Raw genomic sequence first — 57,671 nt, forward strand, 5'->3', positions numbered from 1 at the left:
CACAAGCAGTGTCCGCCGGCAGACAGCGCGGCCCCCCTCCCCGGAGCGAGTGCCGCTCGCCGCGCAGGCGCCGCCGGAGGCCCTGTCTTTGACTTCAGGCACCCACCACGCTCGACGATTGCCGCCCACGCAACGCGTGCGCAGTGACTCGGACCCGCGCGCGGTCGTGCACACGAACAACCGCCGGCCGCCAGCGCAACCAGCGCGGCACCACCGAACTGCGCCACCCAGCGAAGTCACCAAACCTTAGGCGAAGCCGTAAAAAGCTCTTAAAACCAACAAACTAACCGCATCTGTCGCACCCACTCGGCAACAGCAGCACCCGCACATAAAGCAGGAGCGCCCCAAAGCCGCACCGCGCGCCCGGCCGGCTGATCGCCTCAGCCGCCCGGGCGCGCGCTTCCGTACCGCCCTACTCCTGCTACTCCCGGCTGCTACTGCTACTGCTACTGCTCCTGCAACTCCTACTGCTTCTGCCCCGCAGCGATGACCGCCTTCTGCGTGCCGGAGTCGAAGTCCGCCAGACCCCCCTTGATCTTCTCGAACTGCTGCGCGAAGTTCCCGATGTTGTTCATCGCATTCTGCAGCGTGACGGTGAAGTGCGCGTACGCGTCGTGCAGCGCCGGGCTGGACTGCTCCATGTACAGGCCGCCGCCGGAGCTCAGCATGGCGGTCACCGTGTTCTGGAGGTTGGCCAGGTGGGTGACCAGGTCGGTGTTGGCGTTCTGCAGCTGGGTGCTGACCGTTGCGACCTTGTTGTAGTCGAATACTGCGTCGGACATCTCAAGGCTCCTGTGTTCTCGGATCGGATGCGGCGGGAGGGGGCGTGCTACTTGCCGTTGATGCTCTTGGCGATCGACTCGTCCATCCCGATGATGCTGTTGGCGATGCTCGTGAACTGCTGGGAGAACGAGCCGATGGTCTGGACCGCCGCGACCAGCGAGTCGTTGAAGCTCTTGTAGGCGGTCTGGAAGGCGGGGCTGGACTGCGTCAGGAACAGGCCGCCCTCCTTCGAGCCCAGCAGGCCGTTGACCGTGTTCAGCAGGTTGTTCAGCTGCGTCGGGATGTCGCCGACGGCCTGGTTCAGGGTCGCGGTCGCGGCGTTGATCTGGTCGCTGTTGATGTCGATGTTGGGCATGCGGATCGCCTTTCGGTGCCGGGGTTGTGCTGTCGGGGGGGAGTGCTTGCTGTCAGATCAGTCCGAGGCGGCCGCCACCGCCGCCCCGGCCGCCGCCGTTGTTGCTGCCCTTCGGCGGGTGCATCGCCGGGGAGTCGACCAGGGTCCGGTCGCCGGGGCTGTTGGCGTTGCCGGTCCACTTGTAGTTGTCGGTGGTGCCGTCGGTGTGCTTGGTGACGTCGGTCCAGACCGCGCCGCTGCCGTCCGGGTTCGCGGTGCACGTCGCGGTCTCGGTGGTGCCGTCGGCGTGCGTGATGTGGCTCGTGTAGTTGAACTTGTTGGTGACGTCGTGCGTGGTGCTCTCGGTGTACGTGCCGCCGTCGTAGCTCACGGTGGTGTCGCTCTGCATGACCGGGCTCTGCTGATGGTCCGAGTCCGGCGGGTTGGCCCCGGTGTTGGTGTCCAGCACGCCCTGGTCCAGCTTGACGCTCGTGGTCATGGACGCCGCGTGCGAGCCGAACGGCTGCACGTCGCCGGCGACCAGCGTCTTGTCGTCCGGGGAGGCCGGCTTGTCCCGGAAGCCGAACAGCGGGTTCGTGACGTCCGTGAGGTTGTTGTACGACGTCGGCGCCGCCCCCGGGTCGTCCGGCGTCGGGCTGCCCGGGGCCCACATCGGGATGTGCTGCGTGACGAGGTTGCCGTTCTCGTCGTACGTCTGGAACGTCGTCTCCTCGTTCTTGGTCGCCTGGTAGTGCTTCCAGGCGGCCTCCTTCGAGCCCCAGGCGCTCAGCAGATACTGGTAGCTCTGGTAGTTGATGCTCGCGGCCAGGCCGAGGTCGTTGTCCAGGTACTGCAGGGCCACGGTGCGGAAGGTCTGAGACAGCTTCTCCAACTTGGTCTTCGCGTCGCTCGCGATGTCGGTGAAGTTGTTGTAGAAGTCGTACAGCGACTGGTCCAGCCGGTCGTTCCCGCTGCCGGTGAAGGTGCCGCCGTAGATGGTCGTGCCCTCCATCGAGCTGTCGGTGATGCCCGCCTTCCAGGCCGAGAGCTGCGAGTCGAGGTTGTTCCGCAGCGTGTCCATGTTGTCCGCGGCTGTCTTGAGCTGCGTGTAGTCGATCTGGAACTTCAAGCCGGGGTCCAGCTTGGTCGGGTCCGCCACCGGTGCACTCCTTCCCTGACGTCGTCTCTCATCCGGTGGTACGCATCCGCCTCCGGAAAAGGTTCTCGCCGAGTTCTCGCCGATCGCGGACGCCGCGAGAACCGTAGACGGGTCCGGATACGTACCCCCGTTCGGAACACCGCGACGAACCGGAGGAGGCCGCGTGGCCAGGCCCACTGACTGGTCCAAGCTCGGCCTGGACAGCGACCCCACGCCGGGCAGCCAGGACACCATGGCCGCGCTGGCCAAGATCCTGGACACGGTGCAGGGCCAGGTCGACGAGATGGAGTCGACGATCACCGCGATCGTCAACAACGTCGCCGGCGGCTGGACCGGCAAGACCGCCGACGCGCTGCGCGGCCAGATCAGCGACCAGCTCCAGAAGTTCTTCCGCGGGCTGCAGCAGTGCTTCGACGAAGCCGCCCCGGCGATGCACACCTTCATCTCGGCCCTGGCCCAGCACCAGGCCGACGCCGACACCGCGCTGACCAAGGCCCTCGGCCTGCCGGACAAGGACCCGGGCCTGGCGCAGTACAAGCAGGCCGCGACCCAGGCCGGCTCGGACCTGACGGCGGCGGGCAATACCGCATCCAGCGCCATCGACGACGCCGTGAGCCGGCTGGCCAGCGCCCTGACGCCCTCGGAGATCTTCTGGGAGGCGTTCCAGTGGCTGGCGCTGATCCTCGGCGTGGTCGGCCTGATCTTCGGCGGCCCGCTGGCGATCCTGGCCTGGCTGGCGAACATCGCCCTGTTCATCAAGACCATCGTCGACTTCGCGCACGGCGACACCAACTTCCTGGGCCTGTTCCTGAGCTTCCTGGGCATCATCGCGCCGATGACGAAGGGCATCGGCGGCGACCTGGCGAACCTGATCAAGGGCGGGTTCGGGAAGATCATCAACGGTGTCGACAAGTTCGGCGGCACCATCGGGAACCTGTTCACCGACGTCAAGACCCTGTTCATCGACTTCAGCACGATCGGGGTGCTGGGCTCGATCAAGGTGATCGGCGTGCTCGGCATGAAGGCCGGGCTGTGGGTCTTCGACAAGATCCTGACCTTCCCGAACGTGATCACCAAGATCGGCGCCCTGGCCTTCGAGAAGTTCACGAACATCGACCAGTACCTGATCAGCGGCCTGAAGTTCCTCGGCGACGGCTTCGGCAAGGGCATCGACTTCGTGCTGACCGAGATCGGCACCGGCCGCTTCGTCCGGCTGTTCCTGCCGGTCACGAAGGACGAGTTCACCGCGCTGAACTTCGGCGGCGCGCTGTGGCGCTCCTTCGAGCGCACGTTCCCGGGCATCGTGCCGATGAACAAGGTGCTCGACGACCAGTTCACGCTCTTCCAGCTCACCAAGAGCCTGAACCTGCCGGCGGACGCGATCGCCAAGATGACGCTGAACCTGAAGACCATGCACGACTTCAACCCCGCCCACGGCATCAACTACGTGCCGATGCCGAACGGGACGCTGTTCGTCCCGGAGAAGTTCCTGACCTCGATCAAACTGAACGACATCAGCACCATCGACTCCCTGATCAAGCCCAACCTGCTCGACCCGCACTTCAACGCCGGCAACCTGGACAACCTCGGCAAGATCGACCCGCACTTCGACATCGGCAACCTCGACAATCTCGGCACCTTCAACAAGATCGGTTCCGGGAACCTCAGCACCGTCACCGTGCACGGCCTGGAGCAGCTCGACGGCTTCAAGCCGATCGAGATCACCAATCTGGCCCACGCCGACAGCATCGCCGTGGTCAAGATCGGCGACAGCATCTCGCTCACCGGCGTCGAGAAGGAGATCGCGGTCGCCAAGCTGCCGACGTTCACCGGCGCCGACCACATCGCCACCGTCGACGTGCACGAGCAGGTCCCACGGGTCGAGATCTCCGCCGCCGCGACCGCCGAGGCCGTCCCGATCCACGACGTGCTCAGCCTGGTCAAGAACGTGGAGGTCGCCGGCGGGAACCTCGCCGAGCACAACCTGGCCGACCTCGGCACCCTGAACACCTCGATCGACCACAGCCTGGCCGGCCAGGCCGGAGCCCTGCACGGCCTGGGCGCCGAGAACATCGCGGTCCGCGCCGAACCCATCGGCAGCCTCCACGACGTCGTCGGCGTCGGCGGCCTCACGGCCGACCACCTGGCGGTCGCCAAGCAGGCCTTCGACCACCAGATCAGCACCTTCGCCGGGAAGATCGCCCCCGACGTGCTGGACAAGATGGGGACCGACTTCCTCACCCAGATCAAGGACGTGCACTCCGGCTGGCGCGATCCCCGGATGGTCGATCCCCGGCTCTCCGAATTCCAGGTCAACAGGCTGATCGACAACCTGCCCAAGCAGTTCACCAAGGAGTTCGAGCGCGCCGGCTGGATCGACGACCTCGGCAAGGGCGTCAAGGACGACCCCGGCTACCTCAAGCTCAGCCTCGACGCCAAGGCCAAGTTCGACCAGGAGATCGCCACCCGCGTCGGCTCCGGCTTCGACCGCGTCTGGTCGGCGAAGAACGCCGCGTTCGGAGACGGCACCGATCTGCCCGCCCTGAAGCTGGCGCTCGCCGCCGACCTGCGGACCGCGCTGGGCAAGGCGCTGGAACGCGACGACTGGATGCGCAAGGCCGGCGCCGCGTTCGAGCACGGACTCGGCGAGAACGCCGGCATCGCCGGCAAGCTGCCGCCGGCCGAGCTGGCGAAGTTCCGCCAGGAGTTCCTGAGCACCGCGGACAAGATCTTCCAGGACGCCAAGGCCAACAAGCTCACGTTCACCGCGGACGTCCAGGACGGCCTGGCCGGCGCCCTGACCCACGACATGCACAGCAAGCTGGCCGACCAGATCGCCCGGATCTCGAAGATCAACTCCAACGGCCTCAAGGGTCGCGCCATCGCCTCCGACTGGGCCGCCGCCAACCCGCACGAGGCCGCGCTGGTCGGCGACTCCGGCATCCAGCGGCTGCTCCACGACCTCAGCGGCGACCTGCGCAAGATCCCGCCGGGCTCCCGGCCGCAGATCTTCAACCAGGTGCTCAAGAACTTCGAGGGCAAGCTCGCCTTCGAGGCCGACCTGCGCACCGTGCTGGCCGACGCCGCGCATGCCTTCCACGGCGCGCCCGAGGACGCCGCGAAGTTCCGCGAGAACACCGTCCTGGACTTCCTGTCCGGGCACCCGCTGCCGAACGGCATGCCGCACGGCATGACCCCGGACGTGGCGAAGGACTGGCTGTCCTGGGAGAAGGACAACGGCGACGTCTTCGGCAGCACCCTGTCCCAGCTGCACCCGGTGGACAAGACCGCGGCCTGGAGCCAGGCCCGCATCGACCTGGCGAAGGACGTCCAGCCGAAGATCCAGCTCGAGAAGCAGATCGCCCCGAAGATCACCGCCGCCCTGGACCACTTCGACACCAAGCTCGACAAGTGGGCCGAGGACCACGGATCGGTGTCGATCGCGAACCTCAAGGCGTGGCGGGACGAGTTCGACAAGGCCCTGCGAGACGCCGGACCTGCCGTCCTGCACGACCCGCCGGCCTTCGACCGGCTCACCAAGGACCTGCTCGACGGCCTCGACCACCGCCTGGGCTCCGAACCCGAGGTCGCGGCGCTCAAGGGACAGGCGGACATCCGGTTCCAGGACGCGGTCAAGGACTGGGCCGCCAAGACCGGCGGAACCCCCTCCTTCTTCGGCTTCACCAAACTCACCGAGGACTTCCAAGCCCACATCGGGGACCTGATCGGCGCCGCGCGCCACGGCCTCGGCGACGGCGGCGGCCTGGACGTCGCGAAGTTCGCCAAGGGCCTGGACGACCACATCGCCGGCATCGGCGCGAAACTCGACAAGGAAGCCGGACTCGGCCACCTGGAGGCCGACGCGTTCGAGAAGGCCTACGGCGGCTGGCTCGGCCACGACGTCCCGCTGGCCGACGGGTTCTCCGCCGACCGGCTCACCGACCTGGCCTCGGAGTTCCGCTCGATCTCCCGCACGCTCACCGACCACCTGGGCGCCGACGAGGCCAAGCCGATCATCGACGACCTCGCCTCGCGCCTGCCGGAGCGCTTCGATCTGGAGCTGCGCGGCCTGTCGCGGATCGACGCCGCCGACGACGCCTTCACCCACGGCCTGCAGGACTGGCACAGCCCGGCGGGCATGCGCGGCCTGACAGACCCCGAGATCGGCCAGGTCCGCACCGAGTTCACCGCGGACGCCAAGGAACTGACGAAGGTCCCTGACACCTTCTGGACCGGCGCGCGCCTGGACGCCAAGCAGATCCGCGCCGTCGTCGCCGGCTGGGACTCCCGGCTCGGCGACCTCGCCGCGGCGGTCCCCGGACGCCTGAACTTCGAGGCGCACCTGCTCGACGAGCTGTCGCACGCCTCCGAACTGCTCGGCGACGGCGCGAAGTACGACCACATCGTGCAGGACTTCCGCCAGGACTTCACCCACCAGTTCCACGACGTGTGGGGCAACGGCCGCAACGCCGACGACTGGCTGGCCAAGGAACAGCGGAACGGGGACGTGTTCACCAACGGTCCCGGCGTGCAGATCCCGAAGACCTCGCTGGAGCTGCGGCCGCTGGACTCGCACCCGGTTGCGCCCGACCCGCGTCCGCAGAACGTCGCCGGGACCTGGGGCCGGCCGGTCGACCTGAGCGCCTGGGACAGGGCCTGGCACCACGAGGTCGACGCGATGTTCAGCGGCAACGGCATCCTCAGCCTCGGCACCGTCAAGGACGGCGTGGCGACCGGCGGCAACAAGGCCATCACGCGGATGTTCAACGACACCAAGTTCGGCGACGCCGCGAAGGTCCAACTGCAAACCGACCTCGACGCCCTGCACAAGAGCCTGGCCGATCCCGAGGTGTCCTCGGCCGCCGCGCGCCCGCTGCTCCAGAACCTCTTCGACCACAATCTCAAGGGCGACACCCGGGCCAGCAAGTTCCCGGTCTCGGCGCTGAACGACGCGCTGGAATCCCTCAACGCCAAGCTCCTCGCCGAGGTGCACGGCGGCAACTCCGGCCTGCATCCGTGGCCGTTCGACGGGAGCGCGAAGAAGCCCGACTACGTGGTGGCCGGACCCGATGGCAAGGTCCCCAAGCCCGGCGAGAACGGGTTCGGCGGCACCGAGGACACGTTCTTCAACTCGGTGACTCACGTCGGCGACCACCTGCGATACAACTCGGTGAAGGACTTCGCTGACGTCGGCAAGGGCGTGCGCAGCGCGGTCGACTCCAAGCTCAAGGCCTACGGCGACAAGCAGGTCCGGGTGGTCGTCGACCTCACCAAGGCGCCGGGCCTGGAGGCCGCGCCGGGCCGCGATCTCACGGCACTGATCGGGCATGTCACCGACGCCTACACCGGGGGTGCCGCCTGGGACGGCCCGACCCGGCTGATCCAGAGCGACCTGATCGTCCCCGGCCACTTCCTCGGCCAGCCCGACCCGGCGGTGCTGAGCTTCCGCTTCCGCTCCGACGGCCTGGTGTACCTGGACAGCGCGGGTGCCGGCTGGGGCCACGTGGCCGAGCTCGGCGACCACGCGCCGGCCGACGCGCACCCGGCCGTGGACGTGCCGAGCCTCGACGGCGGCATCTTCCTGCACCCCGACCTGCCCGGCGGCGGCCGGATCCTGCCCGGCGGCCTGCTGCTGTCGAACCAGGCGAAGGACCTGGCGCTGGCTTCCAAGCTCCCGAAGTACGACGGCGCGTTCCTGCTCGTCACCCACTTCGACGACGTCCGGGGCCAAGCCCACGTCAACGACGTCCCGGTGCCGCACGGCCTGGTCGGCGGCTACTTCCGGTCCGGGCTGCTGCCCTGGCGCGACGGCCAGCTGATCGTCGTGGTCGGCTGCGGCGCCGAGGACCTGGCCGCGGCCCTGCGCACCGAGCTGCACACCCCGACGGTCGGCGAGACGCACGACTTCGTCACGACGCACGACGGGTTCACCTACACCGGTCCCGAGTCCTGGAGCGAGCACGGGCCGGACGTCCGGACGTCCCAGCCGGACTGGCGGCCCACGCCGGACGTGCTGGAAGCCGGTCCGCACGACGACGGCGGCGCGCGGTTCAAGCTGTTCCTGCCGGGCGACCTGGAGACCGAGCCCTACCGCCTCGGGTCGGACTTCGGCCAGGCGATGCGCCGGCTCGGCTTCGACCCGTCGAGCTCGGTCTCGAACCTGGACTACCTGGGCAAGCTGGCCAAATTCGAGGACGGGCCGTCGGCGGTCAAGGCGGGCCTGCAGGCCTTCGCCGACAAGGTGTTCGCCGCGCATCTGCCGCCGACCGAATCGCTGAAGACGGCCCTGACCGACCTCGGCCGTCCCACCGGGATCGGGGTGGACTGGAAGTCCGGCGGCGTCCCGATCGACCAGGATCTGCGCACTTATCTGCGAGACCTGGCCGACCTGGAGGCCAAGAGCCCGGACGGCGCCCGGGACTGGCGGCTGACCGGACTGAAGCAGGATCCTGATCTCGGGCCGGCGTTCAAGGACCACCTGTTCCCGGACGGCGTCCCGCCGCAGCGCCTCTACGTCGGCCACAGCGATGTGGGCCCGGACGGGGGTCCGGTGGCCGGCCACGACTTCGTGGACGTGATCAGCCGGATCGAGCGCGGCACCACCCCGAGCGTGGACATCGTGCACGTCGGCCAGGACTACCTGGACCACTGGACGGGGGCGCTGTCCGACGGCCGGGGCGTGCAGGAGCTGAAGGCCAAGTTCGGCGCGGCCGGCGCCGCCGAGATCGAGGTCGTCCGCTTCGACGACCTCGGGAAGCCGGGGAGCAAGCTGGGCACGCTCAGCACCGGCGTCGGCGACGGCGTCCACATCCGGCTCACGCTCGTGGGGACGGCCGCGACCTTCAAGCCGCTGCTCAAGGCTGGCGAGCCGCTGGTCCTGGTCGCCGGCGGCAAGAGCGCCGCCGACGCGCTGTCGGCCGGAAAGGCGCTGCTGTATCAGGGTGCCGACCATGTCGGCGCGGTCGGCGCGGCCGGCGAGGCGCACTTCCTGGACCAGCTCGCGCACTGGGGCACCGCGATCGGCGGCAAGTACTCGCCGATGACGAACATGCTCTACGCCTTCGGCAAGCAGGACCTGTTCAAGGACACCTCGGATCCGGCGCGCCTGCGGATCGTCGCGGACCTGGCGAAAAACGATCTGCACCTGGCGCCGTGGCGCGAGTTCTCCGACCTGATGGCGGTCGGGCACGACGCGAACGTGGCGCAGCTCGGGCAGTTCAGCCGGAAGATCTGGGAGCAGGGCGCGGCCGGGGCCGAGATCAAGGACGCGGTGAAAAAGCTGACCGGGCTCGCTTCACCGACGCTGAAGGATCTCGACGCTTTCGAGAAGCGGATCTCCGGGCTCGTCGGGACCACCGGGAAGTGGAGCGCCGACGCCGGCAAGGACATCGACGACCTCATCCGCCGGATGCATGACCTGAGCCTGGACGACGCCGATGTCATCGACGTCATGGAGGTCGAGCACACGCCGACCGGCGCCTACGTCCAGGACAACAAGTTCTTCCACCCGGACCTCCCGGGCCACGGCTACGTCCTGCACGACAGCCTCCTGCTCTCGAACCGCCCCGCCGACCTGCGGCTGTCCGACGGCGTCCCGCGCTACGACGGCGTGTTCCGCCTCATGACGCACTTCGAGAAGCCCACGGACGAGTTGTTCGTCAACGGCACGCGCCTCCCGGCCGAGCTCGCGCACGACTTCCTCACCTCCGGCGTCACCGACTGGCGCCCCGGCATGCCGATCCTGGTCGTCGGCTGCGGCGCCGAGGGCGTCGCCGACCTGCTGCGCACCCGTCTGCAGGTGGCGACAGTCGGGGCCACGCAGGACATCAACGCGCTCGACGACCATGCCCTGTTCACGTTCACCGGCGATATCGGCGCGGGCAAGAACGTGGTGGACGAACCGCTGTCCAGCCACGGCTTCTGGACCGACCCGCCGAAGGACCTGACCGGCGCGCCGGTGGCGGACGGGAAGTCCTCGTTCAAGCTGTTCCTGCCGGGCGACGCCGAGCACGGGATCTCCTATCCGCTCGGCTCCGACCTGGTCCGCGCGATGAACCTGCTGGGCCTGCGGCGTACCGACATGCCCGCGCTTGAGAAGCTCGACCTGGACATGATCGACGCGACGACGTCCTCGTGGGCGCACGACCTGCACCTCCAGATCGGCGGCCGGGACTACCGCGTCACGGTCCGGGACGACGAGCTCAATCCGGCTCTGCAGAATCCGTGGCTGATCATCCCGAACCTGGACCACGACCTCCATCTCCAGGTGGGCCGCAACGACGGTGCCGGGACTCCGCTCGGCCAGTTCTGCGGATACCTGTCAGTGCACTGGCTCACGCAGACCGATCACAGCCTGCCACTGGGGTTCAAGGACCTCGGCGGGTTCCGGGACGACGCCGTGCGGACCGTGACGGGCTGGATGACCGGCGCGCACGGCCCCGACGGGATCGCGGCGATCGACAGCCACGCGGTGCGGGCGCTGAGCGGGGGCCGGCCGGCGGTGCAGCTGGGGCTCACCGACTTCACCCATCAGCTGGACGATCTTCCGGGCGGGACGCGGATCGTCTACTCGACCAACGGCCGCGCCGTGGACGACGGGTTCCAGGTGCTGGGCGGCCACTCCATGGCCGCCGTGCTGGAGGACGGCGGCGGGGTCCGGGTGTTCGACCCGGACCAGGGCCACGGGCTGATCCATTTCCCGGACCGCCAGAGTTTCCTCGATGATCCGTTCACGCAGCGCGCCACCACGTTCGTGGTCGAGGACAAGGTCGTCACGCCAGCACCCGCTTCGACCTCACCGACCCACACCCCGCCGGACACCACGGTCACGAAGGTCACCGACGTCCCCAAGGTCACCGACGTCCCCGAGGTCGCCAAGGTCGAGACGGTCTTCGACGTCGACCCGCTGACCCACAACCCCTGGGCGACCCCGGACCCGGCGACCGTTGTCGCCAAGTTCACCGCCTTCGTCGACGCCGTCCGCGATATCAGGCCGCCGCACCCGGTGAACCCCTGGCGGCAGATCACCGTGCTGGGCCGCGACGGCAAGCCGACCGGCGAGGTCTACGCCGTCGACGACCTGAACGGCCGCTGGGCGAAGCTCGGGGTCGCCGACTCCGTCGACGCGCACCACCTGTGGGACGGCAGCCGCGGTCCGTACCTCGGCAAGGGAAGCGTCACCGTCCGGCCGAACGGCGACGTCGTCCTGGTCGGCGAGGACAAGAAGCCCTTCTACCTCAAGGAGAACCTCGGCGACGGCCGGTTCGTGGAGGTGTTCCGCGCGCTGGACGGAAAACGCCACTGGTTCGAGTGGAAGGGCGACGGGCCGGACCGGGAGCTGCTGTTCAGCGGCAAGCGCATCTTCGAGACCAACGCCGACGGCGCCGTCTACAAGGACCTCTACCAGAACGGCCACATCGCCCGCGACTACCGCGTCACGCTCGACAAGGGCCTGATCCGCGCCGAGCGCGGCCTCGGGGACCAGCGCGGCCTGTGGGTCTGGAACCGCTACGACAAGGACGGGAACTTCGTCGCCAAGGGCATCCGCGAATATCAGGGCTCCGCGTGGAAGGACACCCTGACGTTCGGCGAGGCGGGGGCGAAGACCGAGGTGGTCGTCGCCAAGCAGTGGAGCATGTGGTTCACCAAGTGGGGCCACGCGGCGCACTTCCGCGAGCACACCATCGACATCAAGGACGGCAAGCTCGGCGATCCGCTCAAGACCATGCACACCTACAAGGAGATCTCGCCGCAGGACAAGGAGACCGGCTCCAGCGAGTTCATCGGCGAGAACCGGATCCTGGTGCTCCAGCGGGTCTCCGAGCAGCGCATCCCGACCTGGTTCGCCCGGTGGTTCGCCGAGATCGACGTCCCCAACCGGGGTTTGTTCGGCGGGGTGTCCGGCGTGGACAGCCGGTTCCAGATCTACGCCTGGACCGAGCACGAGATCGTGCCCGCCGGCAAGCCGCTCGGCGCGCCGATCCAGCGGGCCGGCGGCATGCGCGTGGCGATCCCGGACGGCTCCACGTTCGACTTCGTCACGGTCGCCGCGGCCGGCGGCAAGGACACCGGCGTGCTGGTGCGCGCGGTCGTGAAGCTGGACGACGGCAGCAAGCTGGAGGTCGGCCGCGACCTGGACAGCGGCAAGTGGGCCTCGCTCGCCGGCGGCGTGCCGGCGGTGGACGGCCGCACGCTGAACTGGCGGCAGGTCGGTTCCGACAAGAAGGTGATCAGCCAGGGCGTGCGGACGTTCGGGCCGGGCCATCAGTGGACGGACACGCTCGGCGACGAGGCCAAGACGATCGTCCGCTCGACCGACGACCTCGGCCGGGTCACGTACAACCTCGGCCGCGACACCTCGCTCACCCGCGATCCGATCGGCCTGATCACCAAGCGCACCGACAGCTTCCCCAGGGTCGGCGGCAAGGGCGAGATCGTCGCCGGGAGCGGGAACCCGCTGTCCGGGAAGTGGAAGTGGGAGGTCACCGGCGCCGACGGCACTGTGGCCGGCGGCCTGCGGTTCCCGTTCCGCAGCCATCCGGACCTGGGCAGCTGGGACGACTCGTTCGTCGACTTCCAGAAGGTCGACGGGATCTCCAAGGTGGTGCCGATCCGGGAGATCCGCGCCCTGGACAAGGGCCGCGGCCTGGCCGCGTACAAGGTCGGAGACGTCTGGCACAGCGACATCCGCGGCCTGGACGGCGCGGTGAAGGCCGACAGCCACGCGATCCGGCAGTGGAAGGCGGACGACGGCACGTGGGGTGCGAACCCCAAGCCCGGAACCGACATGCAGCCGTGGCGCGACGTTCCCGAGTCGGCGCATGGGAACCTCGTCGATCCGCCGGTGCTGCGCACGGTCGTGGACGGCAAGGTCCGGCTCTACGACATCAAGGACGGAACCCCCGAGGCCAACATCTGGTCCGAGTTCGACCACGGCGGCGGCTTCCGGGCGAAGAAGCTCGTCGGCGTCACGCCCGGCGGCAAGGAGATCTACCGCGAGACCCACGCCGCCACCGGTCAGTGGATCGAGACCCTGGCCGACGGAACGCGGATCCGCTACCGCTCCCTCAACGGTTTCATCAACACCCGGGACACCTTCGGGCGCTGGAGCGTCCGGCCCGACTTCGAGATCTCCGGCCGCTGGAAGACCGGCGGACGCGAGTACGAGTTCAAGGGCGCGGGCACCGAGTTCCGCGGCTACAACCGGATGTGGCGCGAGCCGAACCGGCTCCAGTACCGGGGCATCGACGGTGTCGACGGCAAGTTCGTGAACCCGAACTGGCTCAAGGCCCAGAAGGTGCTTCTGGACTTCCTGCAGGACTACACCTTCGACGTCATCGCCAACATCCTGATCACCGGGGCGGTCAACAACTGGAACTTCTCGCCGGCGGACTGGGGGAAGATCTTCGCCGGCGGCGCTGTGGGTTCGGGTGTGAAGGGTGCCTCCAACGCGCTCCAGGAGACGCTGCTGAAGAAGTTCAAGGACGGCGTCGGGAATGTGGACAGCGGCAAGTTCTGGGGTCGTGCCCCGTACAACCACGACAAGACGTGGGACAACGAGTGGGCCGGCAACGAGAACCCGCGGCGCTGGCGCTCGGGCCTGTACGACTACGGCGTCAACAACCTGCTGACCAGTGCCATCGGCGGCTTCGTCTCCACAGCGTTCACCTCGACGGTGTTCGGGATCGGGCCGCACCACATCACGGTGTCCGGCCTGCAGTCCCTGGAGGCCGGCGGGCTGGGCATGGCCGGGGCGCTGACCGGCGGGCTGCTGGCCGTGGGGCCGCGGACCATGCTGCACCAACTAGGCTCGGGCCGTTACTTCCACCAGGGCGGGATCCCGGATCTGTTGATCACCTTCGGCGAGAAGACTTTCGAGAAGTGGTTCATCGGTGATGTGCTTAGCCCGGCGCTGCATCTGAAGATCACGCCTCCGCCGCCGATACTGGGGACCGGCCAGGGACCATGGAACGGATGACCAAGTGACAGACCCGATACGCGTCTCGGCCCGGGGCCGGGGCGACGGCGCCGTCGATGCGGCTCTGCGGACCGCGAAGCCGGGCGCGGTGCTCGTGCTGGAGGCCGGGGAGTATCGCGAGAACCTGGTGTTGGACCGGCCGCTGAGCATTGTCGCGGCGGCCGGGGTGCGGGCCGGGCAGATCGTGATCAGGGGTGTCGCCGGGTCTGAGCGTGCGGTGTTGACGGTCTCGGCGGACGTGCGGGTGTGGGGGATCACCATCGATGCCGGGGATGGGGCTACCGGGGCCGGAGGCGGGGCTGGAGCTGCCGGAGCCGGAGGCGGAGCTGCCGGAGGCGGAGCCGGGGCTGTTGGCGCCGGGAGTGGGGACGGCGCCGGGGGCGGGAACGTGGCCGGCCGGGCTGGAGGCGGTAGCGGCGTGGCGGTGAGCGTCACGGCTGGGGCCGCCGAGTTCGGGCGCTGCGAGGTCCTCAGGGGGCGGATCGAGGTGTCGGGCGATGCCGCGCCGATGCTCCGGGACTGCACCGTCTCCGAGAGCCCGGCGGTGGGTGTGCTGGCCGCCGACCGCAGCCAGGTCACCCTCGAACGGTGCCAGATCCGGGACGGCGAGGCGATCGGCGTGGCAGGGCTCGACGATGCCGTGCTGCGGATTTCGGAGTCGGGCGTCAGCGGCTGCGGCGGGATCGGGTTGCGGTTGTTGGGGAACGCGTCCGCTCAGGTGCGGAAGTCGAGCTTCGAACGGATCGGGGAGGCCGCGGTCCAGGTCGAGGAGGCGGCCCGGCTGACGATGGCCGGGACCCGGGTCGAGGGGACCGGGCGTACCGGGGTGTTCGCCGGGGGTACCGCGACTCTCGAGCTGACGGACTGCGAGGTCGCGGAGACGCGCGGCAGCGGTATCGCCTATCGGTTGCAGTCGAGTGGCTCGGTGTCGGGGACCACGGTGCGGGACACGACCGGCAACGGGGTCATCGCCGGCGGCGACGCCGAGGTGCGGCTCGTCGGCTGCACGGTGGAGCGGTCGGCGTTCAGCGCTGTCCACGCGGACGGCCGGGCCACGCTCGGCGTCGAGGACTGCCACGTCTCCGACACGCCCGAGCACGGGATCAGGGTGACCGGCCGGGCGCTGCTGCGGGTCGAGGGCGGCACGGTGTCCGGGGCCGCGATGAGCGGGATCCATCTGGAGGGGGACAGCGACGCGGAGGTGTCGGGGTGCGAGATCTCCGGGTCGCGGGTCGGGGCGGCGATTCAGACGAGTCGCAGGCCTCTGTTCCGCGAGGTCGGGGTCAGGGACACCGAGAGCTCCGGCTTCGAGATTGGTAAGCGGAGCAACCCGATCCTGTCCTCGTGCCGCGTCGCCGAGGCCGGCTCGGCGGGGATCTTCGTCGATGCCGGCAGCGCGGCCCGGATCGAGGACTGCGAGATCAGTGATCCGGCCGGCAGCGGCGTCGTGGTGTGGGCCGACGCTTCGCCGATCGTGACCGGGCTGACAGTCTCGGGTGCGGGGAAGAACGGCGTGTACGTCAAGGACGGCGGGCACGGGATCTTCGACCGGTGCACCGTTTCGGCGTCGGAGTTCCCGGCGCTGCACGTGGGGGCCGACGCCGATCCGGTGTTCCGGCTGTGCCGGATCCGGGACGTGGGGGAGGACCTGGCGCTCGGGGAGAACGCGCGGCCGGTGTTCGAGGACTGCGTCGTCGAGAACGTGAAGATCTCGACGATGCCCGCTGCCGGGGAGCCTTCGGCTTCGCGGGCCGGCCGGGCGGGTTCCGGTGGCGGCGGTGGCTCGGCGGTGGCGGTCGCCGGAGCGGGCGGTTCTTCCGGAGTAATCGGCGCCGAAGACGCGGAGGGCGCCGACGTCGAAGCGTCCGGCCCCGAGACCATCGACGACCTGCTCGGCGAACTGAACTCCCTGATCGGCCTGGCCCGCGTGAAGCAGGACGTGGCGGCGCTGATCAACCTGATGCGCATGGTGAAGCGCCGCACCGAGGCAGGCCTGGCCCCGCCTCCCCTGAGCCGGCACCTGGTCTTCGCCGGAAACCCCGGCACCGGCAAGACGACCGTGGCCCGCCTGTACGGCAGGATCCTGACGGTCCTGGGCATGCTGGAGTCCGGCCACCTGGTCGAGGCCGACCGCGGTGCCCTCGTCGGCGAGTACGTCGGCCACACCGCCCCGAAGACCACAGCCGTCTTCCGCCGGGCGCTCGGCGGCGTGCTGTTCATCGACGAGGCCTACGCCCTGGTCCCGGCAGGCATGTCGAACGACTTCGGCCAGGAGGCGATCGCCACCCTGGTGAAGCTGATGGAGGACCACCGCGACGACGTGGTGGTGATCGTCGCGGGCTACCCGGAGGACATGAACAGGTTCATCTCGGTGAACCCGGGCCTGGCCTCCCGCTTCTCCCGCACCCTGACATTCGACGACTACACCCCCGACGAACTCGTGGAGATCGTCGGCCATCAGACCGAGGCACACCAGTACGAGCTGACCCTGGCCGCCAAGGCGGCGCTCGCGGCCTACTTCTCGACAGTGCAGAAGGGCGCCGGCTTCGGCAACGGTCGCGCGGCGCGCCAGGTGTTCCAGAAGATGACGGAGCTGCACGCCATGCGCGTCGCCGCGATGGATGGGGACGACGTGAGCGCGGAGGACCTGTTCCACCTGCGGGCGGAGGACGTGCCCGGCTGAGCGGTGCGGCTCCGTACCGTTTTGACCAGATGCGCTGCTGGCCGTGCTGCTCGGCGTGACCGAGACGGAACTGCCGGCTTTCACCCACGGACTGCCCGAACTGTTCGCCGCCCAAGGACCTGGCTGCCGCGACCGCGCTGGCCGAGTTCCTGGACCTGCTGGCCCGCGCCGCCGGGCATGAGCCCGGCAAACGGGAGGGCCAGGACGAGCCTCAGGACTGGGCCACTGGCCGCGAGACTCGCCTCCGACGGGAACCGACAGCCGGCACCACCAGACCGGTGACCCGGATGGCCGCAGGTTCACCTCAGTTTGATCGTGAGACCCTCGAGTTGAGCGGAGGCGAGGACGGTGAACGAGGCCGTGGAACCCTCGTCCACGAACGTGTTGGTGCCGTCGGCCGCGGCGCGCGTCGTCGCGACGGAGGCGCTCGTGGCCGGGAGGGTCACCTCGATCGGGGCGTCCGACAGCGGGAACGGGTCATTGGTGATCGTCACGCTGGCAGAGGTGGCCGGCGGTGTGACGGTGACGGTGTCACCGGCGCCGAGCAGCGTCAGGTCGTCGAAGCCGGTCTGGTGGCCGGCGGCGTCGAAGAAGGTGATCTGGACCTCGGCCTCGTCGATGAGCGCCGCGTGCGCAGGAGCCGCCAGAGCCAGTGGTGCGGCGGCTAGCCCCGTCACGCAGATGGCAGCGACGATTCTGGACTGGACAGACACGGGCGCGCACCTCTCAAGGAACTGTCAACGGTAAGGCGGGGCTGCCGCCCAACCCCACCTTCCCGACCCCGGTACCGGCAAAACGGCCGAAAACCCACAACCCATCACGACCCGCCGACCGTGCGGATCTCCGACACGAGGTTCCGCGACGACCTCGGCGACAACGCGTACGCATCGCTCGGCCCCTGGCGGAGCATGCCTGCCGCCGCTGGGGCAGCTGAACCCGTGCGTGCGCGAAACGTACGGAAGTCCGCTACCCGACGACGAACTCGACCTGCTGGCAGGCCAGCTCCGTCCCGTCCTTCGCGGAGACGGTGATCGTGCCCTTCCAGGTTCCACGCGGCGGCTGGATGTCGAGCGTCGTGGGGAACACGAGCTCGACCGGGCCGGGGCCCTTGGGCGTCGGCTGACCGTCCAGCAGTTCCGTCCACGTGAACGTCTCGTTGACGAGGGCGATGAGGCCGAACTTCAGCACCAGGCGGCCGGTGGTCCCGTCGCCCGGCAGCTTTGTCAGATCTCCCCCGAGGATGAATCGCAGCTCCTTGCCGCTTACTGGCGGGTCGGGCCGCATCGCGGTTGAGGTGACGTGCAGCATGCCAGCCGAAGCGCCGCAGTCCGTGAAGGTCGCCATGTCGACAACCCTACCCACCAGGAAATAGCCTCTATGAGATTCCTGAGATGCTAAACCGCCCCAACGAGTGAAGCCGTTGGCCGAGGTTGCACAGGGTTCCCACCGTCCCCGGCACAGGGGAGGCCTTCTGGTCCGAGCAGGCTCCTACGCCTCGATCATGCCTGTCCCTTGATCATGGCCGCGTAGGCACTTTCGTCCATGAGGCTGTTGAGTTCGGTCGCGTCGCTCACTCTCATCTTGAAGATCCAGCCGGCTCGCAGAGGATCTTCGTTGATCTGCTCCGGCGCGTCGGCCAAGGTCTCGTTGATCTCGGTCACCGTTCCGGATACCGGCATCGTGATCGCGCTCGCGGCCTTGACCGACTCGATGACGGCCGCTTCATCGCCCTTGGCGAGTTCGGCTCCGACCTCGGGCAGCTGGACGAACACCAGGTCCCCGAGATGGGACTGGGCGAAGTCCGTGATGCCGACCGTGACCACCCCGTCGGCTTCGACTCGCAGCCACTCGTGCTCCACGGTGTACTTGACCTGCGACATGTGTCTCCCTGCGGCTCATCCGAGCTCTGCGAAAACGGCATATGCCGCGCCGGGCATCCTGCCCGGCAGCGGAAGTCGTCATACGTGAGAATCAGTATTCGATGATCGCGGCATCCGACTTGACTGGACGGCCCCCGCCTTGGAACCTCCGCATCCCCGTGGAGGGCTGGCCGGCTGTGCCCGGGACGCCATGGTCGCGGCACCGGCGGGCTGAGATTCTTGCTATCCAGGGTGGATTGTCACACGATCTGGCGCCGTGTGGGGGTGATGCCTCCAGTAGCGTTGGATCATGAGCAGCCCCCTCGAACTCGTGATCTTCGATTGCGACGGCACCCTCGTCGACAGCGAGACCCTGGCCCTCGACGTCGTCCTCCAGCTCGGCCGCGAGATGGGCTGGCCGCTGACCGCGACCGAGGTCGTGGACCTGTTCATGGGCAAGTCGGTGGCGTCGCAGAGCGTCTTCATCGACGAACGCCTCGGCGAGGGCGCGTCGAAGGCGTGGCACACGCGCTTCCGCGAGCTGCACGACGCGGCGGTCGCGGCCGAGCTGACGGCGATCGACGGCATCCCCGAGGCCCTGGACGCGATCGCGCTGCCGAAGTGCATCGCGTCCAGCAACGGCCACCGCCAGATCGGCGAGATGCTGGCGATGACCGGCCTGGCCCACCACTTCGGCGACCGGATCTCCACCGCCGCCGAGGTGGCGCACGGCAAGCCGGCCCCGGACGTCTTTCTACTCGCCGCCGAGCGTCAGGGCGTCAATCCGGCGGCGTGCATCGTCGTGGAGGACAGCCGCTTCGGCGCGCAGGCGGCCCGGGCCGCCGGGATGCGGTGCCTCGCCTACACCGCCGGCCTCACGCCGGCCGACCGGTTCGACGGACTCGGCGCGGTGTTGCTCGACGACATGCGGAAGCTGCCGGAGCTGATCGCGGCGGCGTGACCGGACCCGCTCGACCCGCCGGGCCAACAGGTGGCGGCTAACGCGTGGTCGCACAATACGTGGCTAGGAGCGTGGGTCGGTAACGAGCAAGCTGCCGGGTGATTGCGGCGGGTGCAGCCCGTGGTATTCACCCGGTTGGCGTCTTCGAGGCCGTAGATCGGCTGTCGGTGCGGCCCAAGCGGGCGTTTCGCGGCTTGGAGAGGCCCGTCGGCCCGGTCGTCAGGCTCGGGCGGCGACGAGTCCGGTGGTTCCGGCGTTCCGGAAGATCTTGCGGAGGTTGTGGCAGGACGCGAGCAGGCGCCATTCGCCGCGGGCTCCGTCTTCGCCGCGCAGCAGCAGGTCCCGGCCGTCCTGGCAGGCCATGATCTGGCCGAACACGGGTTCGACGATGGCTTTGCGGCGGGCGTAGGCGGCTCTGCCGGGTTTGGTCCGCAGCTTGCGGGCCATGCGTTCCCGGGACGTGGCGTTGGTCGGGATGCGTTCGCGCGGGGTGGCGCTGACCTGCTCGTCGTGCGCGAGGCGGCTGGTGGCCATGAACGTGTCGGTGCCGTGGTCTTCCTTGCGGGCAGCCGCGGCGGTGAGGTTGGCCTCGGAGCAGTAGCCTGCGTCGACCAGGGCTTGCTTGGGGTGGGTGCCGGTGTTCGCGGCGGACTGGTCGAGTATGTCGGTGTAGTTCAGCGCGTCCGAAGGGTTCGTGGTGACGTCGGCGGCGGTGATGATCTGGTGGGCGTCGTCCACGACGGCCTGGGCGTTGTAAGCCTGGATGTAGGCGCCGTCGCCGTTCTTCATGATCCGGGAGGCGGGGTCGGTGAAGTTGGCCTGTGCCTTGTCCTTGGGCCGGGACTTCTCGGCGGCGGCGGCTCCGGCAGCCGCCACGGCCTCGGGGTCGTCGTCGCCGGCACGGTCCTGGCGGCGGGCCTCTTTGTCCGCGGCGTGTTTGCGCGCCTTGGCGGCGGCCTCGGCCTCGATCTGCGCGCGGGCGGCCTGCAACTTCGCCAGGCGCTGCTCCCACCGGTCCAGCTCTGCCGGCAGGTCGGTGTCCTTGCCTCCGGGGCCGAAGCGGCGTCCTCGGCGGTGTCAGTCTGCTCGGCGTCGGCCAGCAGTCCGGCGGCTGCGGCCTCCAGGCCGGCGATCTCGGCCTCGATCTGTTCTTCTTTGGTGACCAGGCGGGTGTAGCTCATCGCCTTGTGTTTGGAGGCGGAGGCTTCCAGCTTCGTGTCGTCCAGCGCGACCCGACCCATCTTCACCATGCCCAGCCGTTGGGCCAGGTGCAGGGACTGGGTGAGCAGCCCGGCCAGGGCGCCGAGGTGGCGGCGCCGGAACCGGGAGATCGACCGGTAATCCGGGCCCGTCCCGGCCGCCAGATACCGGAACGCCACGTCGTCGACGCATCTGCGCTCGATCGCCCGCGAGGACCGGACCCCGGTGGTGTAGCCGTAGATCAGCAGGCGCAGCATCAGCCGCGGGTCATACGGCAGGTGACCGCGCTTCTCGGTGTAGCCGGCCAGCACCGGCGCCAAATCCAGGACCTCGTCGACGAGCTCGGCGACGAACCGGGCCAGATGCCCCTCCGGCAGCCACTCGTCCAGCGACGGCGGCATCAGGTAGACCTGATGCGGATCGAACGCACGGAACGTCTTGTCCACTGGCCCCAGCGGTCCGGCCTTCTAACCTGCCGGCACCGGATCCACCGCGAACAGGCCATCCTCCACCGGCATACCAGGATCCTTCCAAAGTAGTGATCACGCACCGTGGAAGATCGCCGGTCGCCACGCTGGAAGCGGTGGAAAACCTGTGGAGACGCGACCGGCAGATCGCTACCGTCCCGACCATGACCAACCCTCCAGGCTTCGGTTCCGGCAGTCGCCTCACCTTTATGTCGCCCCTGTCGGGCGAGCACGCCGATCGGCTCGCCGCCGAACTCGCCTCGAACGAACCGGCGACGGTGTTCGACATCGGCTGCGGCTGGGGCGAACTGCTGCTGCGCGTGTTGGAGGCCGCGCCGCAGGCTCGCGGCATCGGCGTCGACGAGTTCGGCCCGGATATGGAACGGGCCCGCGGCAACGCCGCACAACGCGGACTGGCCGACCGGGTCAGGTTCATCGAAGGCCAGGCCAAGGACCACCTGTCGTCGGCGGACCTGGTCATCAGCTCCGGGGCGTACCAGGCCTTCGGGAGCATCCCGGACGCGTTGCAGGCCATCCGGCCGCTGGTGAACCCCGGCGGCCGTCTGCTGTTCGCCTGCGAGATCTGGGAGCGCACCCCGACGACCGAGGAACTGGCCGAACTGTGGCCGGGCACCACGGTCGACACCTGCCTCTACCTTCCGGACCTCCTAGATCAAGCCGTGGCCGCCGGATTCCGCCCGCTGAACATCGAGATGTCCACCCGCGGCGAGTGGGACTGGTTCGAAGCAAGATACGCCGCAAGCTCGGAGGAATGGCTGTTGGCCAACGGCGACCACGACGCGGCCGACGCGCTGCGCACCAGACTCGACGCACACCGCAGGAGATGGCTGCGGGGAACACGCGACACGATGGGCTACGCCTACCTGACGCTCGGAGTTCCAATCCACCCGACTGTCAATACCGACCCACGCTCCTAGGCTCCGACTAGTTGTCCCGTCTCATGGAGGTCGGTTTCAAGCACAGGGCTGAACTGGGGCTGTGCCAGGTTCGGTGAGACCGGCGGGTGCGGTTTGTCCCAGGCGAGGCGGTATTTCCGGTTGATCTTTGCAGAGTCACCGGTCGGCCGGTGCGCGACCAAGCTCGGTATCGAGGCGGGCTGGCCAGTCGTCGCGGGCGAGTCCTGAGGCGACCGGGAGATCTCGCCAGTCGGTGCTGGCGAGATTGAGAGCCGCACGGAAGCGGTCGAGGTCGTCTCGTGCAAGCAGCACGATTCCTGCCATCACACGTTCGCTGCGAAGATGGGAGCGAATCCGACGACTGACCTAAGACGGTCGCCACCGAGCAGCGGTGGGCCCAGGAACGCCGTGCGTCCGGGGCCTGCTCTATCGACACCGCGTCCAATAACACCTAGGATCGCCGACGTGCCCCGACTGACCTCCCCCCACGCCGCGCTCGCCGGCCTCCTCGCCTCCGCGGCCGTCACGCACGTCGTGGCGCCGAAGCAGTACGACGCGATCATTCCGCGCGCGCTGCCCGGAAGTCCGCGGATGTGGACCTACGTCAGTGGCGCCGCCGAGCTCGCGGTTGCGGTCGCGATTGCGAACCCGAAGTCGCGGCGGCAGGGCAGCCTGGCTGCCGCTGCGTTCTTCGTCGCGGTCTTTCCGGCCAACGTCAAGATGGCGCGCGACTGGAACGATCGGCCGGCCCCGGCCAGGGCGGCGGCTTGGGGGCGGCTGCCGCTTCAGGTGCCGTTGGTGTGGTGGGCGTTGAAGGTGGCCGGCAACGCCGCGAAGAAGGGCTGACGCCGCTTCGTTCAGAACCGCGCCCCAGACCGCGCCCCTGACCCAGACCGCACCTCAGAATGCGCCGCACCGTCCCCGACAGCACGATGGGACCGTGACCCCCAAGCCCACCGCACTCGTGACCGGCGCCAGCGGCTACATCGGCGGCCGCCTGGTCCCCGAGCTGCTGGCATCCGGGTTCGACGTCCGCTGTCTGGCGCGCGATCCGGACCGCCTGCGCGACCACGCGTGGGCCGAGCACGTACAGCAGGTCCGCGGCGACGTACTCGCCCCGCAGACGCTCCCGCCGACGCTGGACGGCGTCGATGTCGCCTTCTACTTGATCCACTCCCTGACCACCGGCGAGGGCTTCGAGCGCACCGAGGAGCGCGCGGCCCGCACCTTCGCCACCGCCGCCCGGGACGCCGGTGTGTCCCGCATCGTTTACCTCGGCGGCATGGCGCCCGCCGACACGCCGCTCGCGGAGCTCTCCCCGCACCTGCGTTCGCGCGTGCGCGTCGGCCGCGTGCTCCGCGCGTCCGGGATCCCGACGGTCGAACTGCGCGCCGCGGTCGTCATCGGCTCCGGATCGGCCTCGTTCGAGATGCTGCGCTACCTCACCGAGCGCCTGCCGGCCATGGTGACTCCGCGCTGGGTCGGGACCCGGATCCAGCCGATCGCGGTGCGCGACGTCCTGCGCTACCTCGTCGGTGCCGCCGCCGCGCCGGACAGCGTGGTCGGCGCCGGGGGAGTGTTCGACATCGGCGGACCCGACGTGCTGACCTACCGGGAGATGATGCTCCGCTACGCCGGCCTCGCCGGCCTGCCGCGCCGCCTGATCCTGCCGGTCCCGGTGCTGACACCGGGCCTGTCCAGCCACTGGGTCGGCGCGGTCACGCCGGTCCCGGGGTCCATCGCGCGCCCGCTGGTGGAGTCGCTGCGGCACGAGGTCGTCTGCGCCGACCGCCGCGTCACGGAGCTGGTCCCGGACCCGCCGGAAGGGCTCCTGGGCTTCGATGAGGCGGTCCGGCTGGCCCGGACCAGGGTTCAGGAGGCGAATGTCACGACCCGCTGGTCCTCGGCCTCGCTCCCCGGCGCCCCGAGCGACCCGCTGCCCACCGACCCGGCGTGGGCCGGCGGCAGTCTCTACCGTGACATCCGCGAGGCAGAGGTCGACGTCGCGCCGGAGCGCGTGTGGCGGGCCGTGGAGGCCATCGGCGGGCAGACCGGCTGGTACTCGTTCCCGCTGGCGTGGGCGGTCCGGGGGTGGCTGGACCGGATGGTCGGCGGCATCGGCCTGCGCCGCGGGCGTCGGGACCCTGAGACGCTGCGCCTGGGCGACACGCTGGACTTCTGGCGCGTGGAGGCGCTGGAGCGCGGACACCTGCTGCGGCTGCGCGCGGAGATGAAGCTACCCGGCCTGGCGTGGCTGGAGATGCGGGTGGAGCCGACCGCTGACGGCCGTACCAGCTACCGTCAGCGGGCCCTGTTCTTCCCGCACGGCCTGTTCGGCCACCTGTACTGGTGGGCCGTCGCGCCGTTTCACGCAGTCGTCTTCGGCGGGATGGTCCGCAACTTGCTGCGGGCCGCCAAGGAGGACTCGGGCAGCGCCTCGCGGGACTCCGCCGCCTCGGGGTGACGTGCCTGGTAGTAGGGGTTGTCGTACGGCAGGTAGAGGTTGACGCGTCCGTACATGCCGAACGTCATCATGATCAGCCCGACGACGAAGCTGAAGAACACGTTGGCCAGCCCGAACGCCAGGAAGTTGGCCTTGGTGTCCATCACCGCCAGGCCCAGCAGCCCGGCCAGGACGAACACCGCGCCCATCACCATGTTCGCGGTCGAGGCGAAGTTCCCGCCGGCGCGCGCCGCGACGAGCAGGAACACGGCCACGACGATCGAGGTGACGGACAGCAGGCCGTTGCTGGACATGCCCATCACGTGTTCGCCGCGGGTGCTGAAGAAGGGGATGTCGTCGAGCAGGCCCATGAGGCCGAAGACCAGCAGGACGAGCGCGGACAGGATCGAGCCCCAGCGGTAGACCTGGCCGAGGCGGTGGTCGGCGGGGAGGTGCTCTTGCAGGCGCACCATGGCGGAGCCCCTTTCGGGAACGGGGACAGGGGTTTTGAGCGGGCGATTTAACCGACTGCTCAATTAACCGACTGCTCAAGACTCGCACGGCGTGACCGGGGGTGCAGGTCGGCGGCGGTATGGCCTCACCCGGATGGCCCAGCCCGGTGCTAACTCGGTGCGGGTTCGGTGCGAGTTCGCTCCCGGCTCACCGCTAGCTCTGCGCCGCCTGCCCCTTGCGCGCCGTCCGCCGCACCGCGCCCCGGATCGCCCGCTTGGCGACCGTCCCCAGCCCGTCCAGGCGCTCGGCCAGCACCCCGAGCTGGTCGAGCGCGTCAGAGGCCTGATCGTCGCCCTCGGGGTCGACCACCGCCATCAGCTCCAGGCCGATGAACGACGCCGACAGCGCGTGCGCCAGCCCCGCCGTGTCCGCGACGTCCCCCAGCACCGAGCCGGCCAGCACCCGGTCCAGCACCTGTTCGATCTCGACGATCCACAGCCGCAGCGCGTCGCGCGTCGTCGCGGCGAACACCGGATTCGTCTGCGCCGCCGCCAGCAGCTGGCCCAGCACGGCGAAGTTCCCGGCCTCGCGCTCGTTGGCCCGCAGCACCCGCCCGAGATCCTGCAGCTCCCGCAGCGAGCGCACCTGCGCGAACCGCTCCCGGTACTGCGTCACCTGCGCCTCGGTCGACCGCAGCGCGGCGGCCGCCAGGAGCTCGTCGACGCTCCCGAAGTGATAGAAGATCAGCGCCTGGTTCACCCCGGCCGCCGCCGCGATGTTGCGCGCCGAGATCCCGGCGATCCCCTGCGCGCGCAGGGCGTCGATCGTCCCTTCCAGCAGGCGGTCGCGGGTGTCGGCGCTCATGGCACCGACCGTAGCCGATCATGCGGCCGGATCCGGGCGACGGCGGGCGCCGACTTGCCCGCGGGTCGGTCCACACCCCTGACCTACGTGCCCGCGCTGGAGCCTTCGATCCGAGGGTGAAGAAGATCGCGGAGCGAGTACCGGTTGCGCAACCGGTTCCGAAACCAGTTCCGGAACCGGTCACGTCTTGACCGGTCGGTAACGCCGCTGCAACATGCAGCCGAGAGAGCGCTCTCACAGAGTTCGCCCCCACGCACTCATCACTCTGGAGGGATATCGCATGCGCGTCACCGCTCGCGCCGTCCGACAGGCCTGGCGCCGATCCGGTCCGCCCCGGCCCCCGCGCTCGTCCCGTCCGCCCCGGCATCGTTCGCTGCTCGCGGCGGTCGCGCTCGTCGCCGGCAGCCTGACCGGCGGCCTCGCGGTCTCCGTCGCCTCGGCCCCGGCGGCCGCGGCCGACACCGCGCCGCCGCCGCCCAGCGGCTGGAACACCGTGTTCAGCGACAACTTCGCCGGGCCCGCCGGGTCCGCGCCGTCCGCGGCGAACTGGTTCTACGACATCGGTACCGGCTACGGCACCGGCGAGAAGGAGCAGACCACCAGCTCGACCAACAACGTCTACCTCGACGGCAACGGCCACCTGGTGCTCAAGGCCGTCAACAGCGGCGGGACCTGGACGTCCGGCCGGATCGAGAGCACGCGCGACGACTTCCAGGCGCCGCCCGGCGGCGAGCTGGAGATGAGCGCGTCGATCCAGCAGCCGAACCCGGCCGGCGGCCTCGGCTACTGGCCGGCGTTCTGGGCGCTGGGCTCGCCGATGCGCGCCGGCGGGGGCTGGCCGGCCTCCGGCGAGATCGACATGATGGAGGACGTCAACGGCCTGAACGAGGCCTCGCAGACCCTGCACGACTCGGCGAACAGCCCCGGCCACCCGCTCATCGCCTGCCCGGGCGCCGGATCCGGCTGCCAGACCGGGTACCACACCTACTCGGTGATCGTCGACCGCACGAACACCAGCGCCGAGCAGCTCCAGTTCCTGATGGACGGCGTGGTCGAGAGCACCATCACCGAGGCCTCGGTCGGCACCGCGGCCTGGCAGTCGGCCATCGACCACGGGTTCTTCATCATCTGGGACCTGGCGATGGGCGGCAACTACCCCGACGGCGTCTCCGGCACCACCACGCCGACCGCCGCCACGACCTCCGGCAGCTCGCTGAGCGCGGCGTGGGTCGCGGTGTACGAGAAGGGCGGGAACTCCACGCCGACCGGCACCCCCGTCGCGACCGGCGCCGTCAAGGACGGCGCGGGGCTGTGCGCGTCGAACCAGAACTCGCTGAACACCGAGGGCAACCCGATGTTCGCAGCGAACTGCGACGGCAGCGCCGGCCAGTCGTGGTCGCCGTACACGGACAACACGGTCCGGGTGCAGGGCGGCTGCCTCGACGTGGTCTCGGCGGGAACGACGAGCGGGACGAACGTCGACTGGTACCCGTGCAACGGCACCAATGCGCAGAATTGGACACGTCAAGCTAACGGCGAGCTGCTGAACCCGAACTCCGGTCTGTGCCTGACCGACCCCGGCGGCAACAGCGCGACGCGGCTGGACATCGAGGCGTGCACCGGATCCGCGCAGCAGACGTGGACGTTCCCGACCGGCGGCGGCGGGAACACCGTGACGGTGTCGAACCCCGGCAACCAGACCGGGACGGTCGGGACGGCGGCGAACGTCCAGATCACCGCCGGCGACTCGGCGTCCGGCCAGACGCTGAGCTACAGCGCCTCCGGGCTGCCGGCCGGCCTGTCGATCAACGCCTCCAGCGGCCTGATCTCCGGCACGCCGACCACCGCGGGCACCTCGAACGTGACGGTCACCGCCACCGACGGCACCGGCGCGTCCGGGTCGACCTCGTTCAGCTGGACGATCGGCTCCGGCGGCGGCACCTGCGGGACGACCAACCTGGCGCTGAACCAGCCGGCCACCGCCTCGTCGGTGGAGAACGCGGGCACGCCGGCATCGGCGGCGGTGGACGGGAACACCGGGACCCGCTGGTCGTCGCAGTTCTCTGACCCGCAGTGGCTGCAGATCGACCTCGGCTCGACGGCGACGATCTGCAAGGTGGTGCTCCAGTGGGAGACCGCGTCCGGCAAGGCGTACCAGATCCAGACCTCGCCGGACGGCACCAACTGGACGACGATCTACTCCACCACGACCGGCCCCGGCGGCACCGAGACCCTGAACGTGTCGGGCACCGGGCGCTACATCCGGATGTACGGCACGGCCCGCAACACGCAGTACGGGTACAGCTTGTGGGAGTTCCAGGTCTACGGTTCGACCTCCGGCACGAGCTGCGGCACGACCAACCTGGCGCTGAACCAGGCGGCCACCGCGTCCTCGGTCGAGAACGTGGGCACGCCGGCATCGGCGGCGGTGGACGGGAACACCGGCACCCGCTGGTCCTCGCAGTTCTCGGACCCGCAGTGGCTCCAGGTGGACCTCGGCGCCACGCACACGCTCTGCAAGGTGACACTGATGTGGGAGACGGCATACGCGACCGCCTTCCAGATCCAGACGTCGAACGACGGCACCACCTGGACCCCGGTGTACTCGACCACGACCGGCACCGGCGGGACTCAGGACCTCACCGTCTCCGGCAGCGGCCGCTACGTGCGGATGTACGGGACGGCGCGGGCCACGCAGTACGGGTACAGCCTGTGGGAGTTCCAGGTCTTCGGGAGCTGATGGCTGTGGCGCGCTGAGTGAACGTGGTTGGCGCGCCTGACGAGAGAGGGTCGGCCGGGCTGAGTGATCGTGCCCGGCCGACCCGCTGTCTCGGGAGCGTGGCCCGGGCTCCGGCTCGCAGAACGCTGCATACTGAGAGGTATGGGGCGTCGGGGGTGGAGCGCCGTGGCGGTGGCCGCGGTCGTGGTGGTCTCAGGGTTCGTGGTCGATCAACACGCACTGGCGGCCTCGCCACCGGCGGTCAGTGGCTCGGTGAGCCTGCAGGCGGCGCGGAACACCGATCCGCGGGCCAAGCAGTTCCTGGACGACGTCAAGCGCGGCGAGTACACCTGGCTGTCGATGCCCGGCACGTTCGTCGAGGCCACAGTGCACTGGCACCTGCCGCGCCGGCCGCCGTCGGACGGTGCCTGCCAGCTGGCGGTTCACGTGCTACCGGAGGCGCCGCGACGGCTGGGGACCGCGTCGACCGGCACGATCAACGGAGTGGCCATGGGGGACGACGTCATGCTGAAGCGGGCCTTCGATGAACCGGGCCCAGCCGACTCGTTCGGAGGGATTTCCTACGTGATCCTGCCCGACGCCGCGGAGGGCACGATCACGTTCGTCGTCGCCTACCCCGACCAGCAGAACGTCGCCTTCGACGCCGGTGCGGCCCGCGCCTCCGCGGTGGTCATCTGCGACAACCACGACAGCCTGCTCGGCCGGACACGTCAGGTCGTAGGGCCGGTCGCCGGCCTGCCGGTTTCCCGGCCGTCCTAGACCGCACGCTACGCTCCCGATCATGCGAGCTCTCTACCCCGGCTCCTTCGACCCGGTCACCGAAGGGCACCAGCACGTCCTCCACCGCGCCGCGCGCCTGTTCGACGAGGTCGTCGTCTGCGTCATGGCCAACCCTGCCAAGACCGGCCGCTACCCGATAGCCGAGCGCCTGGAACGCCTCCGGACCGCGGCGGCCGGTCTGGGTAACGTCACCATCGATGCGCACACCGGCGGCCTGCTGGTCGACTACTGCCGGCAGGCCCGCATCGACGTCGTCCTGCGGGGTGTCCGCGACGGCCACGACCTCGACCACGAGATGGCGATGGCCCGCATGAACCGCGAGCTGGCCGGCATCGAAACGCTCTTCATCGCTGCCGACCCCGACCTGGCCCACATCTCCTCGACCCTCGTCACCGCGCTCGCTCGGCAGGCCTCGCGTCAATAGCGGCCCGCTTGCCCGGCCCGACCGCACCCGCCCCCGATCACACCGGCACGTGCGCTCCCATGATCACGCACCGATCCGCCGGCAGCCCGAAGTAGTCCACGGGGCTGGCCGCGTTGTGCGCGATGGTGAGGAACAGCCGCTTGCGCCAAGCCTGCATGCCCTTGGCGTTGGTCCGCACGATCGCGATCCGCGACAGGAAGTACGACACCGTCTCCACATCGATCCCCGCGATCTCGCCGGCGTCCGGCCGCAGCGCGGCCTGGCGCAGGATGCGCGGCACGTCCGGCTCGTCCTGGAACCCCAGGCGCGCGGTGAGGTGGATGATCCCGTCGTCGGTGTGCCCTAGGTCGTCGAAGACCAGGCGCTCGGCGTCCGGGATGTGCGGGACCTTCTCCACCATCATCGACAGGATGACCACGGTCTTGTGCAGTGTGTGGTTGTGCTCGACGTTCGCGCGCAGGGCCAGCGGCGTGGTCTCGATGTTGGCGTTGAGGAACACCGCCACGCCGTCCACGCGGTGGATCGGCGGCTCCAGGGCGTCCACCTCGTCCACGAACGGCCGCAGCGGCCCTTCCAGCGCCGTGCGGTTCGGCGTCACGATCGCGCGGCCTCGGCGCCAGGTGCTCAGCACCGTGAACACGAGCGTGGCGACCAGCAGGGGCAGCCAGCCGCCGTGCACGACCTTGGTGAGGTTCGCGGCGAAGAACGCTGTCTCGCTGGTGAGGAACACCACCGCGCCCACGGCGATCTTCCAGGGCGCGACGCCCTTCAGGACGCGGGCGACGGCCAGGAACAGGATGGTGTTGAGCATGAAGGTCGCGGTGACGGCCACGCCGTAGGCGGAGGCCAGCGATGCCGAGGAGCCGAAACCGATCACCAGGACGGTGACCGTGCAGCACAGGAACCAGTTCACGACCGGCACGTAGACCTGGCCGATCTCGTGCTCGGAGGTGTGCCGGATGGTCATGTGCGGCAGGAACCCCAGCTGCATCGCCTGGCGGGTCACGCTGAACGCCCCGGAGATGACGGCCTGGGAGGCGATGACCGTCGCCACCGTCGCCAGGATCACCATCGGGAACTGCGACCAGTGCGGCATCAGCAGGAAGAACGGGTTCGACACGGTCTCCGGCCGGCGCAGGATCAGTGAGCCCTGGCCCAGGTAGTTCAGTGTCAGCGCCGGGAACACCAGGTAGAACCAGGCGCGGTGGATCGGTTTGCGCCCGAAGTGGCCCATGTCGGCGTAGAGCGCCTCGGCGCCGGTCACCGCCAGCACCACCGAGGCCAGCGCGATGAACGCCACGATCCCGTGGTGCACCATGAACTGCGCCCCGTACGAGGGGGACAGGGCCTTGACGATCGCCGGGTGCGCCGCGACCTCCGCCGCGCCGGCCACTCCGATGATCAGGAACCAGACCGTCATCACCGGTCCGAACAGCCCGCCGACCAGCGCGGTGCCGTACTTCTGGATCGCGAACAGGCCGATGACGATGACCACGGTCAGCGGCACGACGTAGTCCTTGAGCCCGGGCGCGGAGACCTTCAGACCCTCCACCGCCGACAGCACGGAGATGGCCGGCGTGATCATCCCGTCGCCGTAGAACAGCGACGCGCCGAGTATCCCCAATGCGACCAGCAGTACCTTGGTCCGGGTGGAGCGGAAGTCCAGCTTCTGGATCAGCGCGGTCAGGGCCATGATGCCGCCCTCGCCGTCGTTGTCGGTGCGCAGGATGAAGCCCACGTACTTGACCGACACGATCAGCGTGATCGCCCAGAACACCAGCGACACCACCCCGTAGACCTGGTCCGCCGAGGTGCCGACCGCCTTGTTGTCGGCGGTGAACACGGTCTGCATCGCGTACAGCGGGCTGGTTCCGATGTCCCCGAACACGACGCCCAGCGCGCCGAGCATCAAGGCGGTCGCGCCGGCCTTGCGGGTGCGGTGTCCGGAGGCGTCTGTCGAGCTTGCGGTGTTCTGGGAGGTGGTCCCCGTGGCGTCAACGATCACAAGTCAGCGATCCTGACAGGTGTGCGGGGTGTGAGCAAGGGGCCGTCAAGTATGTGGAACGCTATGGGGAACTTGTAGGCGCCCGAGCCCGTCTGCTGTCGGCTGCCTACCGCCAGCCGCCGCGGGCCCGGAGGTCGCGCTCGTAGGCCTCGACCGCGTCTTTCGCGTCCTTCAACCCGGCGCCGGTGGCCTCGCGGTAGAGCTTGATGGCCTGGATCGTCTTGCCGGACTGGATCAACGCGGTGAGCTGACCTTCATAAGCCGCGAGGGGATTCGGTGCACGCGTTTCCGGCATCAGGCCCGTCGCCGACACCTGTCCGCTCGCGCCGAGGCCACCGGCGGCGTCACCGTCGAGGCCGAGGTGCGCCAGCACCCGGTCCAGCTTCTCCTCGATGGCAGCGAGTCGCATCTCTACTGTGATGTAGTCCCCGGATTCCATGCCCCGAGGCTACCGCCTCCCGGCGGGCAGCCGTCAGCTGAGATGAATGCGGGTAGTTTCGCCGACACCACGCCGGCTGTCGGCGCCTACCGTGAAGGGATATGAGCGATGGGGCTACCTCTCCGATGCCGTTTTCGGCCCCGCTGGACGGCGGGTTCACCGTTTCCACCGGCCCGATGCAGTCGGCCATCTCCGATCTGACCGGCGTGGCCGGCGACTCCGTCGGCGCCGCGAACCAGTTCCAGGGCGTGATGCTGGACCCGACCAGCTTCGGCGGCATCGGCAGCGCCGTCGGTGCGGCGCACGACCAGCTGTTCAGCAACCTGGGGTCGGCGCTGACCTCGGTGAACACCGGCATCTCGGGCCTCAACACGTCGTTGAGCTCGGCGCTGACCGGCTACATCGACGCCGACTGCAAGGTCGGCGACTGGTTCGACGGGTTGAGCATGGCGGGCGACTCCACGACCGGCACGGCTGGCGCGAACGGCGCCGCCAGCACCACCGGCGCGACCCCGACCGCCACCACGACCGACCCCGCGGCCTCGGGTTCGGCGACTCAGGCCTCGTCGCTGCCCGGCCTGACCACCCTCGGCACGCACCACTACGGCGACTCCGGCGACGACGTCCGCACCATGCAGCAGCAGCTCAACGACCTCGGCTACAACGTCGGAACCCCGGACGGCCAGTGGGGCACCCGCACCTCCGCGGCGCTCGCGCAGTACGCGCACGACCAGGGCGTCACCCTCCCGCCGGCACCGGGCCAGGTGGACCCGGCGGTCGTGCACTCCATCATGAACTCCGAATCCAACAACGGCGCCGTCGCCTACCAGGACGGCGTCCCGGAGATCTACGGCTTCCGGCAGAACAGCCACAATGGCTACGACGCCATCCTGGCCGCGCGCACCCAGTTCGGCCAGGGCAGCGCCGGCGAGCAGGCCGCCGTCACCCAGGCCATCACCAACGAGGCCAACCAGGTCAACGCCACCCAGTTCGCCGACCCCGGCATCCAGGCCGCGCTCATCTCCTCGGCGCACATGCGCGGACCCGGTGGCACCATGGCGATGCTGACCTCGATGGCTTCCGGTCAGCAGAGCGACTACGCCGCCAGCCACCTGGACCCCAACACCGTGAACACCCTGCAGCAGCTCACCCCGGACCAGTTCCAGCAGCAGTTCCACGACGCCCGCGAGAACTACGACCTCGACTACTACATCGGCGGCGGCCAGATCGCACACGGCGCCCACGGCACCATCCCGCAAAGCGACTGGGCCGGGCTCCAGGCCCGCTACGACCGGGAGCAGCAGCAGTACGGGCAGATGTCTCCGCAGTCGTCACAGTCTTCCCAGTCGCCGCAGCAGTGACGCTCAGAACCCTCGATCGCGCTCCGCTTCGACAGTCGTGTCCTCGCCGTGCCCGGTGTGCACCACGGTCGCACCGGGCAGCATGAACAGCTTTGCGCGGATCGACGACTCCAAGGTGGGCCGATCGCTATAAGAGCGTCCGGTAGCGCCGGGCCCACCGTGGAACAGCGTGTCGCCGGTGAAGACGCAGCCGAGTTCGGGCGCGTACAAGCAGACCGCGCCGGGGGAGTGGCCCGGCGTGTGCAGCACCTGCAGCGTGACGCCGCCGATGGGGAACGTCTGGCCGTCGGTCAGATCGACGTCCCAGAGCGTCGCCTCCGGGTCCTCGGGGCCGCCGTGCACGAGTTCCCACAGCGGCCGGTCGTCCGGATGCAGCAGGATCGGCGCCCCGGTGCGCTCGCGCAGCTCCGGGGCGACGCGGACGTGGTCGTCGTGCGCGTGCGTGCACACGATCGCCTTGACCCGGCGCCCGCCGACGACCGCGAGGATCCCCTCGACCGAGTGCGGGGCGTCGATGACGACGCACTCCGCCTCGTCGCCGACGACCCAGACGTTGTTGTCGACATCGAAGGTCTCGCCGTCCAGGCTGAAGGTCCCGGACGTCACCCCGTGGTCGACGCGCGCCGCCGTCTGATCGCCGGCCATCTGATCGCCGGCCGTCTGATGGTCAGCCATGTGATCGTCAGCCATCGGAGAATCTCCCATCAGAGGATCACCACGGACCGCAGAACCTCGCCGCGCCGCATGCGGTCGAAAGCGGCCTCGACGTCGGTCAGCGCGATCTCCTCGCTGACGAACACGTCGAGGTCGAGCTTGCCGCGCTGGTAGAGGTCGACGAGCATCGGGAAGTCGCGGCTGGGCAGGCAGTCGCCGTACCAGCTGGACTTCAGCGCGCCGCCCCGGCCGAACACGTCGATCAGCGGCAGGTCCGGGATCCGCATCTGCGGCGTCGGCACACCGACCAGCACCACGGTCCCGGCCAGGTCGCGCGCGTAGAACGCCTGCTTCCAGGTCTCCGGCCGGCCGACCGCCTCGATCACCACGTCCGCGCCGAAACCGCCGGTCAGCTCCTGGATCGCGGCGACCGGGTCGGTCGTGGAGGAGTCGACGGTGTGCGTGGCGCCGAGCCGGGTCGCGGTCGCGAGTTTCTTGGCGTCGAGGTCCACCGCGATGATCGGGTTCGCCCCGGCCAGCGCCGAGCCCGCGATCGCCGCCGCACCGACCCCGCCGCAGCCGATCACCGCGACCGACTTGCCCCGGGTGACGCCCCCGGTGTTCACGGCGGCGCCGATGCCCGCCATCACCCCGCAGCCGAGCAGGCCGACGGCCGCGGGCCGCGCGCTCGGGTCCACCTTCGTGCACTGACCAGCCGCGACCAGCGTTTTCTCGGCGAACGCGCCGATGCCGAGGGCCGGGGTCAGCTCGGTTCCGTCCTCGAGCGTCATCTTCTGCTTGGCGTTGTGCGTGTTGAAGCAGTACCACGGCTCGGCGCGCCGGCAGGCCCGGCACTGGCCGCAGACCGCGCGCCAGTTCAGGATGACGAAGTCGCCGGGCTCGACCTCGGTGACGCCGGGGCCGACGGCCTCCACGATGCCCGAGGCCTCGTGGCCCAGCAGGAATGGGAACTCGTCGTTGATGCCGCCCTCCCGGTAGTGCAGGTCGGTGTGGCAGACGCCGCAGGCCTGCACCCGCACCACGGCCTCACCGGGCCCGGGATCGGGGACGTTGATCGTCACGATCTCCACCGGTGCGCCCTCGGTCCGGGCGATGACTGCCTTCACCTGCTGCATGGCACTCCTTCGTGTTCTGCTGACCAGGATGGTGCTGGATAGTGATGATATGGGTTCCCCGGCAGGCCCCAGGCCGTTCCTGTCGGCGGTTTCTGCCATCATCCGGCTCATGACGCTCGACCGCTCGGCGCTCGCGGGATCCGACGCCCCTGCGCCCTTCGACCCCGACCTGCTCGTCGCGATTCGCCGCCGCCTGACCGAGATCTGCGACGCCGCGCAGCAGCCGGCTCCCGCCGCCGACAACCCGTTCGCCGCGGTCCGCGATTACAGCGAACCCCGCGAGCTGGCGAAGACCCTCGCGGCGTGGGGCGATCGCGCGGAGCCGGCCGTGCCCGAACTCGTCCGGCTGCTGGCCGTCCGGCCCATCGTGGCGGCTCCGGCGCTGACCGCGATCGGCCGGCCGACCCCGGAGTGCGTGGCGGCGCTGCGGCGCGTCGCAGAGACCGCCGACGGCGCCGAGGCCGTCCCCGCGCGCCTCGCGGTGGCCCGGGCCGTACGGAGCCTGACAGGCGGCACCGGGGCGCTCCTGGCCGCCGTCCGGTTCGGGCTCAGCACCCCGAGCAAGGATGCCGACGACCGCGCCGCAGCAGCCGACGCCGCCACGGAACTCCCCGATCGCGCCGACCATGCCGAACTCCTCACCCCGCTCCTCCTGCGGGCGCTCCAGGCCATCCCGGTCCCGACCCCGAGCCTCCCGGCGCACCAGGCGCGTCTCAAGCTCGGCCACGCTCTCTGGCTCTTCACAGGCCGGCCCGAGTACGTGATCGAGGTACTGCGCAGCACACTTGATCTCGCCGGCGAAGACATCACCGCCTGGACCGTCGCCAAGGCGGCCGAACTTGCCGCGGACCTCGCGCCGGATCTCGGTCCGGCAGCGCGTGAGCTCGTCCCCGGTCTGGAAGCGGCGCTCGCCGATCCGGTTTCAGCCGGTGCCGCTGAGCGGGCGCTGAAATCCCCTTACTTCCGCAAATAAGCAAGGCATAGCACGAATACGGCCCGCCCCAAATAAGCGATCGATTTCACCGGAGAAGCGCTCGGCGTGCCGCCCTTGCGTGGGCGCATCTCGACCGGCACTTGGCGCACCACATATCCGGCTTTGATGGCTCTGACAAGTGTGTCGATCGTGTCGGCCAGATATTCGACCGGATACCAGGCCGCGTAATATTCGATGAGTTCGCGATTGCAGCTGCGCAGTCCGGACGTCGTGTCCGTCAGCCGCACCTTCGCCTGGCCGGAGATGACCAGGCTGAACAGCGTCATCGCCCAGCGGCGCGGGCCCTTGGCCTCGTAGTCGCCCTCGCCGGCGAAGCGGGCGCCGATCACCATGTCGGCGTCGGCCAGGCCGGCGATCAGCTTCGGGATGCTCTCCGGCAGGTGCTGGCCGTCCGCGTCGAACTGCACGGCGATCTGGTAGCCGTGGTCGCGCGCGTAGATGTAGCCGAGCCGTCTGGCGCCGCCGACGCCGAGATTGAACGGGAGTTCCAGGACGGCGACGCCGTGCGCGCGGGCTGTCTTCACCGTGGCGTCGGTCGATCCGTCGTCCACCACGAGGATGTCCACGTCCTGCAGGAAATCCTGGATCTCCTGCAGGACGTGGCCGATGGATTCTTCCTCATTCCACGCCGGAATGATGACAAGCACACTTTTCTGTGTCACGGATGCCCTAGCGCTGTGATGACTTTCTCCGGTCCCGGTCCGTCCCCGTCAACATATCCGGGCAGCGCGTGGCCTCGCTTGCGAACCGCCGAAATTCGCGCCCCGCGCTACGGCTGCTCCGTCCAGTTCTCGCTGGTGCTGCCGTTGCACGTGTAGATCTCGCCCTCGGCGTAGTTGGCCGTCGAAGCCCCGAGCACGCTCAGGCACTTGCCGGACTGCGCCCCGACGATCGTCCCCGCCGACCCCGACCCCGAGTTCACCGTCCACCGCTGGTTGGCGGCGCCGTTGCAGGTGTTCACGCCGACGATCGAGCGGTCGGCGGTCGCGCTGTTCTGCACCTCCAGGCACAGGCCGCTGGTCGCGCCGGTGATCGTGCCGTTCCCGTTCACCAGCCAGTGCTCGCTCAGGCTGCCGTTGCAGGTGTAGATGTCCGAGGTCGTGCCGGGAGCCGTGGACCCGCCGGTGACCGACAGGCACTTGCCGGACAGGCCGCCGACGAACGTGGTCGGGGCCGCGCCGGACGGGCCGCCGAAGGTGATCACGGCCGCGTCGCCGGCCGGGACCGAGGCGGAGAACGTCGGGGAGTCGACCGTGTACGACGTCGTCGTCGGGGCCGGCAGCGTGCCGTCGGACTGCACGCTCTGGCCGCCGAGCGTGATTCCGCTCTGCGCGGTCAGGCTGGCGGCCGACAGGTCGAACCGGGAGGCCGAAGCATAGGTCTGCGGCAGGTTCAGCTGGACCGAGGTCGCGCCGTTGCCCGCCGGATCCGCGACGTTGTCCAGCACGACCGTGACCGAGTTGTCGGCGTGCCGGACGGCGTAGGCCCGCACCGTCGCCGAGGCCGGGTTGCTGACCTGCAGGAAGCTGCCGGTCCCGACGGCGTGCACGGCGGCCAGGCCGTAGTACTCCGGCTGCGCGGACAGGTTGCCGGCCGCCGCGTCGGCGGCGGTCGCCGCGCACAGCGGGGTGTAGTACGGGAACGAGGACGTGCCATAGCACTGCGTCACAGTGCCGTGCATGTAGTACCCGGCCGCGCCCTCCTGCGCGAAGTTCAGCTCCTCGTCAACGGCCCACAGAGCCGAGGCGTAGACGTCCGAGACGCCCTGAACACCGCTGCACACCACCGAGTTGCCCTCGTCGATCACCGCCGGCAGCGACAGCCGGTTGGCGACCGACACCGCGCTGTCGGCGGCCGACGTCTCCTTCGAGTGGGTTCCGGAGGACAACAGGTCGGCGATGCTCGGCGCCGGGTTCGGGCTCCCGCAGTTGGACAGCGGGTAGTGGTGGCTGGTCAGCTCACTGATCTGCGGAGTCCCCATCGACGCCTGGTCGTTGACGAACGCGGTCTGCAACGCGCCGGTCGGCGAGGTGGCGGCGTCACTGCCCTCGATCGGCACGCCCGGCACCGCGGCCCGGATCGCCTGGACGTAGGCGTGGAAGTCGGTGACGTACTTTCCCGAGTTGCCGCTGTATTGCGGATACAGGTCCGGCTCGTTGCCGATCTCGATGTCCTGCAACGACGAGCCGAGCGCGGCCTCGGCGTGCGCGGCCTCGTCGGCGGCGCGCGCCGGGTCGTACTGCTTCATGTTCACGCCGAGGATGACCTTCCAGCCGCTGGCGCCGGCCAGGGTGGCGAGGTTGCTCAGGTCGGCGGGGGTGATGGTGGCGTCGGCCCAGGACGGCTGCGGCTCGTTGCTGGAAGTCCAGAAGGACTTGTCGACCTGGTTGCCGCCGATGCGGATGACTGAGGTCCCCAGGTTCTTGAGGTACTGGAACTGGTTGCCCTGCCCGAAGCTCGGGATCGCCAGGAACGACGCCTCGTACGACAGGCCGACGTCGCTGGTGGCCAGCGAGGTTCCGGTGCCGGCCGCCGAGACGCTGATGGTCGCGCTGGCGGCGGTGGTGCTGGCGGTGGTGCCGGCGGTGGTCGTGGCAGCGGCTTTGACAGCGGTCTGCGGGGCCTGTGCGGCCAGGGCTGTGGGGATCGCGGCCACGGCGGTCAGGACCGCCGCACCCGCGACGATCGACGTTCGGCGGGAGAATCCGCCCGGTCTGAGGGCATGCCGCATCGAGGACTCCTGGCGGGATGATGGTGTTCACGTATATGAACGCCTTCTGCATGAGTGAACGGCGCTGATGCTAGATGCCGGGAAAGCCCTCGTCTACGGATTCTTGTTGCGCAACTCAGGGCCTTGTCGAAGCGAACTCGACGATCTCGGCCAGTGTCGGCTTCCAGCTCGCTGTGGTGTCCACGATCAGGGTCGGAACGTCCAGCGTGATCGGGACCCACGACTCGATCGGCCGTTCTCCGTCGGCGATGCGGCGCAGGAAGGCGGCGTCCGCGTGCGCCGCGCGTGCGGACTGAGTCGCTGCTCGGTGAGCGATGCGTTCGCGAGCGAGTTCGGGATCGATGACGCATCGCAGGATGCAGATATCCGCCAGATTCAGCAGCGGCTCCAGCCCCGGACGCCAGAGCCGGTCCTGGAAGGCCGCCTCCGCGACCACGTTCGTGCCCGACCGCAGCAGCCCGCCGAGGGTTTCGAAGAACGCTGCGTTGGTCTTCAGGTTCAGGTCGTGGGCGTCGGCCGGTTCGGCGCCGTCGGCGACCATCTGTTCCTTGATCTCGTCCCGGCACACCGCCGGCCGGCCGAGCGCGTTGGCCAGCGCGTGCGCGAGCGTCGTCTTGCCCGTGCCGGGTGGGCCGCTGACGGCGATCAGGCTGGGTCTCATCGGCGGCTACGACCGCTACGACCGCTACGGCCGCGGCGTCGCACGCGCGGCGAGAATCGCGATGTCGTCCTCGATGGCCGCTGGCGCGACCAGCCGCAGCGCGTCGTCGAGCAGATCCTCCAGGCCGCCGCCGGCCGGCAGCGGCAGGGACGCGAGCCTGGCCAGCGAGACGTCGATGTCCTCGCCCCGGCGCTCCACCAGGCCGTCAGTGTAGATCAGCAGCACCTGGTCCGCGCGCAGGTCGACGATCACCTGCTCGTAGCCGCCGAGACCGGTGCCCAGCGGCGGGCCGGTCGGGACCGTCACCAGCTCGGTCGGGCGGTCGGCGACGAACAGCGCCGGCGGCAGGTGGCCGGCGCTGGCGAAGGTCCAGCGGCCGCGGTTGGGGTCGGCGACGCCGAGCAGGCAGGTCGCCGGGCGTGCCGACTCGTCCCTGGCGATCAGCGTGTCCAGGTGCCGCAGGATGCCGTGCGGCGGCAGGTCCATGCCGCCGGCGTCGCGGATCGCCGAGCGGTAGATGCTCATGTCGACCGCGGCCTCGACGCCGTGTCCCATCACGTCGCCCATCACCAGCAGCGTGCGGCCGAACGGCAGCCGGACGATCTCGTACCAGTCGCCGCCGACCAGGGCGCGGTTGCCGGAGGGCCGGTAGCGGGCGGCGACCTCGAGGTTCGAGTGCGGCCGGCCCGGCTCGACCAGCAGGGCGCGCTGGAGTTCCAGGGTCACGCTCTGGGAGTCGGCGTACTGCCGGGCGTTCTCGACGCTGACCGCGGCCCGGTCGGCGAGGTCCTGGACGAGCGCGGCGTCGTCGTCGGTGAAGCCCTTCGACGTGCCGCGGCCGCGGGCCAGCGTCAGCACGCCGACCAGCCGGCCGCGCGCGCTCAGCGGGACGGCCAGGACCGAGTCGACGTCGGCGAGCTTGTAGGCGGCCAGCGTCTCCCGGCTCTCGGCCCAGTCGGCCAGCTCGTCCTCGGAGAGCAGGTTGCCGACCACCAGCCGGCCCTCGGCCAGGCAGCGCGCGACCGCCGAGCCGGCGCCGGGCCGGATCGAGGCGCCGGGCAGGGCCAGCGGGCCGAGGCGGCGGCGCAGCTCGGGGGTGCAGGCGAGCGCGGCGCGGCGCATGCGGAAGGTTTCGAGCGGGCCGCCCTGGCCGTTGGGGCCGCGGTCGACGAACTCGTGCGGCATCACCTCGACGATCGCCACGTCGGCCATCGCCGGAACCGTGAGCTCCGCGAGCTCGATGCAGGTGATGTCCACGTCGAGCGTGGTGCCGATGCGCTCGGCGGCGGCCCCCTGCAGAGCCAGCCGGCGGCGGGCCCGGTCCAGCTCGCGCTGATGGCCGGTCGGGGAGGAGGCCACGGCCGCGACGACGCCGATGACCTGGCCGCCGGCCTCCAGGCGGCGGTATCGGATGTGCCAGCCGGTCGCCGTGCCGGTGACCGGCTCGGCCGCGTCCGCGTCCGCGTCGTCGGAGTCGGCCTCGGCCAGCACCCGGCTGATGGTGGGCAGGTCGGCGGCGAAGGGCGTGGCGGCGACCGGCCGGTTCAGCAGCCGCGCCGGCTCCAGCCCGGTGTTCTCCAGGAACGCGGAGTTGGCATAGACCCACCGCAACTCGGCGTCCAGCAGCCCCACTCCCGCCGGAGCCCCGGCGAGCACGTCGGCGAGCAGCTCCGAGCTCAGTGACGCGATGGTGCCGAGGAGGGCGTCAGTGCACCCTCCCCGAGGATCGCTTCGCGAGTACCCGTCGTCCATATCCATCTATCGGAGATGATATCGTCACTAACTGCTCAAAAGGGATGACAGAGCGCAAGAGCCGGTGTGGCCTTCCGCACAACCGCCGACACGCCGACCAGACTCGTCTGGCTGGCCTCATCGTAGGTCACGACGCGATTCGAGGCATTGGTTCGGAGCGGTTCTTACACTTCCTTATGGATTCCCCTCTAAGGAGACCCGATGAACGCCCACGCTCGGACCAAGGCAGCGATCGAAGAACACTGGCAAGCCTCTGAAAACGGGGACATCGAAGTCGAACACGCCATCTACACGGACGACGCGGTCCTCGACTACCCGCAGTCCGGCGAACGCTTCCGCGGCCGCGCGACCATCGCCGCCCAGCGCGGCGGACACCCCGCCGACCGGCATTTCAGGGTCCTGCGGATCACCGGCCGCGACGATCTGTGGGTGAGCGAGTGCGTGATCACCTACGACGGCGCGCCGAGCTACTCGGTCAGCATCATGCAGTTCGCCGAGGAGCGCGTGGTCCACGAGACGCAGTACTTCGGCGACGCCTTCGGGGCGCCGCCGTCACGGCTGGCGCTCGCCGAGCCGATGCCGGGGCGGCAGATCAACGGGGCCTGATGCGCTGTGGGCGGCCTGGCCCGCGCTCGCCGATCTGATCCGCGCGCCTTTGCCGACCGGCGCCGGCCCGTGCGGTCAGCGCGAGCGGTCGGTGCGCCCGGGGAACCGGAGCGGGCAGTCCACGCACGCTTGGCCTGGCACTGATCGTGCCGCTGGTGCCTGCCCCGGCCGATGTCGCGCCGGCCGAATCAGCACATTGCTAAGCCGTCGCCGGATCGCTGGGATGCCGCGTCAGCGCCAGCGTCTCGACCTCCAGCCACTTGTCCATCGGCAGCGACCGCAGATATCCGTCCAAGCTCTCCGCATCAGCAGCCTGCCACAGCCCGAGGTTGCGCCCCTCGCCCGGCAGCGACCACAACCGGATCAGCCGCCGCTGGGCCGCGAGCTCCGCGGTGCGCCGGGCTTCCCCGGCCGTCGCGTCCTCGACGTCCTCCGGACTCGCGTCGGCGGGCACCGCGAGCGTGAACGTCGTGAAGTACTCCGTCTCCGTCCCGTCGAGCGCCACGCGCCCCGGCCCCGGGTCGTTTCCGTGCGGCCCCAGCGGCGTCACCTCGTCGGTGCGCCAGATCCGCAGCGGCATCGTGGCGAGGGTCTTCTCCAGATCGTCAGGGTCCTGAGCCGCGAACAGGCCGAGCGTGCGCCATTCGCCGGGCGCCAGCGGCGGACGCCACAGTCGCAGTACCTTGCCATCCTCCGCGAGGACCCGCGTGTTCGCGGCCTCCCGCGCCCGAACCGCGTCCACTTCCTCCGGCGTCGTGCCTTCCGGCACCTGAGTCGTCATTGTGACTATGTATTCCATGCGTATTCTCCGAATTCACCATCACGCCGGCTGGTTCTTCGCTTCCAGCATCAACAAGTCCGCTTCCCGAAACGCTTCCGCGAGCCCCCGCCCCGCGAGCGCCGTGACCCCCATCGTCACCGACACCGGTGTGCCCGGAGCCAATCCGCTCCAGTCGTGCGCGGCGACCGCCGCGGTGAGCCGCGTGACGACTTCCTGCGATTCGGCCAGCGCCGTGCCAGGCAGCACGATCACGAACTCGTCGCCGCCGTAGCGGGCCAGGAAGTCGTCGCCGCGCAGCGTCCGGGACAGCACCGCGGCCACCTGTTGCAGCACCTCGTCCCCGATGAGGTGCCCGTGGACCGTGTTCACCTCCTTGAACCCGTCCAGGTCCGCGACCCCCAGCACCCCGCCCCCGCCGCGTCCGGTCAGCTCCCCGACGTAGCGCTCCAGATGCCGCCGGTTCGGCAGCCCGGTCAACGGATCGGTCTGGGCCTCGTCGGCGTAGCGTCCGATGTTGCGGCGCAGCTCGTCGAAGTCCAGCCGGGCCGTGATGCCGTCGACGAAGAGGTCGTAGACCTGGTCGCTGGCGCGCGCCAACAGGTACGTCACCTCCCGGTCGGCGGCGTGGGCCGCCGCGTGGTCGCCGGCGGCGATGTGGGCCAGGGCCCTGAGCCGGGGCACTTCGGCGCGGCCGAGGCGGGTCTGCGAAGTCCGGGCGTCGCCGAGCAGCTCCAGCGCCTTCTCCGAGTTCCCTTCCGCGATCTGCATCGCGGCCTCGCCGAGCCGGGCCAGCTCGACGCTCTCCGGGAACTGCGCGTTCTCCAGGCGCAGCAACAGTCTCGCGTCTCCTTCGTAGGACCCGCCGAGCGCCGCGTAGCGCGCCATCGCGTAGCCGAGATACGGGACCTCCATCGCGATCAGGTCCTCGGCCCGCAGCCGGTCGACGAGGTCGCCGAGGACCGCCTTGGCCGAGCCGGTCTCGCCGCGCTGGTCCAGGAACACCGCCTGCCGGACACGGATCTCCGGGTGCGCCGTCAGCCGCCGGTCCTCGGTGCTGCCGAAGCGCGCGATGTCCTCGGCGTGCCGCTGCGTGGCGACCGCGTGCCGGTGGAAGCCGACCAGCGAGTAGGTGACGGCCATCGAGATCCAGGGCCGGACCGCGCGCTGGTCGTTCGTCGTCGCCTCCAGCGCCTGCGCCCCGCGCACGAGGTCCGTGACGCACCGCTCCAGCGAGCCCTTGCGGTAGGCGAAGAAGGCCGCGAGCGCGTGGAACTCCCCGACGTCGGCCGGCCGGGCGCCGTGCTCCTGGATGATCGCCCAGGCCGCGTCGATGATCGGCGGGCAGTCCCGGAGCCGGTCCATGTTCAGCAGCGCCGACACCTTCGCCAGCTGCACGGCCAGCACGTCCTGCGGCGCGGACAGCCCGGCCAGCAGCCGGTCGGCCTCCGCCACCGCCTCGGCCTGCCGGTTCGCCCAGTTCAGCCGGGCCACCGCCAGCCGCGGCTCGTCCGGCTCGGACGACGGGGACTGCTCGGTCGGATCCGGCACAGTTCCATCATCGACCCGGCTCCCGACCGGCGCCACGGCATCAATCCCGACCCGACTCGCGTCGCGCTTGCCATATGGGGGAGGCTATAGACGTGAACGCCACGCGCATCATCCCGTTGCGTCGGCGTGACGCGCTGGGGGCGGCCTGACCGTCCATGGCCGATGACACGCCCGGAGCAGACGCGGACACCGCGGAGAACAGCCGGAGCGCGGGGGGACCTCAGCCCCGGCGCCATCCCGTCGTGGGCGTCGCCACCGCCCTGTTGGAAGCCGACGGCCGAATAGTCCACTGGAGTGCCGCCGCCGAGGCGATGCTCGGCTACTCCGCCGAGCAGGCCGAGGGCAGCTTCGCCCTCGATCTGCTCGGCTCCGAGCAGCGGCGCGCCGACATCCTGACGATCTACGGCCAGATCCTGCAGGGCGAGGACTGGGCCGGCGTCTTCCCGGTGCGGCGCGGCGACGGCCGCGTGGTGGACCTGGAGATCCATACCTATCTGATCGACTCCGGGACCCGGCCGCCGCTGGTGCTGGCCACGGCCGTGGACGTGGGCGCGGTCCGCGGGGTCGAGGCCGATCTGGCCGTGCTGGACAGCTTCTTCAGCCAGTCGCCGGTCGGGATGGCGGTCTACGACACCGACACCCGCTTCGTGCAGGTCAACGCGGCGCTGGCGGCGGCGCACGGGATCTCGGTCGCCGAGCACCTCGGGCGCCGGGTCCGGGACGTGCTGCCGGGGGACGAGGGCTTACGGATCGAGGCGCAGATCCGGCAGGTGCTCGGCACCGGCCGCCCGATCTCCGACGCCCGCTGGGCCGGCCGCGCCGACGGCGACGTCGAGCACGGCGAGGCCGCGCACCACCACACCTGGTCGGCCTGGTACTCCCCGCTCCAGGACCCGTCCGGGCGGGTGTTCGGCGTCAGCTCGACCGTCATCGACGTCACGGAGCGTCACGAGGCCGAGGAGGAGGCCGCGCGGGCCCGGCGCGGGCTGGCCCTGCTGGCCGAGGCCAGCGCCGCCATCGGCGCCACGCTGGACGTCCGGCAGGCGGCCGCGGAGCTGGTCAAGGCGATGGTCCCGGAGATCGCCGACGTGTGCGGGGTCCACGTGCTGGAACAGCGGTCCCGGCACGGACGCGGGCACGGCTCGGGCCACGGCGGCGGGAACGGGAACGGCACCGGGAGCGCCAACGGGAGCGGGGCCGCCGCGAGCGGGCCCGCCCCCGCCTACAGCAGCGGTTACGCCGAGGCGCAGGCCGACCCGGAGTCGTTCGTGGTGCGCCGCGTCGCCTTCGACGCGGTCAGCGGTGATTTCCCCTACGACGACGTCCCGATCGGCCAGCTGCAGCGCCTGGAGTCGGGCTCCCCGTACGCCGAGGCCCTGCGGCTGCACGAGACCGTCATCGTCGACCCGGCCGAGATGCCGTCGATCATCGCCAACCCGACCGGCCGGGTGAGCGACTTCTACGCCCGCCGGGCCCAGACGGTGCGCGTCGCGCCGCTGGTGGCGCGCGGCGCGGTGCTGGGCTTCGTGTCCTACGCGCGCCGCAAGGAACGCGAACCGTTCGACGACCAGGACATCACCCTCGGCGAAGAGCTCATCGCCCGCGCGGCCACCGCCTTCGACAACGCCCTGCTGTTCCAGCGCGAACGCGAGACCGCGCTGGCCCGGCAGGAGACGCTGCGCCAGGCGAACGCCGCGCAGGGCCGGCTGGCGCTGCTCAACGACGCCAGCGTCCGCATCGGGACGACCCTCGACCTGCAACGCACAGCCGAAGAGCTCATCGAGGTGGTGCTGCCGCGCTTCGCGGACTTCGCGACCGTCGACCTGCTCGCCTCGGTGATGCGCGGCGACGAGCCGGCCTCGCCGGTGCCCGGCGAGCCGGTGGTCCTGCAGGCCGTCGCCGTCGCCGAGTCCTTCCCCTCCGGCCTGACCTCCCTCGCCGACGCGGTCGGCAAGACCTCCACCCGCGACGCCACCAAGGGCTACGCCCGAAGCCTGCGCAGCGGACGCCCCATGGTGATCCCGATCGTCGACGAGGAATCCCTCGCCGCGATCGCCTCCTCCCCGGAGCGCGTGGCCGGCGGCCTGGCGGCCGGCATCCACTCCTACCTGATGGTGCCGCTGCTGGCCCGCGGCGTGGTGCTCGGCGGCGCGGAGTTCATCCGCATGCAGGACCGCGAACCGTTCGGCCGCGCCGACGTCGCACTGGCCGAGGAACTGGCGGCGCGCGCGGCGCTGTGCATGGACAACGCGCGGCTGTACCGCCGGGAGCGTGCCACGGCACTGACGCTGCAACGCAGCCTGCTGCCGCAGAACGTCACGCACACGATCGGCATGGAGATCGCGCACCGCTACCTGCCGAGCAGCCGGGTCAGCGAGGTCGGCGGCGACTGGTTCGACGTCGTGCCGCTGTCCAGCGGCCGGGTGGCGCTGCTGGTCGGCGACGTGATGGGACACGGCATCCGGGCCGCGGCGACGATGGGGCAGCTGCGCACCGTCGCCCGCACCCTGGCCACCCTGGACATGGAGCCCGAGCAGGTGCTGACGCGCCTGGACGCCACGGCCGCGAGCAGCGGCGACGACCAGTTCGCCACCTGCGTCTGCGCGGTCTACGACCCGGTGGAGCGCTCCGGCGTGATGGCCTCGGCCGGCCACCTCCCCCCGGTGGTGGTGGCCCCGGACGGGACCACGAGGCTGCTCGAGGTCGAGCCGGGCCCGCCGCTGGGGGTCGGCGGCGTGCCGTTCGAGAGCATGGAGTTCGTCCTGCCCGAGAACAGCGTCCTGGCGCTCTACACCGACGGCCTGGTCGAACGCCGAGGCCGCGACCTGGACGAGGGCATCAAGCTCCTGCGAGAGACGCTGGCCCCGCGCGGCCGCCCGTTGGAAGAGGCCTGCGACGCCGTCCTGGCCGCCCTCGTCCCCGGCGGCGCCGAGGACGACGTGGCGCTGATCATGGCCCGCACGGTCTCCCTGGCCGACGAGCGCGTCGCCACATTGGCGCTGTCCGGCGACCGCCGCATGGCCGGCCAAGCCCGCGTCTTCACCCGCGAACGCCTGCGCGCCTGGAACCTGGCCTCACTCACGGACCTGGCCGAACTCCTGGTCAGCGAACTGGTGACGAACGCCCTGACGCACACCGACCGCCCGAGGCAGCTCCGCCTGTTCTGCGACCGCATGCTGACCATCGAGGTCGCCGACTCGGACCCGAGAGCCCCGGCCCTCCGGAAGTTCACGGACTACGAGGAGAGCGGCCGCGGCATCCGACTGGTCGACGAACTGTCGCACCGGTGGGGGAGCCGGACGACGCGGCACGGGAAGGTTGTGTGGTTCGAGCTGGAGCTGCCGGCCGGGTGGAACGGGGCGAATGGCGGCAACGGTGGTAGCGGTGGCAACGGTGCTAACGGTGGACAGCCCGACGAGTGACGGCAGGTAGCGGCGCACCGACTGCGCCGCGAGTGCCCGGAGTTGCCCGGAAAACTGGCGGCGACTTATCCGCCTGAACAGACTTCCGAGCAGACGCACTCCACCGACGAGGGGAAACAGATGAAGATCCGTAGAGTTGCGATGGCTGCTGCCGCGGCCGTCGCTCTCGCGTGCAGCGCCACTGGTACCGCCCAGGCGAGCACCCCCATCTACCAGTGGCACTTCTGGTCCAGCGGCATCTGCTTGGACAGCAACTCCAACGGCGACGTCTATGGCAACTCCTGCAACGGCGGGAGCTACCAGCGCTGGTCGCAGTCCAACGACTGGGGCGCCTACCTCTTCAAGGACGTGGAGACGGGCAGGTACCTGGGTGAGGGCCTGTATGGCCATCTCTACGCTTCGACGGACCACTCCGAAGGCGATGAGCACTGGTACTTGGTCGGCGACGGCATAGGCCACTACGCGTTCAAGAACTATGCCACAGGAGACTGCATAGACAACGAAGGCACAACCGCGCCGACGGACGCGACGCCCTGCGGCGGCCCGGGGGACCACTTCCAAGAGCTCTGGCACACGTCGTGAGCGTGTGAACGGCGCCGGAGTCGGCGTGCCGGCCGCGGCCTGACAGGCCGGACCCGCGCCGTTCACGGCTCGATCGGCTTGGCGGGGTCCGTCCGGCTCCGCCAGGCCCACGCGTGCCGCAGCAAGGCTCACCTGCCAACCTTTGCGCGATCCAATCGTGTTCTTTCCGCAATTTCTCAGAGTCTTGCGTCGGCGACACGCCTGACACACGATGGAGCCGAGCGCGGGGAGGGCGAGTCTGGCACCGGTGTGTGGCAGGCGTTTCAAAGGGGCTGGGCTATGGCTCTACCGGTACCGCAGACGATCCTCGGCGGCGCGCGGATGACGGACGCGATCGTCGTGCCCTTCGAGGGGCCCGGCGCCGGCGTCGGTGAGCTGACCTGGGGGCAGCGCAAGGTCTGGACGATCATGCAGCAGGCTGAGTCGTCGCTCAGCATGGGCGGCGCGGTGCCGGTGACCGATGGCCGGACGGTCCAGGACCTCGCCTCCGAGCTCGCGTTCTTCATGTCCCGGTACGCCTCGATGCGGGCCCTGATCCGGTCGGGCTCCGATGGTGCCTTGAGCCAGGTCGTGGCGGCTTTCGGCGAGGCGACGCTCGGCATCCTCGATGTCCCGGACGACGCCGACCCGGCCCAAGCTGCGCAGGACCTGGCCGACCGGTGGGAGGCGACGCGGTTCGACCACGCGCGGGAGTGGCCGATCCGGATGGCGGCGGTGCGGGCACGCGGTGTGGTTACGCATGTCGTCGTGACGATCTCGCACGTTGCCACAGACGCGGGCGGAATCGCCGCCATGCTCGAGGAACTGGGCACGCGTGACCCGCTCACCGGCGAACCGAAGAACCCGGAGCCGGCGATGGGCCCGCTGGAGTTGGCGGCGCACCAGCGCACCGCGTCCGTCCGGCGGCAGAGTGAGGCCTCGCTGCGCTACTGGGAGCGCCTGCTGCGCTCGGCCGCGCCCCTGCGCTTCGGTCCGCACGTGGACCGGGGCGAGCCACGCTACCGGCGCGCGTACTTCACATCCCGCGCGCTGCACCTGGCGTCGAAGGCGGTCGCGGCGCGTGTCGGCGTCCCGGCCTCCACGGCGCTGTTGGCCGGCTACGCGGTGGCGGTGGCGCGGCTGACCGGCATCGGCCCCGCGGTGATCCAAGTAGTCGTCGGCAACCGCTTTCGCCCCGGCCTCGCCGACGTCTCGCATCCGCTGTCGGTGAACGGCCTGCTCACGGTTGACGTCGCCGACGCACCCTTCGACGAGGTGGTCGACCGCACGCAGCGCGCCATGGCTCTGTGCTCGAAGTACGCGTACTACGACCCGACGAAGCTCGAAGAGCTCCGCGCCCGGATCAACGAGGAGCGCGGCGAGACGATCGACCTGTCCTGCCTGTTCAACGACCGCCGCCTCGGCATCGGCACCGAGCCGCTCGGCCCACCGGTGTCCCGGCACGAGCTCGAAGCCGCGCAGCATGAAAGCACCCTGCGCTGGGCCGAGCCGTTCACGACCTACCACGACAAGCTGATGATCCAAGTGGGGACATCCCCGGATACGGTGGAACTGGAGGTCCAGGTCGATACCCACCACGTGTCCGTGGCCGAAGTCCAGGCGCTCGTGCTGGACATGGAGTCGCTGCTGGTCCTCGCGACACCGTGAATCGCAGGTGCCGCGAGGACCGCTGGAACGTCAGGACGACGTCAAAGCGTTAGGACTTAGCGACCGTCACCGTCAAAGACCCGGTAACCCCGCCCGACGTCACCGAGATCGTCGCCGTTCCCGGGCACTTCGCATGTACCACACCGGTGACCGCATCCACGCTGGCCACCCGCGGATCCGAACTCCGCCACACATGCGAAGCCGGGTCCGCGATCGGCACGCTCAGCGCCGGCAGATCGTCCCCGGTCGGCGTGGTCCCGGTCGCCGACAGCTGCGTCGTCTGCCCGACGTGCAGCGACGCCGCCCCAGTCGTAGCGCCAGTCGTAGCGTCAGTCGTAGTACCCGTCGTAGTACCAGCGGTAGCACCGCTTACCGCAATACTCGCCAACGTAGGAATCGCCGCGAACTGCACATCCCCGTTCGGCAGCACATGGAACAGTCCGTAGTTGTAGAACCCACCCTTGTCCGCCGGCGCATAAGCCTCAACCCCGGCATCCGCGACCACGAAGTTCGGTATCCCGTGCGCCGTGTCGTGCCCCGTCGGGTCCAGCAGATTCTCAGCCCAGCCACGAGCGTGCCCGAACAGCATGATCACATGCGTCCGCGGATGCGAGTCCTGATACTTCTGCACCAGCGTCTCGTACATCTGCGCCTCCCACCGGTCCGCGAACTGGCTGTCCTGCTGCGGATGCGGGTCGTAGGCCGGCACATGACTCACCACGAACACCACCGGCGACCGGTTCGCCGTCAGCTGGTCGGCCAGCCACTGGTACTGCGACGGATCGCTCGCCGGCACCTGGTACGGATCCGAGGGCAGGATCCCGATGTGCGAACTGTCCGTCACCACGACGTTCGCCGCACCCTGCGTGTAGCTGTAGTGCGTCGGCCCGAACAGACTGGTCCAGTTCTTGTTCTCCGGATCAGCACCCTGCGTGATCTCGTGGTTGCCGACCCCCTCGTGGTAGGCCAGCCCGGTGCCGTCCAGCAGCGACTTCAGATACGTCAGGTTCGCCATCGTCCCGGAATCGCTCATGTCGCCCATCGTCTGCAACGACAACGCCCCGGTCTGGCTCGCCGGCAGCGCCTTGATCTGCGCCCCGTCCTGCTTCAGCACCACACTCCCGGTCGAGTTCGGGTCGTCGGCATGCGTGTGCGCGTCGTCCAGCGCCGCCAGCGTGGTCCCCCCGGCCCGGAACTTTGCCGGGTCCTCGGTGTACTGCAACCACGACGGATTGTGCGGGATCGCCACGTACGGCGGCGTCACCAACGGCCGCGGCGAGTACAGCGCCTGCAGATCACTGACATACAGGTCCCCGGACAGGTGCTGCGTCGGGCTTATGACCAGGAAGTCCAGGAAGTTCACAGTCATCGGGAACTGCAGGCCCGCCGGCAGGTTCGCCACGATCAGCTGCCACCCGTCGTACGTCACCGTCGACGGATAGAAGTCGACGTACTGCCCGTTCACCTCGGTGTACGCCTCGGCCAACGTCAGGTTCCCCAACCCCAGCGGCGACCCCGAACCGCCGGTCCCGGTGCCCTTGATCCACACCCCGACGCCGTCCGGCAGCTGCGTCTCCCCGGGCGGCGGGAACGACTCGTTCCCGTTCGGGAAGAACACGACCTGCTTGACGCCGTTCCCCGCCGGAATGTTGTAGCTCACGTCCATCGAACCGGCGTCGCCCGGCAGCCGCTTGGTCGTCGTCGACAGCGACAGGCTCCCCGTCGCGCCGCCGTGCGCCCGCACGGCCCAGTTCCCCACATCGGTCATCGAGTCGACGATTTCAGAACGCTGACCCACCGCGATCGAAACCGTCGCGCTCGCCCCGGCCGCACTGGCCGTGACCGTCACCAGCCCTTCGCCGCTCGCCGCCGCGGTGAACAACCCCGTCGCGGGATCGACGCTGCCCAGGTTCGACGGCGACGCCGTCCACGTCACCGACGCCGGCAGCAGCGACACCGGCTGCTTGTCCCGCGTCGTGGCGCTGATCGTGAGCTGCTGCGTCCCGCCGTTGTTCAGATCGACCGTGGCCGGGCTGACCGACAGCGAGGTCAGCCGGTCGGTCACCCGCAGCGGCACCGAATCGCGCGCCCGACCGGCCTTCACGACCAGCTCACCGGTGCCCGGCTCGCCGGACGCGGTCAGCGAAGCCCCGCTCGTCCCGGTACTGATACTCGCCCGAGAGGCCGGCCGCACCGACAGGCTCGCCGGATCGCTCGCCGGGTTCCCCAGCTTGTCGACCGCGTACGCCGCGACCGGGACCGTGCTGTTCGTCAGCACGGCCAGCGGCGCGCCGGCGTTGGCGACGGCCTTCACCGCCGGCCCCGGGTGCGCCTCGGTGCTGTAGAAGAACAGGCCGTTGGCCACCGGCCGCTCGTGCCCGTCCGACGGCGTGTTGCTGACGCTGACCTGCTGCTGCCCCGGTTGCCGGGCGACCATCTCGCTGGAGCCGCCGGAGTCGAACAGCATCGCGTTGTACGCGCCGTGCGCCATCATCCACCCGGCCAGCTGCGGCCGCGTCAGGCCCTCGGCCGCGTCCTCCGGCTGGTGGCCGTCGAAGACCGCGACGATCGCGTGCTTGCCGTCCTTCGTCACGCCCAGACCCGTGACCGGGTCGTTGACGTTGTTCTCGCCGCCGCCCTGGAGCGGCACGGCCATCGTCCCGTTCTGCACGAGCACGGCGCCGCCGGACAGCGCCTGGCGCACGTTGTTGTCCGGGCTGATCGCCTCAGCGATGGCGATTCGGTCGCCCACGTGCGCGGTCGCGGTGAGCCACTGGCCCGAGGTGCCCGAACCGGCCAGGTCCTCGGTCCCGGCGGGCAGCGGCGTCAGGTCGGTGACGTTCGGCGTCACCTTGTCCACGACCAGGACGCCGGAGGCGGCCGGGTCCCGGTGTCCGGACACCACGACCGACGCCGGGATCTTCCCGCTGTCCCCGAGGTCCGGCGTGATCCGCACCAGGCCGTTGGCGGACAGGTCGTCCACGAAGTTGACCGAGCTGATCAGGTGGCTCGCGGTGCCGTCCGTGGCAGTGCCCGAATACGCCTCGGCGCCGATGCCGATCGAGCCGTCGGCGCGCACCACGAGGTTCTGGTTCCACCCCGGGTTCGGGCTCTTCACCAGCCGGCCGTCGACGACGACCATGCCGTGCGGCCGTCCGGAGCCGTAGATGTCGAAGAAGTCCCCGTTGATCCCGGCGACCGCGCCGGTCCGGTCCGCCATCGACGAGGGGATCTCGTCGGCGGGATCGCTGAGCTCGTTGTGCGACTCCACGACGCCGAGCCGGACGTTCGGGTCCGTCAGGTCGACGGTGAGCTCCGTCGAGTGCTGCACACCACCGACCGCCTGGTAGGTGTCGGTGTGGTAGTCGATACCGCGCGTGATCTCCTGCTCCGCGGTGTGCGAGGCGTTGACGACCAGCGGCCACTGGTTCGGGGTCGGCGGCAGCCAGGGCCGGTTCCCGCCGTCGTTGTTCGGGTTCGCGTTGGTGTTCGCGTTGGCGTCGGCGTTCGGGGCCGCGTTCGTCGTGCTCTGGGCGCTCGCACCTCCGGTTCCGGTCAGCGCCCCACACGCCAGTGCGACGATGATGGCGGCCGAAGCCGCGAGCCGTCTTCTCCTGTGCAACATCATTCCACTCCCTCGGCACGGATCATCCCGCAAGACTCCTCGGTATGAGTGTCCTGACCGTGGCAAGATGTGGCACACGCGGGGAACAGATCAGGGCAGAGTGGTTCGGTGCGCAGGAAACCACATTCCGTGGCTATTCAGTGAGCGGGTCCTCGCGCCACTGGTACTCAGGCGGCTGATATGTCTCGAAGCGTTCCAGCATCACATCGAGGTCCTTCTCAACGATCAACATCTCGCGGTGCGGCTGGTGCAGGAAGCCCTCGCGCGTCATGTGATCGAGGAACGCGACCAGAGGCGTGAAGTAGCCGGCGACGTCCAGGAGCCCGACCGGCTTCGTGTGCAGCCCGATCTGCCCCCACGTCCAGATCTCGAACAACTCTTCCAGCGTCCCGGACCCGCCGGGCAGCGCGATGAACCCCTCCGCGCGCTCGGCCATCATCGCCTTGCGCCGGTGCAGGTCCTCGGCGACGTGCAGCTCGCTGAGCCCCTGGTGCGCGACGCCCCAGTCGACCAGAGCCCGCGGGATGACGCCGACCACGCGTCCGCCGGCGGCCAGCGCGCCGTCGGCGAGGCTGCCCATCGTGCCGACACGCGCACCGCCGTAGACCACGGTGATGCCGCGGCCGGCCAATCCCGCGCCGACGTGCCTGGCCGCGTCGAGGTACTGTTCGCCGCGGCCGTGGGACGAGCCGGAGAAGACGCAGATGCTCTGCACAGGCACCGATCTTAGACGCCCCTGTATATAGATCTTGAGCGCATGATGTCAGTGCGTGTTAGGTCCGTGTTATCGCCGTGTGGGGCGGGCCGGGGAGGCTTCAGGCAAGCACTCCGCGCCTAGGGGGACGCCACGTGACTGACACTTGCCTTTGTTTGACGCCGCACTGCCAGGTCGGCTCCGGCTCCGATCCGGGTTTCGGCTGCGATCCGGGCTCCGAATCCGACCCGCAGTTCGGCTGCGACTTCGAGGTCGAACACCTCCAGCCGGCGCAGGAACCCGACCCGGCGACGTCCGTGGCCGAGCGCCGTGCCGCCGCGGCGGAGATCCTGCTCGCCACCCCGATGCGGTCCGACCGCGAGGTCGGCAAGGCCGTGGGCCTGTCCGCCGGCACCGTCTCCGCGGTGCGCCGCACCCTCGGCGAGCGCCGTGCCTCGCACCTGCGGGTCGGCGCGGACGGCCGGGTCCGGCCGGTGAACGCCCACGAGGGCCGCCGGGCCGCCGCGCGCCTCCTCGCCGAACGCCCGGAGATGCCGGTGCGGGCGATGGCGCGCGAGGCCGGGATCTCGCTCGGCACCGCGCACGACGTGCGCCGCCGCGTGTTGGCCGGGCTTTCCCCGGTCCCCGAAGGCCGCGCCGGCTCGCAGCCGGGCCAGCCGCAGCCCGGCGTCGCCGCCTTCCCGCCGCCGCACCCCGCCCGCCGCAGTCCGCGCTCCGACCCCGCCGCCGCACTCGACGCCCTGCGCCGCGACCCCGTCCTGCGCTACTCCGACACCGGTCGCACGATCCTGCGACGCCTCGACGCCCAACTGCTCGCCGCCAGCCAGCTGATCGAGCTGTGCGAACACGTCCCCGCGCACTGCGGCACGCAGGTCGAGGCCGTGCTGCGGCACATCGGCGCGGCGTGCGAGGACGCTGTGCGCGCGGTGCAGGGGCGGGTGCCGGTGCGTTCGGGCGACGAGTTCGACGGCTGATTCCCCTTATGCCGGCGGCGACCCGCCGAGCGCCTTCGCCACTGCCACGGATGCCTCGCCTAGGACGGCGCGACGCTCGTGCGCCCGGACGGCGTCATCGCCTGGCGGGCCACCGAACCCGGCGAACTCGCCTCGGTGCTATAGCGCCCCAGGCGCCTCAGATGCCCCAGGAGAACTCCTGGACATCAGTCCTCTGCCATCGTTGTGTCATGGACTTCTTCGACACCTTCCCAGAACCCGCACCCCCGCCCGAGCCAGCGCCGGCGCCGCCGCGTCCGGCGTGGGTGCGGCCGGATGCCGCGTTGCCGGCGGCGATGGCCGAGAACGCGATCCTCGTCCATGAGGAGCGGCTCGCCATCGCCATCGGCGGCCTTTCGGTGTATCCCAACGGCTTCGACTTCTCCATCCACATCCGGACTCGTGACGACAGCGAAGAGATCAACCCCCACGGCCGCCGCCGGGACTATGTGCGGAACACCGTCAGAGCGGACACTGATCCCGAGCAAAACCTGCGTGTCGGCGTCCTGTTCGCCGACGGCCGCCGCGCCGCCTCCAACCAGCCGCGCCCGCACGACACGCCCGACAACGAAGCCGATCCCGACGAAGTGGTCCTGCTCTCCAGCCGCGGCGGAGGTGGCGGCCGATCCTACGACCTGACCTACTGGATCCACCCGCTCCCTCCGGACGGCGCCGTCACCATCGTCGTGTCCTGGCTCGCCCAGGGCGTCACCGAGGCACGCTGCGAACTCGACGGCGCCGCCATCCGTGCTGCCGCCGAGAAGGCGGTCCAGCTGTGGCCCGACGAGCCGCTGCGGGGCTGGGTCGGCGAACCGCGGTAGCGCGTTTCGGGGCCGTGTCGGTGTCGGTGTCGGTATCGGTCCGGTGCCGCTGCCTCGTCGTCAGGGCCGTCAGCGCGATGCTCACGTTTGTTCGTTCTCCGACAGCCGCCGGACCGACCAGGCGGCGGCCAGCGTCCCGGCGGCCAGAGGCAGCCACAGCGCGGCCGAGCCGTGCGAGGCCAGGACGGTGATGACCGTCGGCGAGATGGCCAGTCCCACACCGTTGGACAACTGGAAGCGCCCCAGCGTACGACCGAGCACCTGCGGCGGGGTGATCGCGATCAGCAGCGGGCCGATGCTTCCGGCGTACATGATCTCGCCGAACGTGCAGAGCACTGATACGCCCGCGACGGCGGCCGCGGCGTAGCTGTGGCCGAGGTCCGAGGCGAGCAGGAATCCCCCGTAGGACGTCGCGATCACCAACCCGGAGGCCGCCAGCGCGACGCTGCGCGGCCAACGCGCCAGGAAGATGGTCACGGGCACCTGGAAGGCGACCACGAGCGCGGTGTTGGTGACGAAGATCCCGGCGGCCCAGGCCGGCGAGGCGTGCAGCAGCTTCACCAGGATCAACGGCAGGGCGATCTCCGGGACGTTGACGCAGAACACGTACATGATGTTCGCCACCAGCAGCGTGTGCAGAGCCGGACCGGGACCGGAGCGGACATCGGCGGCGGTGGCGGGCGTGGACTCCGCGCGGATGCGGACCGACCACGCCAGTGACGCGGATCCGAGGAAGCTGAACCCGGTCCCCACCGCGAGCCAGCGCATCGCGGTCGGACCGCCGGCCAGGCCGGCGGTGGCGGCCAGTGCGCCGAGGCCCATGCCGGCGTTGCGCACCGAACGCGCCGCTGCGCTGGCCGCGTCCCGCTCGCGGCCCTTCGCGATGGTGGCGATGAGCGCGGAGTGCGCGGTCGGCATGGTCTGGTTGCCGATCCCGAGGAACAGCGCGCCCGCGGTGAACAGCGCGACGCTGCCGGCCGGGGCCGCCAGCAGCAACACCGTGCCGAGGACCCGGATCAGCATCGCCGCGGCCACGACCGTGCTGCGGGCGCCGGTGTCGAGCCAGCGGCCGGCGAAGGGGGTCGCGGCGAGGCCGGCGATGATGCCGACGGTCATGGCCGCGCCGGCGGTCGGTGCCGACAGGTGCAGGACGGC

The 57,671-nt window shown here is 70.0% G+C and carries 38 protein-coding genes and 2 pseudogenes (1 of these 40 running past the window's edge); 18 read left to right on the forward strand and 22 right to left on the reverse strand.

Going from position 1 to position 57,671, the window contains the following annotated elements; all coding sequences use genetic code 11:
* Positions 1 to 464: 464 nt before the first annotated feature.
* Genes ABH920_RS42360 through ABH920_RS42370 form a run of 3 tightly spaced genes read right to left on the reverse strand, consistent with a single transcriptional unit; the run spans position 465 to position 2,276 of the window.
* Positions 465 to 782 carry a hypothetical protein gene (locus tag ABH920_RS42360; protein ID WP_370354971.1) on the reverse strand — a complete coding sequence of 106 codons (318 nt, stop codon included), beginning with the start codon at positions 780 to 782 and terminating at the stop codon, positions 465 to 467.
* A gap of 47 nt (positions 783 to 829) precedes the next feature.
* Positions 830 to 1,138: a hypothetical protein gene (locus ABH920_RS42365; protein ID WP_370354972.1), complete on the reverse strand. Its 309-nt coding sequence runs from the start codon at positions 1,136 to 1,138 to the stop codon at positions 830 to 832.
* Between the two features lie 52 nt (positions 1,139 to 1,190).
* On the reverse strand, positions 1,191 to 2,276 hold the full coding sequence (locus tag ABH920_RS42370; RefSeq protein WP_370354973.1) for a hypothetical protein: 1,086 nt from the start codon (positions 2,274 to 2,276) through the stop codon (positions 1,191 to 1,193).
* A 163-nt stretch (positions 2,277 to 2,439) separates the two neighbouring features.
* Between ABH920_RS42370 and ABH920_RS42375 the strand changes: the two genes are divergently transcribed.
* Both ABH920_RS42375 and ABH920_RS42380 read left to right on the forward strand, forming a co-directional pair.
* A complete protein-coding gene (locus ABH920_RS42375) occupies positions 2,440 to 14,253 on the forward strand; it encodes a hypothetical protein (protein ID WP_370354974.1) in 11,814 nt (3,937 codons plus the stop codon).
* Between the two features lie 4 nt (positions 14,254 to 14,257).
* On the forward strand, positions 14,258 to 16,936 hold the full coding sequence (locus tag ABH920_RS42380) for a right-handed parallel beta-helix repeat-containing protein (protein WP_370354975.1): 2,679 nt from the start codon (positions 14,258 to 14,260) through the stop codon (positions 16,934 to 16,936).
* Between the two features lie 299 nt (positions 16,937 to 17,235).
* Here the strand turns inward: ABH920_RS42380 and ABH920_RS42385 are convergent, their stop codons facing one another.
* The 3 genes from ABH920_RS42385 to gcvH all read right to left on the reverse strand — a co-directional run bounded on the left by ABH920_RS42385 (position 17,236) and on the right by gcvH (position 18,816).
* The gene (locus ABH920_RS42385) at positions 17,236 to 17,649 is read right to left on the reverse strand and encodes a hypothetical protein (RefSeq protein WP_370354976.1); all 414 of its coding nucleotides are present in this window, start codon (positions 17,647 to 17,649) and stop codon (positions 17,236 to 17,238) included.
* A gap of 253 nt (positions 17,650 to 17,902) precedes the next feature.
* On the reverse strand, positions 17,903 to 18,280 hold the full coding sequence (locus ABH920_RS42390; RefSeq protein ID WP_370354978.1) for a hypothetical protein: 378 nt from the start codon (positions 18,278 to 18,280) through the stop codon (positions 17,903 to 17,905).
* 155 nt (positions 18,281 to 18,435) lie between these two features.
* A complete protein-coding gene (gcvH, locus tag ABH920_RS42395; RefSeq protein ID WP_370354979.1) occupies positions 18,436 to 18,816 on the reverse strand; it encodes a glycine cleavage system protein GcvH in 381 nt (126 codons plus the stop codon).
* 289 nt (positions 18,817 to 19,105) lie between these two features.
* Between gcvH and ABH920_RS42400 the strand changes: the two genes are divergently transcribed.
* Positions 19,106 to 19,756, forward strand: a complete 651-nt coding sequence (locus ABH920_RS42400) for an HAD family hydrolase (protein WP_370354980.1) — start codon at positions 19,106 to 19,108, stop codon at positions 19,754 to 19,756.
* A gap of 219 nt (positions 19,757 to 19,975) precedes the next feature.
* On the opposite strand, the pseudogene ABH920_RS42405 reads toward ABH920_RS42400, so the two are convergent.
* A pseudogene (locus tag ABH920_RS42405) lies at positions 19,976 to 21,411 on the reverse strand (IS1182 family transposase).
* 176 nt (positions 21,412 to 21,587) lie between these two features.
* On the opposite strand from ABH920_RS42405, the gene ABH920_RS42410 reads away from it, so the two are divergent.
* The 3 genes from ABH920_RS42410 to ABH920_RS42420 all read left to right on the forward strand — a co-directional run bounded on the left by ABH920_RS42410 (position 21,588) and on the right by ABH920_RS42420 (position 24,804).
* Positions 21,588 to 22,361, forward strand: coding sequence for a methyltransferase domain-containing protein (locus ABH920_RS42410; protein WP_370354981.1), 774 nt, complete (start codon positions 21,588 to 21,590; stop codon positions 22,359 to 22,361).
* 444 nt (positions 22,362 to 22,805) lie between these two features.
* Positions 22,806 to 23,186, forward strand: coding sequence for a hypothetical protein (locus tag ABH920_RS42415; protein ID WP_370354982.1), 381 nt, complete (start codon positions 22,806 to 22,808; stop codon positions 23,184 to 23,186).
* A gap of 94 nt (positions 23,187 to 23,280) precedes the next feature.
* Complete coding sequence (locus ABH920_RS42420) at positions 23,281 to 24,804, forward strand: SDR family oxidoreductase (protein WP_370354983.1); 1,524 nt, start codon at positions 23,281 to 23,283, stop codon at positions 24,802 to 24,804.
* Here the strand turns inward: ABH920_RS42420 and ABH920_RS42425 are convergent.
* Positions 24,708 to 25,256 (reverse strand): DUF4383 domain-containing protein, encoded by a 549-nt coding sequence (locus ABH920_RS42425; RefSeq protein WP_370354984.1) that lies wholly within the window; start codon positions 25,254 to 25,256, stop codon positions 24,708 to 24,710. The genes ABH920_RS42420 and ABH920_RS42425 overlap by 97 nt on opposite strands.
* Positions 25,257 to 25,449: 193 nt before the next feature.
* Positions 25,450 to 26,100, reverse strand: a complete 651-nt coding sequence (locus tag ABH920_RS42430; RefSeq protein ID WP_370354985.1) for a TetR/AcrR family transcriptional regulator — start codon at positions 26,098 to 26,100, stop codon at positions 25,450 to 25,452.
* Between the two features lie 280 nt (positions 26,101 to 26,380).
* Here ABH920_RS42430 and ABH920_RS42435 point away from each other — a divergent pair, with 280 nt between their 5' ends.
* The 3 genes from ABH920_RS42435 to coaD all read left to right on the forward strand — a co-directional run bounded on the left by ABH920_RS42435 (position 26,381) and on the right by coaD (position 30,044).
* Positions 26,381 to 28,840 (forward strand): discoidin domain-containing protein, encoded by a 2,460-nt coding sequence (locus ABH920_RS42435; protein ID WP_370354986.1) that lies wholly within the window; start codon positions 26,381 to 26,383, stop codon positions 28,838 to 28,840.
* Between the two features lie 141 nt (positions 28,841 to 28,981).
* Entirely contained in the window at positions 28,982 to 29,599 is a 618-nt protein-coding gene (locus tag ABH920_RS42440; protein WP_370354987.1) for a hypothetical protein, read from the forward strand.
* A gap of 22 nt (positions 29,600 to 29,621) precedes the next feature.
* Positions 29,622 to 30,044, forward strand: a complete 423-nt coding sequence (gene coaD / locus ABH920_RS42445) for a pantetheine-phosphate adenylyltransferase (protein WP_370354988.1) — start codon at positions 29,622 to 29,624, stop codon at positions 30,042 to 30,044.
* A gap of 37 nt (positions 30,045 to 30,081) precedes the next feature.
* Here the strand turns inward: coaD and ABH920_RS42450 are convergent, their stop codons facing one another.
* Together ABH920_RS42450 and ABH920_RS42455 are read right to left on the reverse strand one after the other, a co-directional pair.
* Positions 30,082 to 32,049: a potassium transporter Kup gene (locus ABH920_RS42450; protein WP_370354989.1), complete on the reverse strand. Its 1,968-nt coding sequence runs from the start codon at positions 32,047 to 32,049 to the stop codon at positions 30,082 to 30,084.
* 106 nt (positions 32,050 to 32,155) lie between these two features.
* Positions 32,156 to 32,488, reverse strand: coding sequence for a ribosomal protein L7/L12 (locus ABH920_RS42455; RefSeq protein ID WP_370354990.1), 333 nt, complete (start codon positions 32,486 to 32,488; stop codon positions 32,156 to 32,158).
* Between the two features lie 101 nt (positions 32,489 to 32,589).
* Here ABH920_RS42455 and ABH920_RS42460 point away from each other — a divergent pair, with 101 nt between their 5' ends.
* A complete protein-coding gene (locus ABH920_RS42460; RefSeq protein ID WP_370354991.1) occupies positions 32,590 to 33,849 on the forward strand; it encodes a peptidoglycan-binding protein in 1,260 nt (419 codons plus the stop codon).
* 3 nt (positions 33,850 to 33,852) lie between these two features.
* Here ABH920_RS42460 and ABH920_RS42465 read toward each other — a convergent pair whose 3' ends face one another.
* Together ABH920_RS42465 and ABH920_RS42470 are read right to left on the reverse strand one after the other, a co-directional pair.
* Entirely contained in the window at positions 33,853 to 34,494 is a 642-nt protein-coding gene (locus ABH920_RS42465) for an MBL fold metallo-hydrolase (RefSeq protein WP_370355059.1), read from the reverse strand.
* Positions 34,495 to 34,553: 59 nt separating this feature from the next.
* Positions 34,554 to 35,639 (reverse strand): S-(hydroxymethyl)mycothiol dehydrogenase, encoded by a 1,086-nt coding sequence (locus tag ABH920_RS42470; RefSeq protein ID WP_370354992.1) that lies wholly within the window; start codon positions 35,637 to 35,639, stop codon positions 34,554 to 34,556.
* Positions 35,640 to 35,748: 109 nt separating this feature from the next.
* On the opposite strand from ABH920_RS42470, the gene ABH920_RS42475 reads away from it, so the two are divergent.
* The gene (locus ABH920_RS42475) at positions 35,749 to 36,612 is read left to right on the forward strand and encodes a hypothetical protein (protein ID WP_370354993.1); all 864 of its coding nucleotides are present in this window, start codon (positions 35,749 to 35,751) and stop codon (positions 36,610 to 36,612) included.
* On the opposite strand, the gene ABH920_RS42480 is transcribed toward ABH920_RS42475, so the two are convergent.
* The 4 genes from ABH920_RS42480 to ABH920_RS42495 form a co-directional block, all read right to left on the reverse strand.
* The gene (locus tag ABH920_RS42480) at positions 36,597 to 37,280 is read right to left on the reverse strand and encodes a glycosyltransferase family 2 protein (protein WP_370354994.1); all 684 of its coding nucleotides are present in this window, start codon (positions 37,278 to 37,280) and stop codon (positions 36,597 to 36,599) included. The two genes, ABH920_RS42475 and ABH920_RS42480, sit on opposite strands and share 16 nt — an antisense overlap.
* A gap of 122 nt (positions 37,281 to 37,402) precedes the next feature.
* On the reverse strand, positions 37,403 to 39,364 hold the full coding sequence (locus tag ABH920_RS42485; protein WP_370354995.1) for a glycosyl hydrolase family protein: 1,962 nt from the start codon (positions 39,362 to 39,364) through the stop codon (positions 37,403 to 37,405).
* A 115-nt stretch (positions 39,365 to 39,479) separates the two neighbouring features.
* Positions 39,480 to 40,025 (reverse strand): AAA family ATPase, encoded by a 546-nt coding sequence (locus ABH920_RS42490; RefSeq protein ID WP_370354996.1) that lies wholly within the window; start codon positions 40,023 to 40,025, stop codon positions 39,480 to 39,482.
* A 24-nt stretch (positions 40,026 to 40,049) separates the two neighbouring features.
* Positions 40,050 to 41,783 (reverse strand): SpoIIE family protein phosphatase, encoded by a 1,734-nt coding sequence (locus ABH920_RS42495; RefSeq protein ID WP_370354997.1) that lies wholly within the window; start codon positions 41,781 to 41,783, stop codon positions 40,050 to 40,052.
* Between the two features lie 195 nt (positions 41,784 to 41,978).
* Between ABH920_RS42495 and ABH920_RS42500 the strand changes: the two genes are divergently transcribed.
* A complete protein-coding gene (locus tag ABH920_RS42500; RefSeq protein ID WP_370354998.1) occupies positions 41,979 to 42,383 on the forward strand; it encodes a nuclear transport factor 2 family protein in 405 nt (134 codons plus the stop codon).
* 199 nt (positions 42,384 to 42,582) lie between these two features.
* On the opposite strand, the gene ABH920_RS42505 is transcribed toward ABH920_RS42500, so the two are convergent.
* Both ABH920_RS42505 and ABH920_RS42510 read right to left on the reverse strand, forming a co-directional pair.
* A complete protein-coding gene (locus ABH920_RS42505; protein WP_370354999.1) occupies positions 42,583 to 43,182 on the reverse strand; it encodes a muconolactone Delta-isomerase family protein in 600 nt (199 codons plus the stop codon).
* 21 nt (positions 43,183 to 43,203) lie between these two features.
* Positions 43,204 to 44,712: a GGDEF domain-containing protein gene (locus ABH920_RS42510; RefSeq protein WP_370355000.1), complete on the reverse strand. Its 1,509-nt coding sequence runs from the start codon at positions 44,710 to 44,712 to the stop codon at positions 43,204 to 43,206.
* 242 nt (positions 44,713 to 44,954) lie between these two features.
* Between ABH920_RS42510 and ABH920_RS42515 the strand changes: the two genes are divergently transcribed.
* From ABH920_RS42515 to ABH920_RS42525, 3 genes are all read left to right on the forward strand, one after another.
* The gene (locus ABH920_RS42515) at positions 44,955 to 48,134 is read left to right on the forward strand and encodes a SpoIIE family protein phosphatase (RefSeq protein ID WP_370355001.1); all 3,180 of its coding nucleotides are present in this window, start codon (positions 44,955 to 44,957) and stop codon (positions 48,132 to 48,134) included.
* 120 nt (positions 48,135 to 48,254) lie between these two features.
* Positions 48,255 to 48,716 (forward strand): hypothetical protein, encoded by a 462-nt coding sequence (locus ABH920_RS42520; protein ID WP_370355002.1) that lies wholly within the window; start codon positions 48,255 to 48,257, stop codon positions 48,714 to 48,716.
* A gap of 279 nt (positions 48,717 to 48,995) precedes the next feature.
* Entirely contained in the window at positions 48,996 to 50,363 is a 1,368-nt protein-coding gene (locus ABH920_RS42525; protein ID WP_370355003.1) for a condensation domain-containing protein, read from the forward strand.
* A gap of 49 nt (positions 50,364 to 50,412) precedes the next feature.
* Here the strand turns inward: ABH920_RS42525 and ABH920_RS42530 are convergent, their stop codons facing one another.
* Positions 50,413 to 53,991, reverse strand: a complete 3,579-nt coding sequence (locus ABH920_RS42530) for a phosphodiester glycosidase family protein (protein ID WP_370355004.1) — start codon at positions 53,989 to 53,991, stop codon at positions 50,413 to 50,415.
* Positions 53,992 to 54,121: 130 nt separating this feature from the next.
* Positions 54,122 to 54,703, reverse strand: a complete 582-nt coding sequence (locus ABH920_RS42535; protein ID WP_370355005.1) for a TIGR00730 family Rossman fold protein — start codon at positions 54,701 to 54,703, stop codon at positions 54,122 to 54,124.
* A 134-nt stretch (positions 54,704 to 54,837) separates the two neighbouring features.
* On the opposite strand from ABH920_RS42535, the gene ABH920_RS42540 reads away from it, so the two are divergent.
* From ABH920_RS42540 to ABH920_RS42550, 3 genes and pseudogenes are all read left to right on the forward strand, one after another.
* A complete protein-coding gene (locus ABH920_RS42540; protein WP_370355006.1) occupies positions 54,838 to 55,677 on the forward strand; it encodes a hypothetical protein in 840 nt (279 codons plus the stop codon).
* 72 nt (positions 55,678 to 55,749) lie between these two features.
* Positions 55,750 to 55,821, forward strand: a pseudogene (locus ABH920_RS42545) (hypothetical protein); the annotation flags it as partial.
* Between the two features lie 65 nt (positions 55,822 to 55,886).
* Positions 55,887 to 56,516, forward strand: a complete 630-nt coding sequence (locus tag ABH920_RS42550; RefSeq protein ID WP_370355007.1) for a hypothetical protein — start codon at positions 55,887 to 55,889, stop codon at positions 56,514 to 56,516.
* 81 nt (positions 56,517 to 56,597) lie between these two features.
* On the opposite strand, the gene ABH920_RS42555 is transcribed toward ABH920_RS42550, so the two are convergent.
* Positions 56,598 to 57,671 carry the 3' portion of an MFS transporter gene (locus tag ABH920_RS42555; protein WP_370355008.1) on the reverse strand. The gene runs 279 nt beyond the window's last position, so only the last 1,074 of its 1,353 coding nucleotides appear in the window; its start codon lies off the right edge, out of view; the stop codon is at positions 56,598 to 56,600.

The sequence above is a fragment of the Catenulispora sp. EB89 genome (assembly GCF_041261445.1).
Lineage (GTDB): Bacteria > Actinomycetota > Actinomycetes > Streptomycetales > Catenulisporaceae > Catenulispora.

What these genes read in the sequence shown, in the direction of transcription:
- ABH920_RS42520 (WP_370355002.1), top strand. Translation starts at nt 48,255, where the DNA reads ATGAAGATCCGTAGAGTTGCGATGGCTGCTGCCGCGGCCGTCGCTCTC.
- ABH920_RS42475 (WP_370354993.1), top strand. Translation starts at nt 35,749, where the DNA reads ATGACGCTCGACCGCTCGGCGCTCGCGGGATCCGACGCCCCTGCGCCC.
- ABH920_RS42495 (WP_370354997.1), bottom strand. Translation starts at nt 41,783, where the DNA reads ATGGATATGGACGACGGGTACTCGCGAAGCGATCCTCGGGGAGGGTGC.
- ABH920_RS42525 (WP_370355003.1), top strand. Translation starts at nt 48,996, where the DNA reads ATGGCTCTACCGGTACCGCAGACGATCCTCGGCGGCGCGCGGATGACG.
- gcvH (WP_370354979.1), bottom strand. Translation starts at nt 18,816, where the DNA reads ATGTCGCAGGTCAAGTACACCGTGGAGCACGAGTGGCTGCGAGTCGAA.
- ABH920_RS42390 (WP_370354978.1), bottom strand. Translation starts at nt 18,280, where the DNA reads ATGGCGACCTTCACGGACTGCGGCGCTTCGGCTGGCATGCTGCACGTC.
- ABH920_RS42485 (WP_370354995.1), bottom strand. Translation starts at nt 39,364, where the DNA reads ATGCGGCATGCCCTCAGACCGGGCGGATTCTCCCGCCGAACGTCGATC.
- ABH920_RS42465 (WP_370355059.1), bottom strand. Translation starts at nt 34,494, where the DNA reads ATGGCCGGCGATCAGACGGCGGCGCGCGTCGACCACGGGGTGACGTCC.
- ABH920_RS42470 (WP_370354992.1), bottom strand. Translation starts at nt 35,639, where the DNA reads ATGCAGCAGGTGAAGGCAGTCATCGCCCGGACCGAGGGCGCACCGGTG.
- ABH920_RS42460 (WP_370354991.1), top strand. Translation starts at nt 32,590, where the DNA reads ATGAGCGATGGGGCTACCTCTCCGATGCCGTTTTCGGCCCCGCTGGAC.
- ABH920_RS42490 (WP_370354996.1), bottom strand. Translation starts at nt 40,025, where the DNA reads ATGAGACCCAGCCTGATCGCCGTCAGCGGCCCACCCGGCACGGGCAAG.
- ABH920_RS42435 (WP_370354986.1), top strand. Translation starts at nt 26,381, where the DNA reads ATGCGCGTCACCGCTCGCGCCGTCCGACAGGCCTGGCGCCGATCCGGT.
- ABH920_RS42425 (WP_370354984.1), bottom strand. Translation starts at nt 25,256, where the DNA reads ATGGTGCGCCTGCAAGAGCACCTCCCCGCCGACCACCGCCTCGGCCAG.
- ABH920_RS42550 (WP_370355007.1), top strand. Translation starts at nt 55,887, where the DNA reads ATGGACTTCTTCGACACCTTCCCAGAACCCGCACCCCCGCCCGAGCCA.
- ABH920_RS42365 (WP_370354972.1), bottom strand. Translation starts at nt 1,138, where the DNA reads ATGCCCAACATCGACATCAACAGCGACCAGATCAACGCCGCGACCGCG.
- ABH920_RS42410 (WP_370354981.1), top strand. Translation starts at nt 21,588, where the DNA reads ATGACCAACCCTCCAGGCTTCGGTTCCGGCAGTCGCCTCACCTTTATG.
- coaD (WP_370354988.1), top strand. Translation starts at nt 29,622, where the DNA reads ATGCGAGCTCTCTACCCCGGCTCCTTCGACCCGGTCACCGAAGGGCAC.
- ABH920_RS42500 (WP_370354998.1), top strand. Translation starts at nt 41,979, where the DNA reads ATGAACGCCCACGCTCGGACCAAGGCAGCGATCGAAGAACACTGGCAA.
- ABH920_RS42455 (WP_370354990.1), bottom strand. Translation starts at nt 32,488, where the DNA reads ATGGAATCCGGGGACTACATCACAGTAGAGATGCGACTCGCTGCCATC.
- ABH920_RS42505 (WP_370354999.1), bottom strand. Translation starts at nt 43,182, where the DNA reads ATGGAATACATAGTCACAATGACGACTCAGGTGCCGGAAGGCACGACG.
- ABH920_RS42440 (WP_370354987.1), top strand. Translation starts at nt 28,982, where the DNA reads ATGGGGCGTCGGGGGTGGAGCGCCGTGGCGGTGGCCGCGGTCGTGGTG.
- ABH920_RS42530 (WP_370355004.1), bottom strand. Translation starts at nt 53,991, where the DNA reads ATGATGTTGCACAGGAGAAGACGGCTCGCGGCTTCGGCCGCCATCATC.
- ABH920_RS42430 (WP_370354985.1), bottom strand. Translation starts at nt 26,100, where the DNA reads ATGAGCGCCGACACCCGCGACCGCCTGCTGGAAGGGACGATCGACGCC.
- ABH920_RS42360 (WP_370354971.1), bottom strand. Translation starts at nt 782, where the DNA reads ATGTCCGACGCAGTATTCGACTACAACAAGGTCGCAACGGTCAGCACC.
- ABH920_RS42400 (WP_370354980.1), top strand. Translation starts at nt 19,106, where the DNA reads ATGAGCAGCCCCCTCGAACTCGTGATCTTCGATTGCGACGGCACCCTC.